Here is a 55,809-nt window from a genome sequence, read left to right as displayed (position 1 = left end):
GGCCAGCGTGCATCCCCATGATCGTCCGTCCCCGCCCCGGCGCCCTCGCGATCCTGTTCGGCTTACGCGGGTCGATCCTGCCGCGGGTCGCCCCGCAGGTGATCGGCCTCACGGCCGTCGCCTGCCTGGTCGTCGCGACGGAGCAGGGCTGGGCCCACGCCATCCCGCTCAATGCCGGGATCGGGCCGTTCACCCTGATCGGCCTCGCGCTCTCGATCTTCCTCAGCTTCCGCAACAACGCCTGCTACGACCGCTGGTGGGAGGCCCGGAAGGTCTGGGGCGCCCTGATCGTCGAGGCGCGGGGCCTCGCCCGCCTGCTCGGGGCGCTCCTGCCCGAGGACGAGGCGCGGCGCCGGCGCTGCCTGAACCGCCTCGCCGGCTTCGCCCACGCCCTGCACGCCCAGCTGCGCGGCCGCGACGGAACCGCGGCGGCGGCCCCCTTCCTGACGGAAGCGGAGCGCGGCGCCCTGCCCGCCGCCGCGAGCCCCGCCGACGCGGCGCTGTCGGGCCTGGCGGCCGATCTCGGGGCGGCGCTCAGGACCGGGGCCTTGAGCGACGTGTCGTTCGGGCTCGTCGAGCAGAAGCTCGCCGGGCTGTCGCAGGTGCAGGCCGCCTGCGAGCGCATCCAGGGCACGCCCCTGCCCTTCGCCTACACGCTGCTCCTCTACCGCACGGCCTGGCTCTACTGCCTGCTCCTGCCCTTCGGCCTCGCCGCCTCCCTGGGCTGGGGCACCCCGGTCGCGACCGCCCTCGTCGCCTACACGTTCTTCGGCCTCGACGCCCTCGGGGACGAGTTGGAGGAGCCGTTCGGCGCGGCGCCCAACGACCTGCCGCTGGACGCGCTCCTGCGCGTCGTCGACGGGGTCGTGCAGGCCGCCCTCGGCGAGCCGGTGCCGCCGCCGCTCGAACCCGAGAAGTTCCTTCTGACCTGACGATCAGAGCTGCGGGTCCTCCGCCGCCTCGAGCCGGCCGGAGGCGATGGCCTCGAGAAAGAGGCGGTGGTCCTCCGCGTTGCGCTCGCCATAGGCGCGGGCCCAGTCGGCCAGGGCCGCGCGGAAATCGGCGTGGCGGTCGCGGCCGCAATAGCCGGCGATCGCCGCGGCGTCGCCGGTGCGGGCATGCGCCCGGGCAAGCAGCGCGCCGTAGGCCCAGGAGAAGTAGACCAGCGGCTGCCCGCGCATGCAGGCGACCGGGATCTCGCCCTTCATGTTCTTCATCTGCCGAACGTAGAACGGCCGCCCGTCGATGCTGGTCCAGCCGAGGAGCGGGTCGCCGACCGCCTGGAGCAGGCGCTGGCCGTAGATCACCCGCTCGCCCTCGTGGGAGGCGTAGGGCTCGGGCATGCCGGCGACGTAGGGCGCGTGGGCGGGGCGCACCGCCTCCTTGACCTGCAGGAAGAGCACGTCCTGGTCCGAGTTGCCGCAGAGCAGGGCCACGTAGGCCCGGGTGCCGACGCTGCCGACGCCGACGACCCGGTGGGCGACGTCGACCACGTGGTAGCGGCTCAGCATGAACCGGCGCTCCCGCGGCAGGGTCTCGGCGTAGCGCTCGAGCCCGGCGGTCACCGCCTCGCGGGTCTCGGGATCGACCCAGGTCAGGATCGGCGGATCGTTGCGGAAGCGCCAGCCGCCGTCGACCCGGCGCTCGCCGACCTGGGCGAGCAGGCTCTTGTTGTGGCGCTTGCGCGCCTTCTCGACCGCGCGCTCGACCACCTCGCGCGATTCCTGGTCGATCGCGATTCCGCTGAAATCGAGTTCCTCGGCCCGCGCCGCCCGGTGCCAGACGTCGAGGGGCCCCTGCGGCGCGAGCTCGGTCATCGTGTGCTGGTAGCCGTAGGCCGCCGCGAGCACCGCCTCGCGCCGCTCGCCCTGTGCCACGTCGAGGTCGCGCGCCGCGACCTCGATGCTGGCGCAGAGCCGCTTCAGGTCCCATTCCCACGGGCCGATCGTGACCTCGTCGAAGTCGTTGAGGTCGAGGACGATGTCGCGCTGGGGCGTGCCGAACAGGCCGAAATTCGCGATATGGGCGTCGCCGTTCATCACCACGTCGATGCCGCTCGTCGGCGTCCGAGCCAGGTCCCAGGCCATCACGGTGGCCGCTCCCCGCAGGAACGCGAAGGGCGAGCTCGCCATCCGGGCGACGCGGAGCGGGATCAGGTGGGCCTGGCGCCCCGCCTGCGCCGCCTCGATCAGCCGGACCGGGTCGGGCCGGTCCTTCGGCACGGGACCCGGGCCGTGGCCGTCATGCGGCACCTTGGCGCGCAGGCTCTTGCCGGCGGCGCGGCGCTTCTCCCAAGGCTCGCCGGGCGTGCGCAGGTCGATGTGCGGGAAGTCGGCGAGCGGCTCCAGCACGATGTCCTCGGCCGCCGCCAGTGACCCGTCGCCCGGGGCGTCGGTGTCCGGCGGGGCGCCGTCGCCGGCCCTGTCCTGCGGTCTGTCCGTGTGCGCTCTGTCCATGGGCACGGCTCGTCGGCGGCCCCCGATCCGGGCCGGTTGCGAATCAACCTTGGCCTTGGACGATCGTTCCGGGCCGCGGGATGAAACCCGCGCGATGAGCGTGCCGGCCCGCCGCGGTCAGCCCTGGTGGTCGCGGGCCTCCTGGATCAGGTGCAGGAACTCGGCCGCGAGGTCGGCGCGCCGGTTCGGATCGTCGCAGGGACGGCGCAGGATCAGCCGTCCGTCCCGGGCCGTCATCGCCTCGCAGAGGGGCATCGCCGCCGGTGCGCAGCCGGGGCGGACATCGGCCGCCAGGCCCTGCGGCCCGCCCGTGAGGCGGGCGATGCCGAGCTGGAGGCAGCCGACGCGCAGGCGGCCCAAGGCGAACAGGGCGCGCACGCCCGAGGGAAGCGGCCCGAAGCGGTCCTCGACCTCGCCGCGCAGGGCCTCGACCTCCTCCAGGGTGCCGAGGCGCAGGAGCCGGGTGTAGAGGCCGAGGCGCACCTCGGGCTCGGGCACGTAATCCTCCGGCACGTCGCCGGACAGGCCCAGGTTGATCTCCGGCGCCCAGTCCTCCGCCGGCTCGCCCTTGGCGGCGCGCAGGGCCAGCTGCAGCAGGTGCTGGTAGAGGCCCAGGCCGATCAGCTTGACGTGGCCGGCCTGGTTCTCGCCGACGAGGTCGCCGGCGCCGCGCAGGTCGAGGTCGCGGGCGCTGATGGCGAAGCCCGCCCCGAGGCGGTCGAGGGCTTCCAGCGTGCGCAGGCGCTTCTCGGCCGCCGGCGGCAGCTCGCGGTCGGGCCGGGTCAGGAGGTAGGTCACGCCCCGGCGCTGGCCGCGCCCGACCCGGCCGCGCAGCTGGTGCAGCTGGGCGAGGCCGAACCGCTCGGCGTCGTGGACCAGCATCGTGTTGGCCCGCGGCACGTCGAGACCGCTCTCGATGATCGAGGTGGCGAGCAGCACGTCGCCCTCGCCGTCGGCGAAGCGCACCATGACCTCGTCGAGCTCGGCCGGCTTCATCTCGCCATGGGCGACGACGGTCGTCAGCTCGGGCACCAGCGCCTTCAGGCGCTCGGCCATCGGGCCGATCTCCTCGATCCGCGGGCAGACCACGAAGCTCTGGCCGCCGCGGCCCTTCTCGCGCATCAGCGCCGCCCGCAGGGTGTCGTCGTGGAGCGGCGTCAGGACGGTGCGGATCGGCTGGCGCACCGCCGGCGGCGTCGCGATGACGCTGAGCGACTTGAGGCCGACGAGGGCCGATTGCAGGGTGCGGGGGATCGGCGTCGCGGTCAGCGTCAGCAGGTGAGCCCCGGACCCCTGGGCGCCGCCGGCCATGCCGCGAAGCCGCTCCTTGAGGGCGGCGCCGAAGCGCTGCTCCTCGTCGATCACCACCAGGCCGAGATCCGCGAAGGCGACGCCGCGCCCGGCGAGCGCATGGGTCCCGATGACGAGGCGGATCGAGCCGTCGGCGAGCCCCTGGCGCACCCGCCTGGCCTCCGCCGGCCCTTCGAGACGCGAGAGCTGCGCCACCCCGATGCCGAAGCGGGAGAAGCGCCGCGCGAAGGTGCGCAGGTGCTGGCGCACCAGCACGGTCGTGGGCGCCACCACCGCGACCTGCTTGCCGGCGAGGAGCGCCGCGGCGGCGGCGCGCAAGGCCACCTCGGTCTTGCCGAAGCCGACATCGCCGCAGACCAGCCGGTCCATCGGCCGCTCGCCGGCGAGATCCTGGAGCGCCCCGTCGACCGCCCTCGCCTGGTCGGGCGTGAGCGGGAAGCCGAAGCCCGCGCCGAAGCGCTCCATCTCGCGCTCCGGCGGCACCAGGGCCGGCGCCTTCGCGCTGCGGCGGATCTCGGCGGCCTCCAGCATCGCCCGGGCGGCCCGGGCCAGGCCCGCCTCGGTGGCCAGGCGGCGCTTCGGCCAGGTGCCGCCGTCGAGCTTGTCGAGGGTGACCGCCTCCTCCTCCGAGCCGTAGCGCCAGATCCGGTCGGCCTGGGCCACCGGCACCATCAGGATCGCCTCGCTGGCGAAGCGCAGCCGCAGGGCCTCCGTGCTGCCCCCGTCGCCGGTCGGGATGCGCTCCAGCCCCTCGAAGACGCAGAGGCCGTGATCGCGGTCGACTGCGACGTCGCCGACCCTGAGATCCACCTCGCCCATCGGCAGGATCACCGGCTGGCCGGCGCTCGGCCGCACGGAGCTGCCGCCATGGACGTCCGGTGCGGCGATCACCGTCGCGCCGAGATCCGGCACGCGAAAACCCCGGTCGAGGGGGGCAGGCAGCGCGACGATCTCGCCGGCCTTGGCGGCCGCCGCCTCGGACCAGGCGGCGACGGGCCGGACGCCGCGCTCCGCCGCCCGGGCGGCCTGGCGCGACAGGCGCTTGAGCGCGGCCGCATCGCCGGCGAGCACGACCCGGTCGCCGGCCTTCAGGCGCTCGCGCAGGTAAGCCGAGAAGGCCGGACCGGGCCGGCGCTCCCGCACGAAGGCCGGCACCGCGATCGCCTCGGCGTCGGCGTCGCTGGCCACCGCCAGCTCGCGGGCCTTGCGCGCGCGTCGCCACTCGGCGGGCGTGAGGTAGAGCGGCAGGGCCACGCCGCGCGTCTCGGCGCCCGGCGTCTTGGCGCCCCTGCCCTCCTCGATCTGCTCGAAGAAGGCGTCGGCGCGGGCCTCGGCGCCGGCCTCGACCACCAGGTGCGCCTCCGGCACGTAGTCGAGCACGGTGGCGAGGCGGCCGTAGAGGGTCGGGAGCTGATGCTCCTGCCCGGTGAAGGGCCGCAGGGCCACGGGGGAATCCGGCTCCAGGACGATCTCGGTCGCCGGGTCGACCACCAGGGTCTCGACCTCGTCGAGGGAGCGCTGCGAGACCGGATCGTAGGTGCGGATCGCCGTGACGGTGCCGCCGGCATGCTCGATGCGGCAGGGCCGGGGCGCCGCGGCCGGAAACACGTCGATGGTCCGGCCCCGCACCGCCACCTCGCCGGGCTCGTCGACCCGGTCGTCGAGGATGTAGCCGAGGCGCTGCAGCTCCGCCGTGAGGCGACCGGCCTCGACGGCGTCGCCGGCCCGGATCTCGACCCGGGCCTTGCCCCAGGTCTCCGGCGGCGGCACCCGCTGGATCAGGGCGGGCGCGGTGGTGAGCACGATGTCCGGCAGGTTGTCCGCGTCGGTCAGCCAGCGGAGCACGCCGGCCCGCGCGCCCATCGTGCCGCGGGAGGGCGAGGCGCGATCGAAGGGCAGGCAGTCCCATTCCGGGTAGACCGCGACGCCGATCCCCGGCGCGAAGCCGCGCAGCAGGGCGGCGAGCTCCTCCAGCCGGCGGGCGTCGCGGGCGACGTGGACGAGGGGGCGGCGCCCGCCAAGCAAGGACAGCAGCGCCACCGCGAGGGCACCAGGCGGCACCAGCGGCGCCACGCTCTCCTCGGCTCCCTCTCTCGCGCGACGCATCGCCTTGCGCTTCGCCATCGGCCCCCGCTCCCTGTGTCTCGCAGCCAAGAACGCCCGGCCTCTGCCGCGGGTCCGGGCCGGGCTGTCGCATGCACAGGAACAGGATGGCGCGCGTGCATCCGGCGCGGATGACGGCGCCCTCAGGCGCCCTCAGGGCCCCCGGCTCGGGGCGAGCCACGCCCCCGAGAACCGGAAGACCGGCTCGCCGCGCTGGTTGGCGCCGGTCGCGGTGTGGCTGACGATGCCCCAGCCGGGGCGGCTGCGCGAGGGCCGGGCCTCGGTCACGGTCACGTCGTAGCGGATCGTGTCGCCGGCATAGACCGGCTTGAGCCATTGCAGGTCGCGAAAGCCCGGCGAGGGCCCGCCCTCGACGACCGGTTCGCCCCGCGCGACCGCCGCCGCCCGGCCCCGGTCGCGGGCCGCCACCATCCGGTTCATCCAGGCGGCGGCCGTGTGCCAGCCCGAGGCGCACAGCCCCCCGAAATGGGTCTCTCTCGCCGCCGCCTCGTCGACGTGGAACGGCTGCGGGTCGAAGGCGCGGGCGAAGCGCAGGATGTCGTCGCGGGTGAAGTGGTGCGCGCCGAGGTCGAAGGTCCAGTGAAGCGGGATGTCCTCGAGCGGGACAGGGGGCAAAGCCTCGCCGACGGGCAGGTCGGACGGGGCCGGCTCCTCCGGCGGGCGCGGGCGGGGCGGCAGGGGCGGCGTGCCGGCCTTGCCGAACATCGCCCAGAAATCCTGGGTCATCACCGCCTCGCCGGCGCCGTTCCCGATCTCGAGCAGGAACCGCACGAAGCCGCGATCGGGCTTGCTGCCGGAGGGGCGGCTCTCGCGCACGGTCATGCGCATCGACAGGGCGTCGCCGGGGCGGACCGGGCGCAGCCAGCGCACCTCCTCGATTCCGGGCGAGCCCATCGAGCTCGATTGCAGGATGAAGCCGTCGGCGACGAGCCGCATGCCGAGGGCGCAGGTGTGCCACCCCGAGGCGATCAAGCCGCCGACGAAGCTCTCTTTCGCCGCCGCCTCGTCGGTGTGGAAGGCCTGCGGGTCGAACTCGCGGGCGAAGGCCACGATGTCGTCGCGCGTGACCGGGAGCGGCCCGAAATCGAGCCGGAAGCCGGGCGTGAGATCCTCGAAGCAGTAGCGGGGCATGGCCATCCTGCCGGCAGACGAAAGGTCCGCCGAGCTAGCACGGCCGAACCCTCACGCAAACGCGCCGGCGGCCTTGTGGGCGAGGCGGATCGGCTCCGGCAGCCGGTACTTCGGCGCGCAGGCCAGCACCAGGGCGACGCTGGTCGGGATGTCGGCGAGGTGGCCCGGGGAGATGAAGAGCGGGTGCTTTCCCGTGCGCGTACGGACCACGGCGCCGATCGTCTCGCCCTTGTCGACCAGCGGCTGGCGGGCGCCCTTCTCCTCGTCGAGCGGCGCGTTGCGGCCGCAGAGCCGGGTCTTGCCGACGCCGATCGTCGGGCGCTGCAGCCACAGGCCCATATGGCTGGCGATGCCGATGCGGCGCGGATGCGCCGTGCCCATGCCGTCGAACAGGAAGACGTCCGGCTCGGAGACGAGCCGCCCGAACGCCTCCTCCAGCACCGGGCCCTCGCGGAAGCTGAGCAAGCCCGGCACGTAGGGAAACGGCGTCGGCATCAGCGCCGTCACGGTCTCGACCACCCGGAAATCGGGGAAGGTCGCGACCACGATCGCCGCGTGCGAGCGGTCGTTCCTCACGCTGACGTCGACGCCGGCGACCAGCCGCACGGTGTCGAGGTCGAGGGGCCGGTCGGCCACGACCTCGGCGGCGAGCCGGCGCTGGAGCGCCACGGCCTGCGTCGGCGTCAGATCCCAGTCGTGGCGCCGGACGAGATCCATCAGGTGTTGAAGCGGAAATGCAGCACGTCGCCGTCCTGCACCAGGTATTCCTTGCCCTCGAGCCGGAGCTTGCCGGCCTCGCGGGCGCCCGCCTCGCCCTTCAGCGAAGTATAATCGGCGTAGGCGATGGTCTCGGCGCGGATGAAGCCCTTCTCGAAGTCGGTGTGGATCACCCCGGCGGCGGCCGGCGCGCGGGTGCCCCGGGTGATGGTCCAGGCCCGGGCCTCCTTCGGCCCGACGGTGAAGTAGGTGATGAGGCCCAAGAGCTCGTAGCCGGCGCGGATCACCCGGTTGAGGCCGGGCTCGGTGAGGCCCACCGCCTCCAGGTACTCGACCTGTTCGGCCGGCGGCAGCACCGCGATCTCGCTCTCGATCTTGGCCGAGACGACGACCGCCTTGGCGCCTTCCTCCTTGGCGCGGGCGAAGACGGCGGCCGAGTGGGCGTTGCCGGGATCGGCCGAGCCTTCCTCGACGTTGCAGACGTAGAGGACGGGCTTCGCCGTCATCAGGCCGAGCTGCGAGAACAGCCGCTCCTCCTCGGGCTTTCGCTGGACGAGGCGGGCCGGCTTGCCGTCGCGCAGGAGCGGCAGGGCGCGCTGGACGAGGTCGAGGACTTCCTTGGCCTCCTTGTCGGCGCCCTTGGCCTTCTTCTCGAGGGCCGTGACGCGCTTCTCGAGGCTGTCGAGGTCGGCCAGCATCAGCTCGGTCTCGATCGTCTCGATGTCGGCGATCGGGTCGACCTTGCCCTCGACGTGGGTGACGTCGCCGTCCTCGAAGCAGCGCACGACATGCGCGATGGCGTCGACCTCGCGGATATTGGCGAGGAACTGGTTGCCCAGGCCCTCGCCCTTCGAGGCGCCGCGCACCAGGCCGGCGATGTCGACGAAGGTCAGCCGGGTCGGGATGATCTCCTTCGAGGAGGCGATCCGGGCCAGCGCGTCGAGGCGGTCGTCGGGCACCGCGACCTCGCCCACGTTCGGCTCGATAGTGCAGAACGGGTAGTTCGCCGCCTGCGCCGCCGCGGTCTGCGTCAGCGCGTTGAAGAGCGTCGACTTGCCGACATTCGGCAGGCCGACGATGCCGCATTTGAAGCCCATCAGATCAGTCCGTTCGATTCACAGGAGACCGCCGCCCGCGGCCGTGTTGCGTCGCACTTGCGAGGTTGGAGGCCACGGGTCAAGCCGGCTTCTCGCCGACGCGCTTCACCTCGTCCCAGCCCCGCCCGGCCATGGCGAGGTGGACCTTGTTCTGGAAGCGGGCGTCGTCGCCGGATGCCATGAGCTCGGCGGCGTCCGCCATCGCGTCGCACAGGTCCTCGACCCACGGCATCTCGGCCTTGGCGAAGTCGTTGAGCACGTAGGCGTGGACGAGGGCCTTGTCGCCCGGATGCCCGATGCCGAGGCGGGCACGCCAGTACTCGTTGCCGCATTGCGCGGTGATCGAGCGCAGGCCGTTATGGCCGGCATTGCCGCCGCCCTTCTTCACCCGGAGCTTGGCGGGCGCCAGATCCAGCTCGTCGTGGAACACCACCACGTCCGCGAGGGGGATCTTGTAGAAGCGCTGGACCTCCGCCACCGCGCGCCCCGACTCGTTCATGAAGGTCAGGGGCTTGAGGAGCAGCACGCGCTCCGCGCCGATCACCGCCTCGGTGCTCTCGCCCTGGAACTTGCGCCGCCACGGCGCGGCGCGATGCCGGCGGGCGATCGCGTCGAGCGCCATGAAGCCGATGTTGTGCCGGTTGCCCGCGTAGCGGGTCCCGGGATTGCCGAGGCCGACGAACAGCCGCATGGCGATGGCGGACTCCCCGAGAAAAGGGAAACGCCCCGGGTCTCGCGACCGGGGCGTCCCGATAGACGGAAGGGCCGAGCCGAGACCGGCTCAGTCCTCCTTGGCGGCCTCGTCCTTGGCGGACTCTTCGGCAGCCTCTTCCGCGGCCTCGGCGGCCGACTCGGCGCGAGCGGCCTCGGCCACCGCGGCCTCCTCGGCCTCGACCTCGGCGCCCAGCACCGTCGGCGGCACGATGGTGGCGACGACCTCGTCGGCGCCCAGCACGATGGTGACGCCGGCCGGCACGGCGAGGTCGGAGACGTGGACGGTGTCGCCGATCGCCTTGCCGGTCAGGTCGACGGTGATCGCGTCGGGGATCGACTCGGGGGCGACCTCGACCGCGATGGTGTGGTGCACCACGTTGAGCGTGCCGCCCTCCTGCTTGATGCCGGGGGCCGCGTCCTCGTTCGAGAAGTGCACCGGCACCGCGACCTCGACCGACTGGCCGGCGACAACGCGCAGGAAGTCGACGTGCAGCGGCACGCCCGAGACCGGGTCGAGCTGGTAGTCGCGCGGGATCGCCCGGACCTTGCGGCCGCCGGCGCTGATCTCGAACACGGTGGTCAGGAAGCCACCGGCGTAGATCAGGGTGCGGGTGCGGATGAGGTCGACGGCGATGGCCTGCGGCGGCTGGTTGCCCCCGTAGATGACGGCCGGCACCTGGCCCTGGCGACGAACGGCCCGGGCGGCCCCCTTGCCGACCCGGTCGCGTGCCACGGCCTCAAGCGGCTTCACGGCGCTCATGGCGTGATCCTTAAAAACTGGTGTTGCGGATGGCTCAAACGCCGAAGGCCGCCCCCTCGAGGACGGCCCTGTGAACCGACGTCGCCACGCCCGTTCCCACGAGGGGAACCCGGCCTCCAAGGGTGTCCGGCGGGCGGGGTGCTGCTAGCAGACGGCGCCCGCGATGGCAAGGACGGGGGTGACCACGCTTTTCGCGCTTTCGCCGGACGGATCCTTAACCGGTCGGCCGCGACCCTGCGGGAACCGTCCTCCCGCATCGGAGACCTCCCGTGACACGCCCGATCCTCTGGGCCCTCGGCGTCCTCGCCGGCGGGGCGCTCGCCGGCGGCTCGATGACGGAGCGCTTCGCCCGGATCGGCCGCGGGACGAGCCCGGTCCCGGTGGCGGCGGCGAGCGCGGCGATGCCGGAGGGCGCGACGAGCGTGACGCTCGCCCAGGACCTCGCCGGACACTTCCAGGCCCACCCGCAGGTGGAGGGGCAGGTCCTGCGCATGCTGGTCGATACCGGCGCCACGCTCTGCGCCTTCACCCGCGAGGACGCCGCGCGGGCCGGGATCCGGGTCGCGGAGCGCGACTTCACGGTCCGGATCGGCACCGCCAACGGCACGGTCCTGGCCGCGCCGGTGCGGGTGCGGGAGATGCGGCTCGGCGGGATCACCGTGCGCGACGTCGAGGGGGTGGTGCTGCCGAGCGGACGCCTCGGCACCAGCCTGCTCGGCATGTCGTTCCTGCGCCGCCTGCGCGGCTTCGAGGTCGCGTCCGGGCGCCTGACCCTGCGGGGATGACCGCCCTCAGTTGCTCGGGCAGGCGCCGGTGAGGCTCGCGGTGGCGACGGTCGGCAGCACGACCTCCGGCGCCGACGTGACCGCCACGTTGTAGACCTTGCCGTTGCGCACCGGCCAGACCACCGTCTCGGTCAGGGTGCTGAGGTTGAACTTGGTGGCCAGCATCGTGCCGAAAAGAGGCTTGTAGGTCATGGTCAGCTCGACCACGACGTAGCGTATGCCGGCGGTCTTGAACGCATCCGGCACCGTCGGCACCGCGGTGAGGCCGCTCGGTGCGGCGGCGGCACCGGCGCCCGCATCCTGGGCGTAGGAGCAGACCCTGGCGGTGCCATTCGCGTCGTAGACGCCGATCGCCTTGGCGACGATCCGCGCCGTGCTGGTGTCGTAGGGCGCCAGCACGGCGCGTCCGGCCTTCGCGATCGTCGAGAACTCGCTCGCCGAGACGGTCCCGTCCTCCCGCGCCACCAGGTCGGCCACGGTGCGGGCCGCGAGCGTCACCTTGCGGAAGTTGCTGACGTAGCCTGCGAGGTCCGTCGTGCCGAGATAGAGCAGCAGCAGGAGCGGCAGCACCATCGCGAACTCGACCGCCGCGAGGCCGTCCTGCGCGCCCCGGAAGCGCGCGGGCGCGCGCCGGACGCGCGCGAAGACGCGCCGGACACGCGCCGCGGCGCGGGTCCGGGAGGCGGCGGCCCGCCCGCCTCCCGAGGATGCGTGCCGGATCGCGCTCATTGGTAGGGCTCGGTGCGGAAGGCCACGGTGCTCTGCAGCACGCGCTTGCCGTTGGCCAGGGTGTTGGGGTTGAGGAAGCTGAAGAAGACCGGAAACTCCACGGCCGCCTGCACGATCACGATCTGGTTCGAGCCCGGGTTCTGGTACTGGGTGCCGAAGGTCGTCGGCGAGGTCCGCCACGCCTTGGTGCCGGAATCCACGGGACTCTGCGGGGTGTAGTCGGTGCCGTCACTGAGCGTCAGCACGTCGACCTTGATGTCGCTGCAGGCGAAGATCGTGACCCGGCCGTTGCAGACCGCGTCCTTGAACTTCTGCAGCGCAACCTGCTGCGCCGTCGTTCCGGCCGGCGGGGCGGGGTCCGAGGACCGGGCGGTCTGGAACTGTCCGGTGTAGAGCTGGCGCGCCGCATTCGAGACCGCGTTGTCGAGCACTTGGCCGGCGAAGAACGCCAGGGCGGTCTCGATGATCGCCGCGACGAGGCACAGGAACGGCATCGCGATCAGGCCGAACTCCACCGCGGTCGCCCCCCCGCTGGCGGACGGGAAGCGGGCGATCCGCCGGCGGATCGCCAGGAACCGGATCGCCAAGGACCGGATCGGCCTTACCGAAGGCCCGCCGCCCGCCGTCACGCTCCGCCGGTCCGGCGGGCGACAGTCGTGAGGCGGGCGTTCACGGAGCATGGTGCAATCCGACATCCGTGCGGTGGTGGACCTGCTGGATACGACGGAAAGGATTGCGGATCAGTTGCGCCGGTCCCCGCAATCGCGTCCTCTCCCCAGAGGTCGCAGGGGCGCTCAAGATGCTCCGGGCCGTGGCCGGCACCATCGCGGGGCGGGCTCGCCACGCCCGAGGCCGGCCCGGGCCTCGGACCGCCATCATCGCCGCCGCCGACCCGATGACCGGAGGCGGCACGGATGGGCGAGGCCGAGGCCTCAGCGCATCACGGCCGGGCTGCTCCCGCCGCCCCCGCCCGACGTCGCCATCGAATTGCGCTGGCCCGTCTGCTCGCTCACCTCGGAGAAGTAGCGCTTCGCGTCGCCGAGCTGCACCGCCGGCTGGCAGGCGGGCGTGCAGGAATAGGATTCGCGCTCGAGCCCGCGCTGCACCGTGACCACCGACGGATTGCCGGCCCGCACGCTGATCGCCGATTCCGCCAGCATGGTGCCGGAGGCATCGAGGGCGATGAGGTTGGTGCTGCCGAAGCTCTTGCCGGTCAGGACCACGATGCCGTTCCGCTGCAGCGACACGTCGGCGATGATCGGGTTGCCGACGATCACGGTCGCGGTCCGCTCCGGCAGGCGGATGACCTTGGCGTTGTCGACCGACACCGTGACGGTGGCCGCGTCGCTGCCTTGCGCGGCGGCGGCGGCGGGGACCAGCAGCGCGAGAGCCAGGAGGCGCGCGGCACGCAGAGGGCTCAGGCGGCGGGGCGGGCTCATCGGCGGTCGGTCTCTCGGGTATGGCGTCGGGCGTTCACGCTCCCAGTCAAGCCTCAGATGGTTGAGAATCCGCTAAGCCGGCGAAAGCCGGCGCCGCGCTGGCCCAGGGTCAGCCGGGGAGTCGAGCCGGGCAATCGATCGTTCACCAACCCCGAAATTTCGATCCGGCGGGCCGGGTCCGACGATCGTTTTAACTCAACTTCAACGCGCCCCGACCTACGTTGCCGTCAGTCCCGATCGGCGCCAGTCGATTGTCGACGGACTAACCGAGACCACTCAGGCGGGAACCCAGTTATGATCACCAAGCTGAAGCGTTTTGTCAGCGACGAGTCCGGCGCGACTGCGATCGAGTACGGCCTGATCGCCACCCTGATCGCGCTCGCGGTCATCGTCGCGGCCCGGTCGGTCGGCACCAACCTGTCGTCGCAGTTCACCAACATCGCCGCCAACCTGAAGTAGGGATCGCGTAGCCGACCCGCATCGGCGGGTCGGCGCGCCTCACGATGCGCGTGACGCGGGCCTGCCCTCCTCCGGCCGTCCGCTTCGCGACCTGCCGCAGGCCCCCTTCCGATCGCCTTCGCGGTCGGCGCGCCTGCCCGACGCGGCGGTCGGTGGTGACGGCTCCCGGAGGGACCGCGCCCCGTTGCGCCGCGTTCCTCGTTTCCCGCAGCGAGCGCGCATGGCCAGCCTCTGCCTCCTCGTCCTGTTCCCGTTCCTGATGGCCTACGCGGCCGCCAGCGACCTGCTCACGATGACGATCTCGAACCGCGTCAGCGTGCTGCTCATCGCCGGCTTCGGGCTCCTGGCGCTCACCGCCGGGCTCGGCTGGTCGGACGTCGCGAGCCATGCCGGCGCGTTCGGCCTGACCCTGGCGGTCACCTTCGGGCTGTTCTGCGCCAACCAGATCGGCGGCGGCGACGCGAAGGTCGCCGCCGCGACCGCCCTCTGGCTCGGGTTCGAGCCGCTCCTCGACTACCTGACGGTCGCCTCGGTGTTCGGCGGCCTCCTGACCCTCGGGGTGGTGGCCCTTCGCCGCCATCCCCTGCCCGGTTTCGTCGCGACCCTGCCTTTCGCGCTGCGCCTGGCCGACAACCGGGAAGGCGTCCCCTACGGCATCGCCCTTGCGGCGGCCGCCCTCGTGGTCTGCCCCTCCGCGCCGCTCTGGCGCCTGGCCCTCGCGGCCTGAGCGGGGGCGGCGCAGCCGGCCTCGATCGTCGGCGACCGGACGCGCCGGATGCCACCCCTGCCCTCCCCCGCCGACGTTCGTCCCCGCCGCGCCGGCCGCGGTGGATGCTGGGCAACCGTCTTTGCGTCGGGCCGCGCCGGACCGACGATGACGGCGGCCTGCCGTGCCCCAGGCGCCCCTCGTCTCGCCCGCAGCCTCGCGACCGGCCGCTCCTGCGGGGCCGGCGGCAGCGTGTCGTGCCTGCGGCCGCCTGCAGTCGCTGCGGCAGCAAGCCATGACAGGTCACCGGCGGACGGCATTAACCCTAAGGGCGATTAACCTTAATTTGAGGATTGCCTGATGAAGTCGGGCAGTGGGCGGCGTGTCGTTGCCCATTGCCGAGTCCTCTCGTTGGCGCCCCATGAAGTCCTCGCGCTTGCTCCTCATCAGCGTCGCCGCCGTGACCGGCATCGGGGCCTTCATCGTGATGAGCGGCCGCGAGCCGCCGCCGGCGCCGGTGGCGGTGCCCGTCGCCCCGCCGGTCCCGACGATGGAGACGGTGGACGTGCTCGTCGCCGCGGCCGAACTCCCGATGGGACAGACGCTCAAGGCGCCGGACCTGCGCTGGCAGCCCTGGCCGAAGGCCGCGGCCGGCGACGGGTTCCTGCAGCGCAGCGGCGCCCCGACCGCCCTCGAGGATACCGTCGGGTCGATCGTACGCAATCCGTTCCTCGCCGGCGAGCCGATCCGGCGCGAGAAGCTGATCAAGGCGAATGGCAGCGGCTTCCTGTCGGCGATCCTGCCCTCCGGGATGCGCGCCGTCGCGATCTCGATCGACGCCCGCGGCTCGAACACTGCCGGCGGCTTCATCCTGCCCAACGACCGGGTCGACGTGCTGCGCACCTACCGGGACGAGGAAGCCTCCCGGTCCGGCAGCGGCGGCGACGTCCAGGTCTCCGAGACCATCCTGTCCAACATCCGCGTCCTGGCGGTCGGCCAGACCGTGCAGGAGCGCAACGGCGAGCGGGTGGTCACCGGCGACACCGCGACGCTCGAGCTCACCCCGGCCCAGGCCGAGGCCGTGACCCTGGGCCAGAAGGTCGGCCAGCTCTCGCTGGCCCTGCGCAGCCTCGCGGATGCCGGCCAGGCCGCGCAGCCGGCCGCGGAGCCGCAGGGCGAGGGCGGCGGGGTTACGGTCGTGCGCTACGGGGTCGCCAAGCAGATGCCCCGCCGATGACCGCCCGCCCCTCCGGCCCGACCGCCGATCCCCGAGTCTCCGCCCCGGGAATCTTCGTCCCAACAGTCTCCGCCGCGAGAGTCTCCGCCCCATGACGATGTCCGAGACCCCCCGGGCGGCTCTGCGCGCCGCCCTCCCCTCGGTCCTGCGCGCCGCCCTCGCGGCCGGCGCCGTGGCGGCCCTGGTGGCCGGACCCGCCGCCGCGCAGGGCGGCGGGGGTCCGCGCGGCGGCATCGTGCCGGCCCCGCTGGTCTCGGTCGGCCCCAACGAATCGGACGTCTCGCGCCGCATCGACCTGACCATGGGCCGCTCGCTGGTGGTCGACCTGCCGCGGGATGCCAAGGAGGTGTTCGTCGCCAACCCCAAGGTCGCGAACGCGGTCGTCCGCTCGACCCGCAAGGTGTTCATCATCGGCATCGAGAACGGCGCCACCTCCATCTTCGTGATGGACGGCGAGGGGCGCCAGATCGCGGCCCTCGACGTCACGGTGGGGCGCGACCTCAACGTGCTGCGCCAGACGCTGGCCGGCAGCATCCCGGGCGGGCGCTTCGACGTGCGCCCGGCGGGCGAGTCGGTGCTGCTCACCGGGACCGTCAACTCCGCCGGCGAGGCGCAGCAGGCGGTCGACATCGCCAACGCCTTCGTGGGCCTCGGCGGGGCCGGGACGGCCGCCCGCGGCGCCGTGATCAACAACCTGACGATCCGCGGCAAGGACCAGGTGATGCTGCGCGTCACCGTGGTCGAGGTCTCGCGCCAGGTGCTCAAGCAGTTCGGCATCAACACCAGCGCGAGCTGGAGCGCGCTCAACCCCCTCGGCGCGGGCGGCCCGGACTTCGTGAACGACACGCCGTTCCCGCTCTCCGGCCAGGCCTTCCCGAGGGCCAACCAGATCGAGGCCTCGGTCAGGGGCGGCGGCTTCTCGCTCCAGGCGACGCTGCGGGCCTTCGAGCAGGCCGGCGTCTCGCGGATCCTGGCGGAGCCGACGCTGACGGCGATCTCGGGCGAATCGGCCAACTTCACCGCCGGCGGCGAGATCCCGGTGCCGACGAGCCAGAGCTGCTCGGCGGTGGTCGGCTCCACCACCGGCGCCTCGAACTGCGCCGTCGGCATCGAGTTCAAGCCCTACGGCGTGGCGCTGAACTTCACGCCCGTCGTGCAATCCGAGAACCGCATCTCGATCCGGGTCGGCACCAACGTCACCGAGCTCGATCCGCAGAACGCGATCCTGGTCGCCAACGGCACCTCCGGCATCACGGTGCCGGGCCTGACGGTGCGCAAGTCCGAGACCACCGTCGAGCTGCCGTCGGGCGGCACGATGATGACCGCCGGCCTGATCCAGCAGCGCAACCGGCAGGCGATCAACGGCCTGCCGGGCCTGCTCAACCTGCCGGTCCTCGGCGCCCTGTTCCGCTCCCGCGACTACCAGCGCCAGGAGACGGAATTGATGATCATGGTCACCCCCTACATCGCCAAGCCGATGGACCCGGCCCAGGTCAAGAAGCCCGACGACGGCTTCACCGAGGCGAGCGACAGCCAGTCGGTCCTGCTCGGCCGCTTCAACCGCCTCTACGGCGTGGTCGGCGCCGCCCCGCTCGGCTCCGGCTATCGCGGCCGGGTCGGCTTCATCACCGACTGAGCCCGACGCGCCGCCGAAACCCTGCCCTCTCGCGGTCCCGCCGCCGCGACCCCGCCCCCGAGACCCTGCCCGCGATGACCCGCTCCGCCCTCCGCCTGACCGTGCTCGCCGCCTCGGCCTGCCTTGCCGCCTGCGCCTCCGACCGGGCGCAGATCACGGGTTCGACCTACCCGGGCACCGTGACCGAGCGGCACCCGATCGTCCTGTCGGACACCCCTCGCAACCTCGACGTCTTCGTCACCGGCACCGGGCATCTCGACCCGCGCCAGGCCGACGATATCGACGGGTTCCTGCTCGAATACCGCCGCTACGGCCGCGGCGTCCTGGCGCTGGAGGTGCCGCGCGGCTCGCAGGTGCCCGGGCCCGCGGTGGAGCGCACCCTCGCACGGGTCCGGGCCCGGGCGCTCGCCCGGGGCGTCGGCCCGCGGGAGATCGTCATCGCCCCCTACCCCGTCGCCAACGTCGCGGTGAGTGCGCCGCTGCGCCTGAGCTTCCAGCGCATGCAGGCGAAGGTCGCGGGGGCGTGCGGGCTCTGGCCGCAGGACCTCGGCGTCACGGATCCGGGCTTCAACGCCCGCAACGAGACCTACTGGAACTTCGGCTGCGCCACCCAGTCCAACGTCGCGAGCCAGATCGCCGACCCGGTCGATCTCGTGCGCGGCCGCCAGGAGGGCCGGATCGACACGGTCATCCGGACGCAGGACCTGCTCGACCTGCGCACCGGAAAGGATCCGTCAACCACTTGGAAGCAGGATGGCCGCGCGAGCGTGAAGAGCCAGGTGGCACAGTGATGAGGACGCGCCGGACCACAGTCGCTGCCGCGCCCGCGGCGAGGCGCAGCAACGCCGCCCGGGCCCGGCTGCCCCGCACCTGCAGGCCTCGCACCCGGATGCCGCGCCATGTCTGAGGGGAATCAGAGCGCCGACCGGGTCATCGCCCCGGTCCCCCGCATCACCGTGCAGGCCTTCTGCGAGAGCGCCGACGTCGCGGCGGTGATCGAGGCCGCGGCGGACGACCGGCGGATGCAGAAGGCGCATACCCGGGTGCAGATGGGCGGCGCCCCCGCCGCCGTCGAGGCCTACCGCAACGCCCCCACCCCGAACGTCATCATGGTCGAGATCGGGGCCGCGAAGGGCAGCCCGCTCTCCGCCCTCGACAGCCTGGCGGAGGTGTGCGACGCCGGCACCAAGGTGGTGGTCGTCGGCCACGTCAACGACGTCGTGCTGTACCGCGAGTTCATCCGCCGGGGCGTGAGCGAGTACCTGATCGCGCCGGTCGATCCCGTCGCGGTGATCGCGGCGATCTCCGACCTCTTCTCCGAGCCCGGGGCCGAGCCCCTCGGCCGCACCGTCGCGGTGGTGGGCGCCAAGGGCGGCGTCGGCTCTTCGACGCTCGCGCACAACCTCGCCTGGTCGGTGGCCCGCGACTACGGCACCGCGACGGTGATCGCCGACCTCGACATCGCCTTCGGCACCGCCGGACTGAACTTCAACCAGGATCCGCCCCAGGGCGTGGCCGAGGCGGTGTTCGCGCCCGAGCGGGTCGACTCGAACTTCGTCGACCGCCTGTTGTCGAAGTGCACCGACAACCTGAGCCTGCTCGCCGCCCCCGCCACCCTCGACCGGCCGACCGACTTCGCCGAGAGCGCCTTCGACGGCGTCATCGACGTGCTGCGGGGCAGCGTGCCCTGCATCGTCCTCGACGTGCCGCACGCCTGGTCGGCCTGGTGCCGGCGCATGCTGATCGGGGCCGACGAGATCGTGGTGGTGGCCGCCCCCGACCTCGCCTCCCTGCGCAATGCCCGCAACCTGTTCGAGCTGCTGCGGCAGGCCCGGCCGAACGACCGCGTGCCCCGCCTCGTCCTCAACGGGGTCGGCCTGCCCAAGCGGCCCGAGATCGCGGTGGCGGAGTTCGCCAAGGCCCTCGACGCGCCGGTCGCCGCGGTGGTGCCGTTCGATCCCGCCCTGTTCGGCACCGCGGCCAATAACGGCCAGATGCTCGCCGAGGTGCAGCCCGGCGCCAAGGCGACCGAGATCCTGAGCGAGCTGGCCGGCACGCTGACCGGCCGGGCCGAGACCCGCCGCGGCCGCGCCAACCTGCTCGAGCCGATCCTCGCCCGCTTCGCCCGTCGTAAGGCCTCGTGAGGCGGATCCGTCCCCCGGCAGACCGGACCGCCCGTCTCCCGCTTCCCCGAAAGCCCGTTTCTCGAGAAGGCCGCTGATCCCATGTTCGGCAGGAGACCCGGAGCGACGGCGCAGAAAAGTCCGGCCGCGCGGCCCGCCGGCCCGGCCCCGGTGCTCGCCGAGGTGGCCGCGCCGGTGTTCCAGGACGGACGGCGCGCCGAAGCCCCGCCGAGCCTCGCCCGCGAGGCCCCGGCCGCGACCGAGAACGCCCGCTCGGACGAGTATTACCGCACGAAGAGCATGATCTTCGGCGCGCTGATCGAGGCGATCGACCTCACCCAGCTCGCCCGCCTCGAGCCGGACGCGGCGCGGGAAGAGATCCGCGACATCGTCATCGAGATCATCGGCCTCAAGAACGTCGTGATGTCGATCGCCGAGCAGGAGGAGCTGCTCGACGACATCTGCAACGACGTGCTCGGCTACGGCCCGCTCGAGCCGCTGCTCGCCCGCGACGACATCGCCGACGTCATGGTGAACGGCGCCAACCGGACCTACATCGAGGTCGGCGGCAAGATCCAGCTGACCGGCGTGCGCTTCCGCGACAACCAGCAATTGATGAACATCTGCCAGCGGATCGTCAGCCAGGTCGGCCGCCGGGTCGACGAATCCTCGCCGATCTGCGACGCGCGCCTGCCGGACGGCTCGCGCGTCAACGTGATCGCGCCGCCCCTCGCCATCGACGGCCCGGCGCTGACCATCCGCAAGTTCAAGAAGGACAAGCTCACCCTCGACCAGCTCGTGCGCTTCGGCTCGATCTCGCCGGAAGGCGCCAAGATCCTGCAGATCATCGGGCGGGTGCGCTGCAACGTGGTGGTGTCGGGCGGCACCGGCTCGGGCAAGACCACGCTGCTGAACTGCCTCACCCGCTACATCGACGACGACGAGCGCATCATCACCTGCGAGGACGCGGCCGAGCTGCAACTGCAGCAGCCGCACGTGGTGCGCCTCGAGACCCGGCCGCCGAACCTCGAGGGCCAGGGCTCGATCACGATGCGCGACCTGATCAAGAACTGCCTGCGCATGCGGCCCGAGCGCATCATCGTCGGCGAGGTGCGCGGACCGGAGGCCTTCGACCTCCTCCAGGCGATGAATACCGGCCACGACGGCTCGATGGGGACCCTGCACGCCAACTCGCCGCGCGAGTGCCTGGGCCGCATCGAGTCGATGATCTCGATGGGCGGCTACAACCTGCCCTCCAAGACCCTGCGCGAGATGATCTCCGGTTCGATCGACGTGGTGGTGCAGGCCGCGCGCCTGCGCGACGGGTCCCGGCGCATCACCCACATCACCGAGGTGATGGGGATGGAGGGCGACGTGATCATCACCCAGGACCTGTTCGTCTACGACATCGTCGGCGAGGATCCGAACGGCAAGCTCATCGGCCGCCACCGCTCGACCGGCATCGGCCGGCCGCGCTTCTGGGAGCGGGCGCGCTACTACGGCGAGGACCGGGCGCTCGCCGCCGCCCTCGACGCCGCCGAGGTCCGGACGGAGGAGAAGGCATGAGGCCCGCCGCCCCAACGCGCGGGAGGCGCCCGTGATCGACGTCGAAGCCGCGCTCGCGGCCGGCCTGCTCGCGGTCAGCGCCGTGTCCTTCGCCTCCGCGGTGGTGGTGCCGCTCCTGCCGAGCGAGGCTCGCGCCGCGAAGCGGCAACAGGCCCTGATCGGCCAGCGCCAGGCCGCCGAGCGCGTCCAGGCGGTGAGCCGCCGCGACCAGGTCGCCAAGAGCCTCAAGGAGATCGAGGACAAGGAGAAGAAGTCCAAGATCAGCCTGGAGCTGCGCCTGACCCAGGCCGGCCTGAGCATCGGCAAGCGCCAGTTCTACGTCTTCAGCGCGGTGGCCGGCCTGATCTTCGGGCTCGCCGGCCTCCTGACGAGCGGCGACGGTCTCCTGGCCCTCGGTCTCGCCTTCGCGGGCGGCCTCGGCCTGCCGCGCTGGCTCCTTTCCTACCTGCGCAAGCGCCGCATGGCCCGCTTCATCGTCGAGCTGCCCAACGCCATGGACGTGATCGTGCGCGGCATCCGCTCCGGCCTGCCGGTCGGCGACTGCCTGCGCATCATCGCCCGCGAGGCGCAGGAGCCGGTCAAGACCGAGTTCCGGGCCCTCGTCGAGGCCCAGGCGCTGGGCATCTCCCTCGGCGACGCGGTGGCCCGCCTCTACGAGCGGATGCCGGTGTCGGAGGCGAACTTCTTCGCCATCGTGGTCGGCATCCAGCAGAAATCCGGCGGCAACCTCTCCGAGGCGCTGGGCAACCTGTCGCGGGTGCTGCGCGAGCGGCGCAAGATGGCCGAGAAGGTGAAGGCGATGAGCATGGAGGCCAAGGCCTCGGCGGCGATCATCGCCTCCCTGCCCTTCGTGGTCGCGGGGCTCGCCTACCTCACCAGCCCCGACTACATCTCGCTGCTCTGGACCACCACGATCGGGCACATCGCCCTCTTCGGCTCCGCATTGTGGATGATCATCGGGGTCGTGGTGATGAGCAAGATGATCCGGTTCGACATCTGACGCGGGAGCCAGCCCATGCCGTTCCTGTCCAGCCTGATCGATCCGTACTTCCTTGCCGCGGTGCTGGCCGCGGTCGCCTCGGCGGTCACGGTCTTCACCCTCGCCCAGCCCTTCCTCGAGCCCGACCGCCTCAACGGCCGCATGAAGGCGGTCGGCAAGGAGCGCGACCGGATCCGCCTGCGCGAGCGCGAGCGCCTGAACCAGAAGGCTTCCTTGCGCCAGGAGCCCAAGGCCTACATGAAGCGCATCGTCGAGCGCCTGCACCTCGACGACTGGCTCGGCACCGAGAACGCCAAGAACAAGCTCCTGATGGCGGGCTATCGCGGCCCGCAGGCCGAGGTCGCCTTCCTGTTCTTCCGCCTGGTGACGCCGATCGCCTTCTTCGTCCTGGCGGTGTTCTACCTTTTCGTGCTGCAGGTGCTCGACCAGCCGCTGATGGTGCGCCTCGGCATCGTGGTCGTGGCGCTCTATCTCGGCATCAAGGCGCCGGAGCTGTTCCTGCGCAACAAGACCTCGAAGCGCCAGGCGGTGGTCCAGCGCAACTGGCCGGACGCCCTCGACCTGCTGCTGATCTGCGTCGAATCCGGCATGGCGATCGAGGCGGCGTTCCGGCGCGTCGGCGTCGAGATCGCCAACCAGTGCATGACGCTCGCCGAGGAGATGGCGCTCACCACCGCCGAGCTGTCCTACCTCACCGACCGGCGCATCGCCTACGAGAACCTCGCCAACCGCACCGGCCTCGAATCGGTGAAGAACGTCACCACGGCGCTGATCCAGGCGGAGCGCTACGGCACCCCGGTCGGCCAGGCCCTGCGGGTGCTGGCCCAGGAGAGCCGCGACCAGCGCATGAACGAGGCCGAGAAGAAGGCCGCGGCCCTGCCGCCGAAGCTCACCGTGCCGATGATCCTGTTCTTCCTGCCGGTGCTGTTCGTGGTGATCCTCACCCCCGCCATGGTGCAGGTCTTCAGCATCAAGTAGCGCCGCCCGGTCGTTCCCGCGCCTGCGGGCCGCCGGCGAAGAACCGGTTCGCCGGCCGGGGCAGGCCGAGATGCTCGCGCAGGGTGGCGCCCTCGTACTCGGTGCGGAAGAGGCCGCGGGCCTGCAGCTCCGGCACCACCTTCCGGGTGACGTCCTCGAGCCCCTGCGGCACGTCCGACACCATGATGTTGAAGCCGTCGCTGGCCCCGGCCTCGATCCAGGCCTGCATCTCGTCGGCGATGGTGGCGGGCGTGCCGACCATCGCGAGGCCCGCGTAACCCCCGAGGCGCTGGGCGAGCTGGCGCACGCTCAAGGCCTCGCGGCGCGCCAGCGCGATCGCCCGCTCGCGCCCGGTCTTCGACTGGTTGGTCTCCGGGATCTCCGGCAGCGGCCCGTCCGGGTCGAAGGCGGAGGCGTCGACGCCGAGGGCGATCGACAGGGCCGCGATGGCGCTCGCCTCGTGCACGAGGCTGTCGAGATGGGCGCGCTTGGCCTTCGCCTCCTCCACCGTGTCGCCCACCACGACGAAGCAGGCCGGCAGGATCTTGAGGTGGTCGGGGTCGCGCCCGACCTTGGCCATCCGGCCGCGCACGTCCTCGGCGAAACGCCGCCCGTCCTCGATGCTGCCGGCCGCCCCGAAGATCACCTCGGCGGTCTCGGCCGCGAGCTGGCGGCCGGCCTCGGAGGCGCCCGCCTGCACGATCACCGGCCAGCCCTGGACCGGGCGCGCGACGTTGAGCGGCCCGCGCACCGAGAGGTGCTGTCCCTGGTGGTCGAGGACGTGCATCTTCTCGGGATCGAAGAAGATCCCGCTCTCGACGTCGCGCAGGAAGGCGTCGTCGGAGAAGGAATCCCACAGGCCCTTCACCACCTCGACGAACTCGTGGGCGCGGTCGTAGCGGTCGGCGTGCTCGGGATGGTGCTCGAGCCCGAAATTCCTCGCCGCGTCCGGGTTCGAGGTCGTCACCACGTTCCAGCCTGCGCGGCCCCCGCTCAGGTGGTCGAGGGAGGCGAAGCGCCGGGCGATGTGGAACGGCTGGTCGTAGGTGGTGGAGGCCGTGGCGATGAGCCCGATCCGCTCGGTCACGACGGCGAGCGCCGGCAGCAGCGTCGCGGGGTCGAACGAGGTCACGGTGGCCGAGCGCTTGAGCGCCTCGACCGGCATGTTCAGCACCGCCAGGTGGTCGGCCATGAAGAAGGCGTCGAACTTCGCCGCCTCCAGCTCCTTGGCGAAGCGGGCGAGGTGGCGGAAGTTGAAGTTGGCGTCCGGCAGCCCGCCCGGATAGCGCCACCAGGCGGTGTGGATGCCGACCGGGCGCATGAAGGCGCCGAGATGAAGCCTGCGGTGTTGCGCCATGTCGGGCTCCTGTTGCCGGCCGCTCGCGCCGGCATCGCCGCCTGGCGGGCAGCGCAGGCCCGATCTGGGTGCGCCGCCCTGGTTAGTCAATGAATTCCGTGTACTACTCCGCCGCGAGGGCGGCGGGAATCTGGCGGGAGACGAGGACCGGATGAGCGAGAGTGAACGGCGGGAGGCCCTGAGGGCGCGCTACGGCACGGAGGGCGGCCCCGACATCGCCTGGAACGACGTCATCGCGGGCCTGCTCGCCCACCGGACCGTGCGGGCGTTCCGGCCCGACCCGCTCCCGGCCGGGACCCTGGAGACGCTGGTCGCCGCGGCGCAGTCGGCCGCCAGCTCCTCGAACCTCCAGACCTGGAGCGTGGTGGCGGTCGAGGACGAGGCGGCGAAGCGCCGCCTGTCGGAGGTGGCGCGGGGCCAGCGCCACATCGTCGAGGCGCCGCTGGTGCTGGTCTGGCTCGCCGACCTGTCGCGCCTCGAGGCGATCGGCCGCGACCGCGACGCGCCGACCGAGGGCCTCGACTATCTCGAGATGCTCATGGTCGGCGTGGTCGACGCCGCGCTCGCCGCCCAGAACGCCACGGTGGCGCTCGAATCGCTCGGGCTGGGCTCGGTCTATATCGGGGCGTTGCGCAACGACCCCGAGGCGGTGGCCGACCTCCTCGGCCTGCCGCCGAACGTGCTGGCGGTGTTCGGCCTCTGCGTCGGCTGGCCCGATCCGGAGCGTCCGGCCGCCGTGAAGCCGCGCCTGCCGCAAGGCGTGGTGCTGCATCGCGGCCGCTACGACGACGCCCTGGCGGCCGGGCCGATCGGCACCTACGACGCGGCGATGCGCGCGTTCCAGGCCGGGCAGCGGATACCCGAGGTCGGCTGGAGCGGAGCGGCGATCGAGCGGGTCCGCGGCCCGGGATCCTTGAGCGGCCGCGATCGCCTGCGCGGGATCCTGGAGCGCCGCGGCTTCGGTCTGAAGTAGCGTTTGTCCGACGCACCGAACGATCTCCTGTTGATCGTCCGCTTCGTTCTTCATAAAGAACGAAGCGGACGGACCGACGGCACGGGAGAGCGCAGGTGGCGGACGAGCACAGGCGGGTGGAGACGATCGCCGCCGCGAACGGGATCGGGACGGACACGGCCTTCGGGGCGGTCACCCCGCCCCTCTATCTGTCGACGACCTACACCTTCGCCGAGTTCGAGACGGCGCGGGCCTACGACTACGCCCGCCTCGGCAACCCGACCCGCGACCAGCTCGCCGACACGCTGGCGAAGCTCGAGGGCGGAGCCCGCGCGGTGGTGGTGGCGAGCGGCATGGCGGCGCTCGACCTCGCCCTGTCCGCCTTGCGCCCCGGCGACCTCCTGGTGGCGCCGCACGATTGCTACGGCGGCACCCACCGGCTCCTGTCGATGCGGGCGGCGCGGGGCCATTACCGCGTCGCCTTCGTCGACCAGACCGACGAGGGCGCGCTGACGGCGGCCCTGGCGGAGGGCGCCCGGATCGTGCTCACCGAGACGCCGAGCAACCCGCTGATGCGGGTCACCGACATCCGCCGCACGGCGGCCCTGGCGAAGGCGGCCGGCGCCCTGTTCGTCGTCGACAACACCTTCCTGTCGCCGGCCCTGCAGCGGCCGCTGGCGCTCGGGGCCGACCTCGTCGTGCACTCGACCACCAAGTTCCTCAACGGCCATTCCGACGTGATCGGCGGCGCGGTCGTGGCCGCCGACGCGGCACTCGGAGAGGAGCTCGCGTCCTGGGCCAACACCGTCGGGGTCACCGGCTCGCCCTTCGACGCCTACCTCACCCTGCGCGGCGTGCGCACGCTGTTTCCCCGCATCGAGCGCCAGAGCCGCAACGCCGCCGCGGTGGCGGCCTTCCTCGCCGCGCATCCGGCGGTGGCCCGCGTCTATTATCCGGGCCTGCCCGACCATCCGGGCCACGCCATCGCCAGGGCGCAGCAGAGCGGGTTCGGGGCGATGCTGAGCGCCGAGATCGCCGGCGGGCGCGAGGCGGTGCGCCGGCTCGTCGGGGGCCTGCGGGTCTTCAGCCTCGCCGAATCCCTCGGCGGGGTCGAGAGCCTGATCGCCCACCCGGTCACCATGACCCACGCCGCCATGGACCCGGAGGCGCGGGAGCGGGCGGGCGTCGGCGACGGGCTTGTGCGGCTCTCGGTCGGGCTCGAGGCGGAGGAGGACCTGCTGGGCGATCTGGCGCGGGGGCTCGACGCGGTCGCCCGCGGCTGACCAAACATACTCCCCGGGACCTTTGCCGGGTGCCGCTGCGTTGCCGTCCGGATCACCGCCCGGACGGAGACAGCTTCGATGACGAAACCAGCCGGCGCCCGCCTCGGGCTCGCCCTCTTCCTGATGGCCGGCGCCGCGCCGGTCCCCGCCCTGGCGCAAGGGGCCGCCCGCCTCGACAAGGTCGCGAGCTTCAGTCACCAGGTCACCGGCGTCACGGTGGCGCGCGACGGGCGGATCTTCGTCAACTTCCCGCGCTGGAGCGAGGACGCCCCGGTCTCGGTGGCGGAACTCAAGGACGGCCAGCCGGTGCCCTACCCGGATGCCGGCTGGAATTCCTGGCGCAATGCCAGGAAGGACGAGATCGACCCCAAGACCCACTTCGTCTGCGTGCAGAGCGTGGTGGCGGATGCGCAGGACCGGCTCTGGGTGGTGGATGCCGCCGCGCCCGCGATGGCGCACGTGGTCAAGGACGGGCCGAAGCTCGTCGGCATCGACCTGAAGACCAACCAGGTGGTCAAGACGATCCCGTTCGACACTGACACGGTGCGGCAGGCCTCCTACATCAACGACGTGCGGATCTCGCCCGACGGCAAGACCGCCTACCTGACCGATTCCGGCGCCGAGGGCGCCCTGATCGTCGTCGACATCGACAGCGGCGCGGCCAGGCGCGTGCTCTCCGGCCATCCCTCGACCATGCCGGACAAGAGCGTGACGGTGACGTATGACGGCCAGCCGCTGCGCCGCCCGGACGGCCGCGGGGTGGAGTTCTCCGCAGACGGCATCGCGCTCTCGCCGGACGGCAGGACGCTCTACTGGCAGGCGATCAAGGGCAAGACGCTCTACAGCCTGCCGACCGACGCGCTCACCGGCTGGGCCACCGCCTCGGTCGTGCCCGAGATGCTCACCGACCGGACGCTGGGCGGCAAGATCGCGACCGTCGGCGAGAACGGGCCGGCGGACGGCCTCCTGATCGCCCGCAAGGACGGCCGGATGTACGTGACCTCGCCGCAGGACAACGCGGTCAAGGTGCGCGACCTGACGAATAACGGGGCCGGGCTCACCACCCTGGTCCAGGACCCGCAGCTGCGCTGGCCCGACACCTTCAGCGAGGGGCCGGACGGCACGATCTACGTCACCACCTCGCACATCCAGGATTCGGCCGACTACAAGCCCGGCGCCCCGATCAGCCTGCCGACGGAACTGTGGGCGATCCGCACCGGATCGGGGGAGGCTACCGGCTCGACCGGGCCCAAGCCGGTGCGGTGACGGGATCCGGTGCACGCCTCAGGGACTGGTCGATCCGATTCGTCAGCAGATGAGCGACAAAACATCGGAGAAGACCCATCCTCTCACCTCGTCCTGAGGTGTCAGTCGATCAACGATCGACTGACCTCGAAGGAGGGCTCCAGAAGGCGCAGGTCCATCTGGAGCCCTCCTTCGAGGCTGCCGCGAGCGGCAGCACCTCAGGATGAGGTGGAGGACAGGATCGATACTTCGACTCCGATACTCAGCGAAGATTTCACGCGAACAGGTTCTGAAGAGGACGCGGACCCCGCCCCTATTCCGCCGCCGCGAGCGCCGGGCGCCGCGCGGCGACGCCGTCGAGGGCGGCCGGGCGCGGGCCGCCGGTGGCCCAGTCGAGGAGTTCCACCGTGTGGACGATCGGGATCGCCGTGCCCTTCCCGATCTGGGTGGCGCAGCCGATATTGCCGGTGGCGATCACGTCGGGCCGCACGCGCTCGATGTTCGCCACCTTGCGGGCGCGCAGATGCGCGGCGAGTTCCGGCTGCAGGATGTTGTAGGTGCCGGCCGAGCCGCAGCAGATATGGCCCTCCGGCACGTCCTTCACGGTGAAGCCGGCGCGGGCGAGCAGCGCCTTCGGCTCGGTGCGCAATCCCTGCCCGTGCTGCATCGAGCAGGCGGAGTGGTAGGCGACGACGAGGTCGGTCTCGACCACCGGCTCGGACAGGCCGAGGGCGGTCACGTACTCGGTGACGTCGCGGGCGATCCCCGCCACCCGCGCGGCTTTCTCCGCATAGGCCGGGTCGTCGCGGAACATGAAGCCGTAATCCTTGATCGTGGTGCCGCAGCCGGAGGCCGTGACCACGATGGCATCGAGCCCCTCGCCGTCCATTTCGGCGATCCAGGCGTCGATGGTGCGCTTCGCGAGCGCGTGCGACGAGTCCTCGTGGCCCATATGGTGGGTGAGCGCGCCGCAGCAGCCCTCGCCCTTGGCCTGCACCACCTCGACGCCGTGGCGGGTGAGGAGCCGGATCGCCGCCTCGTTGAAGTCCGGCCGCAGCACGCTCTGGGCGCAGCCGCGCAGGAGCGCCACCCGGCCCCGGCGCGGGCCGGAGGCCGGGAACCGGCCGGGCTTGTCCTGCGGGGAGCGGTTCGGCAGCGCGGCGGGCGCGAGGTCGAGCATCGCGGCGAGCCGGTTGCCGACCTTCGGCACCCTGGCGGCGAGGCCCCGGAACGGCCGGCCGAGGGTGGCGCCGAGCAGCGCGAGGCGGAAGCGGTTCGGGTAGGGCAGCACGCGGGCGAGCACAGCCCGCACGGCGCGGTCCTCCGCCGGGCGGGCATAGGTCTTCTCGATATGGGCGCGGGCGTGGTCGACGAGGTGCATGTAGTGCACCCCCGACGGGCAGGTCGTCATGCAGGACAGGCACGACAGGCAGCGGTCGACGTGCTTGACCACCTCGGGGCTCGCGGGCTTGCCGCCCTCCAGCATGTCCTTGATCAGGTAGATGCGCCCGCGCGGCGAATCGAGCTCGTCGCCGAGCAGCAGGTAGGTCGGGCAGGTGGCGGTGCAGAAGCCGCAATGCACGCAGGTGCGCAGGATCTTCTCCGAGGCCGCCATGGCTGGGTCGGCGAGCTGCGCGGGGGTGAAACTGGTCTGCACGGCGTGTCCTCGGGGTGTTTCTCGGGGGCGTTTCTTCGCTGCCTTCGCGTCCCCGGTTTCTAGACCATTTTCAAGGTGGCGGGAGCGGCATTCGCCGCCGCCCCTCGCGCATGGTGCCGCACGCGCATGCCCCTCACACGCTCCCGATCGCCACGCCGGCGAGCAGCACCAGCACGCCGCCGAGCACCACCTGCAGGGCGGCGCGCCAGAACGGCGTCTCCATGTAGCGGGTGCGGATCCCGGAGATGACCAGAAGCTCGATCGCCACCACCAGGGAGGCCAGGACCGTCGCGATCGCGAAGGCGTTCGACCAGGAATCCGGCACCAGGTAGGGCAGCGTGTGGCCCAGCCCCCCCACCGCCGTCATCACCCCGCAGACGAGGCCGCGCAGCCAGGGCGAGCCGCGCCCGGTGATGCTGCCGTCGTCGGACAGGGCTTCCGTGAACCCCATGCTGATGCCGGCGCCGATCGAGGCCGCGAGCCCGACCAGGAAGGTCTGCCAGTTGTTGTGGGTGGCGAAGGCGGCGGCGAAGAGCGGCGCCAGCGTCGAGACCGAGCCGTCGATCAGCCCGGCGAGGCCCGGCTGGACGTAGCGCAGCACGAACAGGCGGTGGGCGGCGCGGGCCTCCTCGGCGGCGGCGTCGCCGGTCTCCTGCTCGGCGGCGAGCGCCCCGGCCCGGCGGCCGTGGTCGCGCTCGATCTCGGCGAGCCGCGTGAAGAGCTGGCGCACCCCGAGGTCGCGGGTCATCTCCGCCGCCCGCTCGTAGAAGCCGGCGGACTGCGCCTCCATCGCCTCCGCCTCCCGCCGCATCCGCGCGGCATCGAGTCCCTGCCACCAGAAGGCCCGCCGGCGCGGAAAGCCCTTCACGTCCTCGCGCCGCAGGGGCGGCAGGTGCTCGCCGAATCGCTCGCGGTAGGCGGCGGTGAGGTCGTCGCGGTGGCCCCGCTCCTCGTCGGCCATCGCGGCGAACAGCCGGGCGGAGCCCGGCAGATCGGCCTCCAGGCTCTCGGCGAAGCTGCGGTAGATGCGGGAATCCTCCTCCTCGCTGGCGATGGCGAGGGCCAGCACCTCGCGCTCGGTGAGATCGGTCAGGGCCTTCATGCCTGTGCTCCTGTTTGGAATGGCTCCAATCTATAGATTGGAGCCATTCCAAACAAGGCGTTCCGGCGGCCGCTTTCCTTCCGGATGTGCCACCGGCCCGAGCCGATCCCCCGGGGGCATCGCAGCCCCTCGACGACCGGGCCCGAGCCCGGCATTCTCTCCGACCGCGAGGGGTCGTGTTTCGCATCCGCACAACACGGCGCTCTATGACATCGTGAACGGCATCAGCCACTTCAGCGGCAGAGGCTCCCCCGCCGACGCGGGGATCGACCCTGGCAGCCGCCGCTGAAGTGGAACCGTGCGGCGGCTCCCCCGCCCACGCCGGAACCGCACTGACGCGCCCGCGGGTGCGATCCCGGACGCGGCGTCATGTCCCTGCAACCAGGCGGCGGTTGCCTCGCGGGCCCGAACGGAGCATGAGGGCGCCCGGATTCACGGGGGCCGCCCGGCCCGGGCCGGCGTCGCGGCGTCCCGCGCGAGAGCGTCCCCTCCACGAAGTGCCTGCATGAGCGTCGTCACCCGCATCGCCCGCAGCCGGGCGGCCCAGGAGAGCCTCGGCTTCCTCGGCGCGAGCTACCTGAGGCTGGTGCGGCGCACGAACCGCTTCAGCCTCGACCCGCCGCAGGCCTATGACTGGCTGTCGCCCCTGCGGCCCTTCATCATCGCGATGTGGCACGGCCAGCACCTGATGGTGCCGTTCGTGCGCCGCCCGCAGGACCGGGCCGCCACCATGGTGTCGCGCTCGGTCGACGGGGGCCTGAACACCGCGGTGCTGGAGCGCCTCGGCGTCCGGGTGATGCGCGGCTCCGGCGCCCGGCGGTCGAGCGACGTCTGGGCCAAGGGCGGGATCCAGGCCCTGCGCGGCTGCCTCAAGGCGCTCGACGACGGCGAATCGGTCGCCTTCAGCGCCGACGTGCCCAAGGTGTCGCGCCGCTGCGGCGAGGGCATCGTGCTGCTGGCCCGGCTCTCCGGCCGGCCGGTGGTGCCGACCGCCGTGGTGACGAGCCGCTACCTGCAGTTCGACAGCTGGGACCGGGCGAGCCTCGGCCTGCCCTTCGGCCGCGGCGTGATGGCGTTCGGCGAGCCGATCACGGTCCCGCGCGACCTCGATCCGGCGGGGCTCGAGGCGGCGCGCCTGCGCATCGAGACCGACCTCAACGCCGTCCATGCCCGAGCCTTCGCGCAGGTCGGCCGGGTCGACCCGGTCCACGGGCGCAAGGAGCCCCGCGCGCGATGAGGCGCGAGGCGGTCCCGGCGCTGCTGCGCGCCTACCATTACGGGCTGATCGCGCTCGAGCCGGCGCTGGCCGGCCTGCTCGCGGTCCGGCGCCGGCGCGGCAAGGAGGATCCCGTGCGCCTGCCCGAGCGCACCGGGCGGCCCGGCAAGCCGCGCCCCGACGGTCCCCTGGTCTGGGCGCACGGTGCCAGCATCGGCGAGGCCCTGTCGCTCCTCGGCCTCGTCGAGCGCCTCACCCGGCGCGGCTTCACGGTGCTGGTCACCTCCGGCACCCGCACCTCGGCGGAGCTGCTGGCGCGCCGCCTGCCGCGCGGTGCCCTGCACCAGTTCGCCCCCCTCGACGCGCCGCGCTACCTCGCCCGCTTCCTCGACCACTGGCGTCCGGACCTGGCGCTGGTGGCCGAATCCGAGATCTGGCCCAACACCATCCTGGCGCTGCACGGGCGCGGGGTGCCGCTGATCCTGGTCAACGGGCGCATGTCCGAGCGCTCGGCGCGAGGCTGGTCCCGGACGCCGGCGGTCGCCCGCGCCCTCCTGTCGCGCTTCGCGCTCTGCCTCGCCCAGAGCCAGGAGGAGGCGGAGCGGTTCGCCCGCCTCGGCGCGCCCCGGGTGGTCGCGGGCGGCAACCTGAAATTCGATGCCGGCCCTCCCCCGGCGGATCCTGAAGCGCTGCGCCAGCTCGCCCGCGTGATCGCCGGGCGCCCGGTCTGGCTCGCCGCCTCGACCCATCCGGGGGAGGAGGCGGCCGCCACCGCCGCCCACCGGGCGCTGGCGCGGCGCCATCCCGACCTCCTCACCATCGTGGTGCCGCGCCACCCCGAGCGCGGGCCGGCGGTCGCTGCCGACGCGGTGGCGGCGGGCCTCAGGGTCGGGCGCCGGGCGACCGGAGGCCAGCCGCACGACAAGGTCGACCTCTACGTCGCCGACACGGTGGGGGAGCTCGGCCTGTTCTACCGCCTGTGCCCGCTCGTCTTCGTCGGCGGGTCGCTGGCCCGCCACGGCGGCCAGAACCCGATCGAGCCGGCCCGGCTCGGCGCCGCGATCCTGTACGGCCCGCACGTGCGCAACTTCGCCCAGGTCTACGCCGCCCTCGACCGCGCCGGGGGCGCGCGCCTGGTGCGGGACGGCGAGGGGCTGATCGCGGCGCTCGACGGGCTCCTCTCCGACCCGGCCGGCCGCCAGGCGATGGCCCGTGCCGCCGCAGCGGCGATCGAGGAGGCGGGCGGGGCGACCGAGCGGGCGATGGCCGCCCTCGAGCCCTTCATCTGCCAGCTGATCATCGCCGGGCGGTTCGCCTCGTGAGGCGGCCGCCGGGCTTCTGGTGGCGCGAGGCGCCGTCGCCGGCGGCCCGGCTGCTCTCGCCCCTCGCCGCGATCTACGGGACGCTCGCCGCCCGCCGGATGGCGCGGAGGGGCGCCGCGGCGCCCTGCCCGGTGATCTGCATCGGCAACGTCACCCTCGGCGGCGCCGGCAAGACGCCGACGGCCCTCGCGGTGGCGGATCACTTGCGCGACCTCGGCCGCCGCCCGGCCTTCCTGAGCCGGGGCTATGGCGGGCGGCTTGCCGGCCCGGTCCGGGTCGATCCGGCGCGGCATGCCGCGCGCGACGTCGGCGACGAGCCGCTGCTCCTCGCCCGCGCCGCCCCGGCGATCGTCGCCCGCGACCGGATCGCCGGGGCGATCGCCTGCCTGGAGGCCGGCGCCGACGTCGTGGTGATGGATGACGGCTTGCAGAACCCGAGCCTCGTCAAGGACCTGGCGCTGGCGGTGTTCGACGGCGCGGTCGGTCTCGGCAATGGCTTGGTCGTTCCGGCAGGGCCCCTGCGGGCGCCCGCCGCGATGCAATGGGGGCGGATCGACGCCGTCCTGGTGATCGGCGGCGGGGCGCCCGGGGCGCGGGTGCTGGCGCAGGCGCGGGCCCGCGGCCTGCCGGCCCTGCGCGGGCGGCTCGCGCCGGATCCGGTCTCGGCCGCGGCCCTGCGCGGGCAGCCGGTCCTGGCCTTCGCGGGGATCGGCCGGCCCGAAAAATTCTTCGCGACCCTGCGCGACCTCGGCGCCGACCTGCGCGAGACCCGCGCCTTCCCGGACCACCATGCCTTCACGCCCGCGGAGGCCGAGGCGCTGACGGCGGAAGCGGCGCGCAGGAAGCTCCTGCTGGTGACGACCGAGAAGGACCGGGTGCGCCTGCCGGAGGGAATGCCGGTGGCGACGCTGCCGGTGGTGCTGGACCTCGACGAGCCGGACGTTCTGCTCGCCCTGCTTCGCGGTCTCTGAGCGGTCGCCCCGCGGAGGACGGGAGGCGACGCCGCTGCGCCGTGTCGGCCACGGGGCGCGGCGGGCCGGGCACCCGCGACCAGGCGGCAGGCGGCCAATCCGCCGTGCAGCCCGGCCGGTTTCCGGCACCGTGACGTTTCGGTAACGACATCCGTCGATCGCGCGGCACCCCCGCCACTTCCGCCCGGCTCGGCCGTTGTCCTGGCGACGGGCCGGGCTCCCGCCGGCCGCCTCGGAGTGACGCTCATGACGCTCAGGCTCATCGCCGCCCTCGCCCTCTCGACCCTGGCCCTCTCGACCCTGGCCTTCTCGGGCGCGGCCGAGGCGCAGGGCGTTCCCGGCGGCATCGAACGCGGCGCCCGCGAGGGCAACCGGGTCGGCGGGCCGATCGGCGGCATCGTCGGGGGCGCGGTCGGCGGGGCCGTCGGCGGCGTCAACGGCGTGCTCGGCATCGATCCGGGTCGGCGCGCCTACCGCACCGACCTGCCGGGCCGGCGCCATCACCACCGTCGCCGTCACCGGCACTCCCGGTGACGCCGCTGCGGGCCGGGCGGCCGCGTCCGTCCCATTGCCCGCGTCAGACCGGAGGGAGGCCGGCATGGCTCATGGCGAGATCTTCGTGCTGGCCCCCGACCCGCAGGCCGCCCGCGCGGCCGCCGACCGCCTGTTCGCGGCCCTCGCCGGGGACCTCGCCGCCGTGCTGCCCGCCACGGCCGAGCTTCTGCATGTCGGCGCGACCGCGATCCCGGGCTGCCTGACCAAGGGCGACCTCGACATCGTCGTCAGGGTCGAGGCGGCCGACTTCGCGCAGGCGGACGCCGCCCTCGCCGGGCGCTTCACGCGCAACACCGGGTCGGACCGCACGGAGGACTTCGCCGCCTTCGAGGACGGGGACCGGGTGCCGCCTCTCGGCATCCAGCTGGTCGTGCGAGGCGGGGCGTACGACGACTTCCACCGCTTCGCGGAGGCCCTGCGGCGCGATCCGGACCGGCTCCGGCGCTACAACGACCTCAAGCGCGCGTTCCATGGCCGGCCGATGGAGGCGTACCGGGCCGCGAAGGGTGCCTTCATCGCATCGGTCCTGCACGCGGCGGTCGCGGACGCGCCCGATCCGGCGAAGATCGCGAGCCCGCCGCACCGCGGGGAATAGCGGAGACGGTACCATACCGGGCGGTTGCGGCGCGCTTGATTGAGTGCCGGTCGCCGTTGTCAAAGAAGATCCTTTCCCGGAACGGCTTCAACGGTGCCGGAGGCCGCCCTTCTCCGCGCGCGGCAGTCGCGCTGTACTGCGGCGGAGGCACGGCCGGCGGCTTGACCCTCAGGCCCGGCGGGTCCTAGAGCACGTCAGCGAGAGATCGACGCTCACGAGCCCGACGCCCGAGGACGCCCGCCATGACCGACCGCCAGCCCGGCTTCAACACCCTCGCGATCCATGCCGGCGCGGCGCCGGACGCCGCCACCGGCGCGCGGGCGACGCCGATCTACCAGACCACCTCGTTCGTGTTCGACGACGTCGACCACGCCGCGTCGCTGTTCGGGCTGCAGGCCTTCGGCAACATCTACAGCCGCATCACCAACCCGACCAACGCGGTGCTGGAGGAGCGCATCGCCGCGCTCGAGGGCGGCACCGCCGCCGTGGCGGTGGCCTCCGGCCACGCCGCCGAGTTCCTGGTGATGCACGCCCTGATGCAGCCGGGCGACGAGTTCATCGCGGCCAACAAGCTCTACGGCGGCTCGATCAACCAGTTCAACCACTCCTACAAGAACTTCGGCTGGAACGTGGTGTGGGCCGACACCGACGACCCGGCCTCGTTCGAGGCGGCGATCACCCCGCGCACCAAGGCGATCTTCATCGAGTCGATCGCCAATCCGGGCGGCGTCATCACCGACATCGCGGCGATCGCCCAGGTCGCCAAGCGCCACAACATCCCGCTCGTCGTCGACAACACCATGGCGACGCCGTACCTGATCCGGCCGTTCGAGCACGGCGCAGACATCGTGGTCCACTCGGCCACCAAGTTCCTGGGCGGCCACGGCAACTCGATCGGCGGCCTGATCGTCGACGGCGGCTCGTTCACCTGGGCGGGCGACGCCCGCTACCCGATGCTGTCGCAGCCGCGGCCGGAATATGCCGGCATGGTCCTGTCCGAGACGTTCGGCAATTTCGGCTTCGCCATCGCCGTGCGGGTGCTGGGCCTGCGCGACCTCGGCCCGGCGCTCTCGCCGTTCAACGCGTTCCTGATCATCAACGGCATCGAGACCCTGCCGCTGCGCATGCAGCGCCATTCCGACAACGCCAAGACCGTGGCCGAGCACCTGAGCCGCCATCCGGCGGTGGCCTGGGTGAGCTATCCGGGCCTCGAGAGCGACCGCTACCACCAGCTCCACCGCAAGTACTGCCCGCACGGCGCCGGCGCGGTCTTCACCTTCGGCCTCAAGGGCGGCTACGAGGCCGGCGTGGCCCTGGTGTCGAACCTGAAGCTGTTCTCGCACCTGGCCAATATCGGCGACACCCGCTCGCTGGTGATCCACCCGGCCTCGACCACCCACCGCCAGCTCACCGACGAGCAGAAGACCCGCGCCGGCGCCGGCCCCGAGGTGGTGCGCCTCTCGGTCGGCATCGAGGATCCGGCCGACCTGATCGCCGACCTCGACCAGGCCCTCGCCTGACTGTCCGGCGCCTGACAGTCCGGAGCAGGCCCGGGGCCGGGGATGCGCGTTTTGCCGGAGCAGCGCATCCTCGCGAAAAATTCTCGCAAGCATTGCGGCCAAGCCTGCTCTCGTGATCTACTGTGAGAGTTCAGGGTGGGTGCTGGGTGAGCCGTGACGCGCGGCCGGTGGAAGCCGGCCGCCGGGTGGTCTGCACTGTCCGGAACGGAACCGCCCGGGCGGTCTGGAGACTGGTGCGATGGTCGCCCATGATACCTACGCCGAGTCCATCCCTGCCGATCTGACCGCTCGCGACGAGGCCGCCCGCCGGCACGTTCTGCGCGAGGAGGCCGCACGCCTGCGCGTGCCGCCGCGCGACGCCCGCGCCCAGGCCGGCCGGCCCGCCCTGCCGACGGGCGGATTTCCCGGCTCCGCTGCCGACTGGGAGGCCCGCCTCGCCACCGCCGAGGAGCTCAACGCCCGCCTGCGGGCGAGCGAGGCCTTCACCGCCCGCCTCCTCGCGGCGAGCCGCGACAGCATCCAGGTCCTCGCCCTCGACGGCACGGTGCAGTGGGTGAGCGAGGGCGGCCGTGCCGCGCCGGACGAGGCGGTGGTCGGCACAGCCTGGGCCGCCTCCTGGCCGGAGCCGGGGGACCGCGTCGCCGCCGACGTGGCGCTCGCCGCCGCCCGGGCCGATCGCACCGGCCGCTTCCGCGCCCCTTCCGGCAGCCGCGACGATCCGCGCTGGTGGGACGTCGTGGTCTCGCCGATCCACGGGCCCGACGGCCACCCCGAGCGGCTGCTCGCCGTCGCCCGCGACGTGACCGAGGCCCACCGGGCCGAGGAGCAGCAGGCGCTGCTGATGCAGGAGATGGCCCACCGGGTGAAGAACACCCTGGCGCTGGTCCAGGCGGTCGCCACCCAGACCTTGCGCAGCGCCCCGACCGTCGAGGCGGCGATGAAGGCCTTCAACGGCCGCCTGATGGCCCTCTCCGACGCCCACGACGTCCTGATCCGGGGTGCCTGGGCGGCGGCCGACCTCGCGGCCGTCGTCGAGGCCGCGATGGCGCCGCATATCGACGCGGTGGCGGGCCGCGTCATCGCCGCCGGGCCCGGCGTCAGCGTCGGACCCCGCTCAGTGCTGACGCTGTCGCTGATGCTGCACGAACTCGCCACCAACGCGGCGAAATACGGCGCCCTGTCGAGCCCGTCCGGACGCGTCGCCATCACCTGGGACCTCGCCGGTGCGGACGATCGCGTGCTGCGCCTGCGCTGGCAGGAGAGCGGCGGCCCGGCCGTGGCGCCGCCGTCCCGCGGCGGCTTCGGGTCGCGGCTGATCGAGCGCAGCCTGGTTCACAGCTTCGGCGGCCGCGTCAGCCTGCGCTATCCCCCCGTGGGCGTGGTGATGGAGCTCGAGGCGCCCCTGGCGGCGATGCAGGAGGGGACCGCCTGAGCAGGACTGCATGGTGCAATTCTGCTGAGGCTCTTGTCTTCGCATCATTTTCGCCGCCGAACCGGTGACCCCTTCGGCGAATGATGCCCAGCCGTCCCCCGGGATGGTGCTGCCTCGCAGTCGCCAGGGCGGGACCGCGTGAGCGGTCCCCGGGTGGGACGACCCGACGTTCCGCCCCGGTCTGCGGCCGCGCTTGACCCCCGGCATGCGGACCCATAGGCAGCAACCTTTCGTTCCCGCCCGCATTGCCCGCGATGACATCTGATCCGGACCGACCGCCCCAGGACCCCCGCCAAGGGGACCCGCACCGGGAAGGCCTGCACCCGGAGGGGCCGGACCCCGCCGGCGGCGCAGCCCCCGTGGTGCTCCTGGTGGAGGATGACGGCCTCCTGCTGATGGAGGCCGCCGACACCCTCGCCGAGGCCGGCTTCACCGTCCTGGAGGCGCCCCATGCCGACCAGGCCCTGCGGGTCCTCGAGAGCCGCCCCGACGTCGAGGTCCTGATGACCGACGTCGACATGCCGCTCGGCTCGATGAACGGCTTCGCCCTCGCCCGGCTGGTCTCGCGGCGCTGGCCGCGGATCCCGGTGCTGGTGGTCTCCGGCATGGGCAGCCCCGGCCCGCACGACATGCCGCCGGGGGCGCGCTTCATCCCCAAGCCCTACGCCCCCTCGGCCCTGGTACGCACCCTGCACGACACCGTGCGCCGCGCCGCCTGACGCTTCCCAGGACACCGCGATGCCCCCCTTCGATTCGAGCAAGCTCCACTTCGCCACGCGGGCGGTCCATGCCGGCACCGCGCCGGACCCGGCCACCGGCGCCCGGGCGCAGCCGATCTACTTCACCAACGGCTTCGTGTTCGACTCGAACGAGCAGGCCGCCGACATCTTCGCCATGCGGGCGACGGGCTTCTCGTATTCCCGCGGCTCGAACCCGACGGTGGCGGCGCTGGAGCGCCGCGTCGCCTCGCTGGAGGGCGCCAAGGCCGCGGTCGCGGTGGCGTCGGGCCAGTCGGCGATGCTGCTCGTGCTGATGACGCTGATGCAGTCGGGCGACGCCTACGTCGCCTCCTCGCGGCTGTTCGGCGGCTCGCTCGGCCTGATGCGCCGGCTCGAGGGCCGCTACGACCTGGTGCCGCAATTCACCCGCGGCCTGACGCCGGAGGATTTCGAGGGCGCGATCACCGGGAAGACCCGGGCGATCGTCTGCGAGTCGATCGTCAATCCCTGCGGCACGGTCATCGACCTTGCGGGCGTCGCCGCGGTGGCGCACCGGCACGGGCTGCCGCTCGTCGTCGACAACACGCTCGCCTCCCCGGCCCTGATCCGGCCGATCGAGCACGGCGCCGACATCGTGGTCCACTCGACCTCGAAGTTCCTGTCGGGCTCCGGCACGGTGATCGGCGGCATCGTCTGCGACGGCGGCCGGTTCGACTGGAAGGGCTCGGGCCGCTACAACCTGATCAACGAGCCCTGGCCGGACTATGACGGCCTCGTCGTCTCCGAGCGCTTCCCCGAGACCGCCTTCGCCACCGCCTGCCGGCTGTTCGGCCTGCGCGACCTCGGCCCCGGCCTGTCGCCGATGAACGCCTTCCTGGCGCTGACCGGCACCGAGACCCTGCCGCTGCGCATGGAGCGCCACTGCGCCAACGCCAAGGCGGTCGCGGCCTTCCTGAAGGACCACCCGAAGGTGGCCTGGGTGAGCTATCCCTCGCTGCCGGGCCAGCCCGGCGAGGCGGTGGCGAACCGCTATTCGCCGCAAGGCGCGGGCTCCATCTTCACCGTCGGCTTCAAGGGCGGCGAGGCGGCGGCGCAGAAGTTCATCACCGGGCTCGCGCTGATCTCGCACCTCGTCAATATCGGCGAGATCAAGTCCCTGGCGATCCACCCGGCGACCACGACCCACCGCCAGCTCCCCGCCGCCGACAAGGAGGCCGCCCGCGTCGGGCCGGACACGGTGCGCCTGTCGATCGGGCTCGAATCGGTCGAGGACCTGATCGCCGACGTGGCGCAGTCGCTGGACGCGCTGGACTGAGGGGCCGTCCCGTCGTCTCGGCGGCCGTTTCCCTCGAACCGGGTTCCCGGCTGCGGCGGGTCCGGGATTGTGCGGTGGCGGTCAGGCGGGCTTCGCGGTCTCGCGCAGGCGCACCATCACGGCGTCGGGATCGGCATAGGCCTCCTGGCGCTCGACGCTCCAGTAGCGCAGGGAATCGAGGGGAATCTCGGCCCCGGTCACCGCGCAGCGCACGAAGCGGCCGGGCCGCACCACCCTCAGGTTGCTGTCGCCATACTCAACGACGGCCTCGCCGGATCCGCCGCGCTCGAACCGTCCCAGCATCGTGGCTTCCCTCTCGCCGAAAGAGCCGGGTGTACGGCCGGGACTGCGGCTTGTCGACGGGCTCGACGCCGGGCGCCCGGCCGGCCATGATCGACACCTGCCGCAACGGCCGCCGGAGCCAGGATGACCGCCATCGACACCCTGTTCGCCGCCGCCCGCGCGGTCCAGGCGCGGGCGCACGCGCCCTATTCCGGCTTCCACGTCGGCGCCGCCGTGCTGGACGAGGCCGGGGCGGTGCATGCGGGCTGCAACGTCGAGAACGCCGCCTATCCGGTCGGCACCTGCGCCGAGGCCGGGGCGATCGCCGCGATGGTGGCGGCCGGCGGCCGGCGCATCGCCGCAATCCTGGTTCTCGGCGACGGCGACGCGCTCGTCACCCCCTGCGGCGCCTGCCGCCAGCGCATCCGCGAATTCGCCGTCCCGGAGACGTCCGTCCACGTCGCCGGGCCGGGCGGGGTGCGCCGGACCTTCACCCTGGACGAGCTGCTCCCCGCCTCGTTCGGGCCGGACAACCTCGCATGAGCGCCCCGCCCAGCGAGGCCCGGGTCGCCGAGGCCGCCGCCTTCCTGCGGGCGCGGGGCCTCGCCGGCCCCTTCGCCCTCGCCCTCGTCACCGGCACCGGGCTCGGGCCCGTGGCGGAGCGGCTGGAGAACCCGGTCGCCCTGCCCTATGCCGAGATCCCGCACTTCCCGGCCTCCGGCGTCTCGGGCCATGCCGGGCGGCTGGTGGCGGGACGCCTCGCCGGCAAGCCGGTGCTGCTGTTCCAGGGCCGCGCCCACCCCTACGAGCACGGCGACGCGGCCGCGATGCGGGTGCCGGTCGGGGTGGTGGCGGCGCTCGGCGCACCCCCGCTCCTCCTCACCAACGCCGCCGGCTCGCTCATCCCCGGGGCGGGCCCGGGCAGCCTCGCGCTGATCACCGACCACATCAACCTCTCGGGGATGAACCCGCTCTACGGCGAGCCGTCCGACGCCCGCTTCGTGCCGATGGTCGATGCCTACGATCCCGCCTTGCGGGCGGCCTCGAGGGCCGCGGCGGCGGCGAGCGGCATCGCGCTGCACGAAGGGGTCTACGCCTGGTTCTCGGGCCCGAGCTTCGAGACCCCGGCGGAGATCCGGATGGCCAGGACCCTCGGCGCCGACCTCGTCGGGATGTCGACGGTGCCTGAGGTGATCCTCGCGCGGTTCTTCGGCCTCAGGGTCGCGGCGCTCTCGCTGGTGACGAACTACGCCGCCGGGTTCGAGGCCGGCCCCGGCGCCGGGATCGGCGCCCCGCATCACGCCGAGACCAAGCGGGTGGCGGCGCAAGCGGCGGACGATGTCGGCCGCCTCGTCGCCGCGCTGCTGGCCGGCCCTCTCTGATCCCCCCTCGTCCCGGGAGACCCCATGACGCTGCTGCCGCAGGAACTGATCCGCCGCAAGCGCGACGGCGCCGCGCTGCCGCCGGAGGCGATCGAGGCCTTCATCGCCGGCCTGACCGACGGCCGGGTCACCGAGGGCCAGGCGGCGGCCTTCGCGATGGCGGTGTTCTTCCGCGGCCTGTCGCTGCCGGAGCGCGTCGCGCTCACCCGGGCGATGACCCGCTCGGGGACGGTGCTGGAGTGGGACCTGCCCGGCCCGGTCCTCGACAAGCACTCGACCGGCGGCGTCGGCGACACGGTGAGCCTTCCCCTCGCCCCGATGGTCGCCGCCTGCGGCGGCTACGTGCCGATGATCTCGGGCCGCGGCCTCGGCCATACCGGCGGCACCCTCGACAAGCTCGACAGCATCCCGGGCTACGCCACGGCGCCCGACGTCGCCCTTTTTCGGCGCGTGACCCGCGAGGCCGGCTGCGCGGTGATCGGCCAGACCCCGGACCTCGCCCCGGCCGACCGGCGGCTCTACGCCATCCGGGACGTCACCGGGACGGTGGAATCCCTCGACCTCATCACCGCCTCGATCCTGTCGAAGAAGCTCGCGGCCGGGCTGCAGGGGCTCGTGATGGACGTGAAGGCGGGATCCGGCGCCTTCATGGCCCGCACCGAGGAGGCGCGAGGCCTGGCCGAGAGCCTGGTCACGGTGGCGAACGGCGCCGGCCTGCCGACCCGCGCGCTCCTCACCGACATGGACCAGCCCCTGGCCTCGGCGGCCGGCAACGCCGTCGAGGTGGCCTACGCCCTCGACTACCTCGCCGGCCGCCGGCGCGAGCCGCGCTTCCACGCCGTCACCCTGGCTCTCGGCGCCGAGATGCTGGTGCTGGGAGGCCTGAGCCCGGACACGGTGCAGGCTACCGCCCGCCTGGAGGAGGCCCTCGATTCGGGCCGCGCCGCGGAGGTCTTCTCCCGCATGGCGACGGCGCTGGGCGGGCCGTCGGACCTGATCGACCACCCGGACCGCCACCTGCCCCGGGCGGCGGTGGTGCGCCCGGTCCCGGCGCCCCGGGCGGGCCGCGTCTCGGCGATCGCCACCCGGGACCTCGGCGTCGCGGTGATCGGCCTCGGCGGCGGCCGCACCCGCCCGCAGGACGCGATCGACCACGCCGTCGGTCTCACCGACCTGGCCGGCCTCGGCGACGAGGTCGGGCCGGACCGGCCGCTGGCGGTCGTGCATGCGCAGAGCGAGGCGGAGGCCGAGCGGGCCGCCGCCGCGGTGACGGCGGCCTACCGGATCGGCTCGGCGGCGGCGGCGGAGCGGGGAGTGATCCTGGAGCGGATCGGCTGACCTGAGGATCGCACCGCCTCAGGCGCCTGGGACCGCGCCCGGCGGCAGGAAGTCGACATCGCAGGCGGCCGAGCGGCGCACGACCTCCTCCGGGTCGGCGAGGTCGTGCAGCAGGTCGAACAGCGCCTTCAGCTTGCCGCCCGGGCTGACCCAGAAGAGCGCCCGGTTGGGCGTGTCCGTGCGGTTGTAATAGGCGTGCGGCTTGCCCATCGGCATGCGGACGAGGTCGCCGGGCCCGGCCTTGAGCCAGGCACCGTCGAGATACAGGTCGAAGGTCCCCTCCAGCACGTAGATGAACTCGTCCTGCGTCGGGTGGATGTGGGGCGGCACGAAGGTCCCGGGCGGGTCGAAGGTCTCGAACGCGAAGGCGCCGTCGCTGTCGGCCTTGTGCCAGTAGGTATGCCCGAGGATGTTCCAGGCGGTGCCGTGGACGCTTGTGCCGGCCGGCGTGATCCCGGCCGTCAGAATCTTCGCTGCGCTCATGAACCATGCTCCCCGTCGGGCCCCGGTGACCGCGGCGCGCGGAATGGATCCGTCCGGGCGCCGTCCCCGGGAGTGTCGGGGATCGGGCGCGGTTCGGCTATCCGGTCGAGGCGATCGCTGTCCGGATTACGCGAAAATGCGCGCGCCTTCCCCTTGCGGCACTTGTGCGGTCGTCTCCGTCCCGGGCAGAATCGTCCATCGGCCTGGACGTCGGATGGGCCCGTGGACGACGCTTCCTCACCCGCGACGGACGCTTCCCGCCCGCTCGCCCGCTACACCCGGGTCGCGACCCGGGAGGTCGACGAGGCGCGCGAGCGGATCGGGCGGATCTTCTGCCCGCACCGGCTGGTGCCGGTCGGCCCCGGCGCCGCCGCCGTGTTCGACGCCCACCACCACACCGCGGCCTTCGGCGCGCTCACGCTCAATTACGTGGCCTACGGCGCCAGGGTCGAGATCGATCCCGGCTGCCTCGACCGCTTCGCCCTGCTCCAGATCCCGCTCGCCGGGGCAGCCCTGGTCGAGCACGGGCGCCATGCGGCGATCGCCGATGCCGGGCGGGCCACCCTGCTCTCCCCGTCCCTGCCGACCCGGATGGTCTGGGAGGGGTCTTGCGCCAAGCTGATCCTCCTCGTGCCGCGCGACGTGCTGGATGAGCATCTCGTCCGGGTGCTCGACCGGGTCCCGCGCGCCCTCGGGTTCGATCCGGCCATCGATCTGGCGCATCCGCGCGGCGCGGCGATCGCCGCCCAGGCCCGGCTGCTGCTGCACCTCGCCGAGGGCCGCGGGCGAAACGAGGCCGGCGACGGGCCGCTCGAGCGCGAGCTGGCCTCGGCCCTCGTCACGCTCCTCGTCGGGCACATGCTGGAGCGCGGCGACGCGCCGGAGGCGCTGGTGCAGCGGGGCGCGGCGCCCGCGCATGTGCGCCGGGCGGAGGAGTACGTCCGCGCCCATCTCGACGCGGCGCTGACCCTGCCGCACCTCGCCGCGCGGGCCGGCAGCAGCGTCCGGTCCCTCCAGGAGGGGTTCCGGCGCTTCCGCGGCAGCACGATCTCGGATTTCATCCTGGCCCAGCGCCTCGACCGGTGGCGCGGCCTGATCCTCGGCGCCGGGCCCGAGGCGAAGGTCGGCGACCTCGCCCTCGCGGTGGGGCTCAACCATCTCGGCCGGGCGGCGGCCGCCTATCGCGAGCGCTTCGGCGAGGCGCCCTCCCGGACCCTGCGCCGGTGCCGCCGCTGAGGGCCGGCGTCAGGCGGCCCGCGCGGCGGCCTGGCGGTCGGCGGGTTCGGCCCGGTAGGCCGGTGCGCGGGCCAGGAGCCGGGCGTAGACGGGCGGGCGCAGCGGGGCGAACAGGGCGGTGAGCGGGTTCGCCTCGCGGGTGGGCACGCCGATATCGCCGAGCAGGTCGCCGAAATGGCGGTTGTGGTAGGGCGCGATGCAGAGGCCGCCGTAATGGGCCGCGGCGGGGCGCTCGCCGCGCCGCCACGCCAGCGAGCGGGCGATCTCCGCCTCCATCCTGGCCCGCGTCGGCTGCCGCGCGAGCCGTCCGTCCATGTAGCGCACCAGCCAGGCGGCGCCGAGCTCGGCCGACAGGGTGGTGGCGAAGCTCGAGTTGAAGCCGACGAAGCCGAGATCGGCGAGGTCCGGATTCACCATCATGCGGTAGAGCCGGTACTGCCCGTCCGGATCGACGAGGCGCGCGCGGTCGGCCGGCGCGAGGATCGGGACCTCCTGGCGCCAGCCGGTCGCCATCACCACGAGGTCGGCCGCCACGCGCTCGCCGCCGGTGAGCCGGACGGTGCCGCCCTCGTAGGCCGCGATCGTGCCCCGGCGCGCCGTGATCCGGCCGTCCGCCACCATCGCGTAGAAGCCCGGCGTCTCGACCGCGAGGTTGCAGTGGATGTCGTCCTCGATGCGGGTGCGCGGCCGCAGACCGCTGCGCCTGAGGGCGAACTGCGCCGTCAGCAGGGCCTCCAGGGCGCGCCAGTTGGCCCAGATCAGCGGCGTGGCGAGCCGGTGCGCGAGCCGGCGGACCGGGCCGGCATCGAAGGGCAGGAACATCGCCTCTGCGGCGCGGCAGTAGAGGATCCGCTTGAAGTTGACGAGGCCGCCGAAGAAGTACGGGATCTTCCAGGCCGGCTCCCGGTAGACGATCGTCACCGCCGCGGCCCCGTGCCGGACCGCGCTGACCGCCACGTCCGTCGCCGATTTCGAGTAGCCGAGCACCACGACGCGCCGGCCGCGGACCGCCTCGGCGTCGGCGTGCTCGCTCGAATGCAGGATGGCGCCGCCGGCCGCCCGGAAGGCGTCGGCGCCGGGATGCGTCGGCGCGTTCTTCTGGCTGAACTGGCCGGTGCAGATCGCGACGAAATCGTAGGTCTGCGTACCGGCCGTGCCGTCGGCGCCGGCCGTCGTCACGTCCCAGCCCTGCCCGGGACGCTTCGTCAGGCCGGTGACCGTGCAGCCGAACCGGATCGCCGGCACGAGGCCGAACCGCTCCGCATAGGCGCGCAGATAGGCGTGGACCTGCCCGCCCGCCGGCCATTCCGGGTAATCCGCCGGCATCGCCATGTCGCTGAAGGCGTAGATGTCGCGCGGGGTCTGCGTCCGCACGTCCGGATAGGAGCGGGACGGCTCCCATACCCCGCCGAGGTCGGGCCCGCGCTCCATGACGGTGACGTGGTGCCCGCGCTCCCGGAACGCCTTGGCGGCGGCCAGCCCGCTGATGCCCGAGCCGATGACGCAGATGGTGCGCTGCGCGACCATGGTCCCCCCTTCCCGACGCGGAGGCGCCGGCAGGATCCGGCGCGATCGATCCGGGGAAGTGTCGTGCGGGGCCGGCCTCGGAGCTATCCCGTCCGCGCCCCGCCTATCCGGATCGCGCGGGAAAGCGGCGCGACCGCCGCTGACGCCGCGCGGACGGGAACCGCCGACCACGCGTGCTGCGGGGGCGCCGCCTCACCCCCCGATCGCGATCCGCGCCTCGACGCCCAGCAGCCGCCCGAGCCCGCGCAGCCGGTTCGACAGCCGGTCGCTGGCGAGGTCGCGCAGGTCCGGCGGCAGGGTGAGGACGATGGCGCCGTCCTTCATCGCCAGCGGCGTGCGCGGCAGGATGCCCTGCATCGCCACCGAGACCGGGAAGGCGACGCGCAGGAGCGCGCCCAGGAGCCGCGCCTGCTCGAACAGGCGCGGGCCGGCGAGCTGGCGCAGGAGCGGGCTCGCCTTCTCGGGGGCGACGCCCTCGTGGCGGAAGAACACCGCCACCGCGAGGTAGGCTCGGCCCGGATGGTCGATGCCCACGAAGGAGGCGTGCGCAATGACGTTGAGGCTCTGCTCGCCGCGATAATCCGGATGGGTGCGCCAGCCGACATCGGCGAGCAGGCAGGCGGCGTGGCGAAGCCGCCGCTCGTCGGCGGTCTCCGGAGTCGACAGGCTCGCCATGAAGGCGTCGGTCCAGGCCTGCAATTCGGGGCCGTGGCCCGGGCTGCGGCAGCGCAGGCGGTTGAGCTCGGCGGCGGCGAGCAGCAGCGGGTCGCAGGCCCGGGCGGCGGCGTCGAGCTTCTCGAACAGCAGGCCCTCGCGCACGCCGGTGGCCGAGATCGCGATCTCGCGGGGACGCCCGGAGCGGATCACCTCCTCCAGCACCACCGCCCCATAGGCGAGGAGCGGCCGGCGGGCCTCCGACACGCTCTCGACGGCGGCGAGCGTCGCGGCGTCGGATTGCTCGACGACCTGGAGGAAGGACAATTCGTCGTTCGGCTCGATCGCGTAGCCGTGCATGACGTGCAGGCGGTAATCCCGCGCCGCCTGGTGCAGGCGGGCGAGCGCGCGCCAGGTGCCGCCGACGGCGTAGAAGGTGCGACCCTTGAGGGTGTCGAGCTGCGGGCCGGCCTTCTTGAGGGCGTCCGCGGCGATCTTGCGGGCCTTTTTCAGCGAGCCGCCGCTGAGGTCCTGGAGCGCGAGGCCGCCGAGCGGCATGGTGACGCCGCTGCCGACCGCCGCGCCGCGCACGTCGACGAGTTCGAGGCTGCCGCCGCCGAGGTCGCCCACCACGCCGTCCGGCGCGTGGAAGCCCGAGATGACGCCGTAGGCCGACAATTCGGCCTCGCGCCGGCCGGAGAGCAGCTCGATCCTCTCGCCGCAGGCCTCTTCCGCGGCCTTGAGGAAGGCCGGGCCGTTCTCGGCGTCGCGGGCCGCCGCCGTGGCGAGCACGAAGACCTGGCCGACCCGCATCGTGTCGCACAGGACGCGGAAGCGGGCGAGCGCCTGGAGGGCGCGGCGCACCGCCTCCTCGTTGAGGCGGCCGGTGGTCAGCACGTTGCGGCCGAGGCCGCACAGGACCTTCTCGTTGTAGAGCGGCGTCGGCGCCCGGCTGATGCCCGCATAGGCGACCAGCCGGACGGAGTTCGAGCCGATATCGATGATCGCCACGGGGGCGCCGGGCGCGATCTGCGCGAGCGCGGTCTCGTTCAGGGGAGCGGTCTGCGTGACGGCGGCGTGATCCAGGCCCATCCAGGGTCCTCATGACGGGCGCGCCGGACGCGAGGAGCCCCCGCCTGGGGGTGCGTCAGGCGCGCTGGGCGCGCCGGCTGAGCGCGCGCGGACTCGATTTCTTCGATGCCTTCCCGCGGCCCGACAGGCTCGGGTTGGTCATGAAATACTTGTGCGCGTTGAAGGGTTCCTCGCCCTCGGCGGGCTCGACCCGCTCGCTCGCGCCGGAGGCCAGTACACGCCAGCTCTGCTGGTTGTCGAGGAGATTCGCCATCATGATCTGGTCGAGCACCTGCTGGTGCACGGTCGGGTTGAGGATCGGCAGCATCGCCTCCACCCGGCGATCGAGGTTGCGGCTCATCAGGTCCGCCGACGAGATGTAGACCCGGGCCTTGGGGTGCGGCAGCCCGGCGCCATTGCCGAAGGCGTAGACCCGGCCATGCTCCAGGAAGCGCCCGACGATTGACTTGACCCGGATGTTCTCGGATAGGCCGGGCACCCCTGGCCGCAGGCAGCAGATGCCGCGCACGACGCAGTCGATCGGCACCCCGGCCTCGCTGGCGTCGTAGAGCGCGTCGATGATCTGGGTGTCGACGAGCGAGTTGCACTTGATCCAGATCGCCGCCGGCCGCCCGGCACGCGCGTGCGCGACCTCCTCGGCGATATGCTCGAGGAGCCGCGTCTTCAGGGTCAGCGGCGAGACCGCCATTCGCTCCAGCTCCGCCGGCTCGGCGTAGCCGGTGATGAAGTTGAAGATCCGCGAGACGTCGCGGCCGATCACCGGGTCGGCGGTGAAGAACGACAGGTCGGTGTAGATCCGGGCGGTGATCGGGTGGTAGTTGCCGGTGCCGACATGGCAGTAGCTCACCAGGCGGTCGCCCTCGCGGCGCACCACCATCGAGAGCTTGGCGTGGGTCTTCAGCTCGATGAAGCCGAACACCACCTGCGCGCCGGCCTTCTCGAGGTTGCGGGCCCAGCGGATGTTGGCCTCCTCGTCGAACCGCGCCTTCAGCTCGACGAGGGCCGTCACGGACTTGCCGGCCTCGGCGGCCTCCGCCAAGGCCGCGACGATCGGCGAGTTCGACGAGGTGCGGTAGAGCGTCTGCTTGATCGCCACGACGTTCGGGTCGCGGGCGGCCTGGGACAGGAACTGCACCACCGCGTCGAACGACTCGTAGGGGTGGTGGACGATGAAGTCCTTCTGGCGGATCGCCGCGAAGCAGTCGCCGCCGCTCTCGCGGATCCGCTCGGGGAAGCGCGGGTTGTAGGGCTTGAACTTCAGGTCCGGCCTGTCGATCCCGACGATCTGCGACAATTCGTTGAGGGCCAGCATCCCCTCGACCAGGAAGACCGAGTCGACCGCGATCTCGAGCTCGTCGGCGACGAAGGTGCGCAGGTCCTCCGGCATGCCGGCATCGACCTCGAGGCGGATCACCACGCCCCGGCGGCGCTGCTTCAGGGCCGTCTCGAAGTGGCGCACCAGGTCCTCGGCCTCCTCCTCGATCTCGAGGTCGGAATCGCGCACCACCCGGAAGCCGCCCTGGCCCTTGACGAGGTAGCCCGGGAAGAGGCGGCTCGTGAACAGCACGATCACCTGCTCGATGGCGATGAACCGGGCGGTGCCGCCGCCGTCGGGCAGCCGCACGAAGCGGTCGATGATCGAGGGCAGGCGGATCAGCGCCCGCAGCACCCTCGCGTCGCGCGGCCGCACCAGGGTGAGGGCGATGGTCGAGCCGAGATTGGGGATGAACGGGAACGGATGCGCCGGGTCGATGGCAAGCGGCGTCAGGACCGGGAAGATGTGCTGGAGGAAGTAATCCTCGAGCCAGGCCGCCTCCTCCGCCGAGAGGTCCATCGCCTCGACGAGGTCGATGCCGTTCTGGTGCAGGGCCGCGCGCAGCTCGCGCCAGCGCCGCTGCTGGTCGCGGGCGAGCCCCGACACCTCGGCGTCGATGCGGGCGAGCTGCTCGGCCGGCGACAGGCCGTCGGCGGACGGCGCGGTCAGCCCGGCCCGCACCTGGTCGTGCAGGCCGGCGACCCGCACCATGAAGAACTCGTCGAGGTTGTTGGCCGAGATCGACAGGAAGCGCAGCTGTTCGAGGAGCGGGTGGCCGGTATTCGAGGCCTCCTCGAGCACCCGGCGGTTGAACTGCAGCCAGGACAATTCGCGGTTGACGAAGCGGCCCGGCTCCTGGCGCAGGGCCCGGCCGGCCGCCACCGCCTCGACCTTGGCCTGGCGGGCGGCGCCCTCGGCCGCGTCCGCCTCCTGGGCGACGCGCACCGCTGGTGGGGCGGCCAGCCCCTCGGCCCCGTCGCGCCGGCCGCCCTCCGGAGCCGCAGGCGTGGCCTCGGTCTCGTCGAGGACCGGGATGGCACTGGCTCCGGCAGCGGTATCCGACACGATGACTCCTCCTTGGACTCGACGCCGGGTCAGGGCTTCCAGCCCTCCCCGGTGACAGGACAGTTTGACATTTGCGTGAACGGCGCCGGAAGGCATCCGTTCGCGCTCAGTGTGCTCCCGTGAGCCGGCCGCGGCACCGCTCCGCGCGGTCGTCAGGTCTCGGCCTCCGGTTCCTCGTCCTCCGCCTCGTCCGAATCCGCCTCCCCGCTCCCGTCCAGGGCCGCCAGGGTGGCGAGCGCGAGCGGCCGGGTGATGCGCCGGCGCCGGCTCAGGCCCTCGCGGTCGAGGGCCGCCACCACGTCGCGGGCCCGCGCCAGCGAGCGGTCGAGGCGCAGGGCCAGGGCGTCGACCACGCTGGTGTCGACGACGAGCTGCCGGTCGAGGAAGAGCTTGACCAGCACGACCTTGAGCAAGGCCTCGTCGGGCGGGGCGACGGCGATGCCGGGGGCGAGGCGCAGGCGCGAGCGCAGGTCCGGGGTGGCGAGGCCCCAGGCCTCGACCGGGCTCGAGCCCGTCACCACCAAGCTCAGGCCCCGCTCGCGGGCGAGGTTCAGGAGGTGGAACAGGGCGGCCTCGTCGCGGCCTTCCGCCCGGTCGGCATCCTCGATCACCAGGGCGTGGGCGGCGGCGAGGTCCGGCACCGCCTGCGCCGTCACCGCGGCGACCGGCAGCGTGAGGGCCCCGGAGCGCTCGGCGAAGATCGCCGCGAGGTGGCTCTTGCCGCTGCCCGGCGGGCCGGTGAGCACCAGCACCCGGTCCGGCCAGTCCGGCCAGGCCTCGATGCGGGCATAGGCCTCCTCGTTGGAGGGGCTGACCAGGAAGTCCTCGGAGCCGAAGCGGGGGGCGACGGGCAGGTCGAGGGCGAGCTGGCGCGGCTGGTCGGGCATGCGGTGTCGGGCGTCTCGCGCGGGTCAGGGCTTCGATATGGCGGGCGGGACCGGATTCGCCACCATCGGCTTGGTCGCCGTCGCGCCGGTTGCCGCCGGCGTGGCCATGGCGGCGTCGACGGTGAGGATCGGCGTGCCGTCGTGGTAGAGGCGGCTCTCGAGGTAGCGCTGCACCGCAAAGCGCGCGACGACGCCGAGCGCCGCCGCCACCGGCACCGCCAGCAGCAGGCCCAGGAAGCCGAACAGCGAGCCGAAGGCGAGGAGCGCGAACATCAGCCAGACCGGGTGCAGCCGCACCGCGTCGCCGACGAGCTTGGGCTGGAGCACGTTGCCCTCGAGGAACTGCCCGATCAGGAACACCGCGACGGTCAGCACCACCGAGACCCAGTCGGGCCAGAACTGCACCAGGGCGACGCCGGTGGAGAGCAGGAAGCCGGTGAGCGAGCCGACATACGGGATGAAGGTGAGGAAGCCCGACATCAGGCCGATCAGCACGCCGAAATTCAGCCCGACCAGCCACAGGCCGAGGGCGTAGAACGTGCCGAGGATCAGGCAGACCAGGCTCTGGCCGCGGATGAAGGCCGTGATGGCGCCGTCGATGTCGCGGGCGAGCATCCGGGCGGTGGCGCGGTGGCGCGGCGGCACCCAGCGGTCGAGGGTGGCGATCATCCGGTCCCAGTCGACCAGGAGATAGAATGCGACGACCGGCGTCACGACCAGCAGCGACAGGATGCCGACGACCGCCTGGCTGCCGGACCACAGCGAGCGCAGGAAGCCGAGGATCCAGGCCACCGCCTGCCCCATCAGGTTGCCGACCGAGGATTGCAGGTCCTGCAGCGCGCTGCCGCCGCCGGCGCGCTCGATCAGGGGACCGGCCCGCTCGGCGATGATCGCCTGGAGCTTGGCGATCATCGCCGGCAGCGAGGCGACGAGGGCCGCGACCTGGTTGGCCGCGAGCGGCACCACCAGGATCAGCGCCAGGATCAGCCCGAACAGGAAGACCGCCAGGATGATCAGCGTCGCGGCGAGCCGCCCGACGCCCAGCCGCTCGAGCCGGTCGGCGACGGGGTCGAGGGCGTAGGCGAGCGCGGCCCCGGCCACGAAGGGCAAGAGCACATCGCGCAGCTCGTAGAGCAGGAAAACCACGAGGGCGAGGACGGCCAGGGTGATGGCGGCCCGGCGTTGGATCGGCATCGTCGCTGAACCCGTCACGCGCGAATCCGTCGCGCCCCGGCCGGCCCGAGATGGAAGGGCGTCGCCGCTGGGTCAAGCCGGACGGACGGGCGGGGTCAGGGCGCGCGCTCAAGCCCCGGCCCGCACCGCGCGAAGGCCCTGCACCAGGGCCGACGCGACCGACAGCCCGGCGAGCGCCGGCATCGCGAGGGCCTCGATCGCCGGGACGTGGACCCCGAGCGCCCGGGCCCCGATGAGCCAGGCCAGGAAGGCGATCTGGCACGCGGTGTTGAGCTTGCCGATGAGGAGCGGCGGGGTCTCCAGGGGGCGGCCGGCGAGGCGGGCGAGGCCGGCGGCCAGGACCACCAGGGCGTCGCGGGCGATCAGGATTGCCGGGAACCACACCGGCACGATGCCCGCATGGGCCAGGCTCACCAGGACGGCGAGCATCAGGGCCTTGTCGGCCAGCGGATCGAGGATCGCGCCGAGGCGGCTCGCCAGGCCGTAGCGGCGGGCGAGCCAGCCGTCGATGCCGTCGGAAAGGCCGGCGAGGGCGAAGAGCAGGAAGGCGGTCCCCCAGGCCTCCCGGAGGATCGCCCAGACGACGAGCGGCACCAGGGCGAGGCGCGCGGCGGTGATCAGGTTCGGCAGCGATCGGAAGAGGGTCGTCATCGGCGTCATGGCGCCCCGGGCTGCCCCGACTCGCGGTCGCGGGCAAGAGCCGCTAAGAGCGGCCACGAGCGGCCAAGTGCGGCGGATGGACGAGCGGTCGCGGGGAAGTGAAGGACAGCGGGATGACGACGGGCGAGCGCCAGAACGGGATGACCTACGCCGAGGCGGGGGTCGACATCGATGCCGGCAACGCCATGGTCGAGGCGATCAAGCCCCTGGTGCGGGCGACTCGCCGTCCGGGGGCCGACGCGGAGATCGGCGGCTTCGGCGGCCTGTTCGACCTCAAGGCGGCGGGCTTCAGGGACCCGATCCTGGTGGCGGCCAATGACGGCGTCGGCACCAAGGTCAAGATCGCGATCGAGACCGGCCGCCACGCCACGATCGGCATCGACCTCGTGGCGATGTGCGTCAACGACATCATCGTGCAGGGTGCGGAACCCCTGTTCTTCCTCGACTACTACGCCACCGGCAAGCTGGTGCCGGGGGTGGGCGCCGACATCGTGAAGGGCATCGCCGAGGGCTGCCGCCAGGCCGGCTGCGCGCTCATCGGCGGCGAGACCGCCGAGATGCCGGGCCTCTACGACGGCGCCGATTACGACCTCGCGGGCTTCGCGGTGGGGGCCGCCGAGCGCGGCGCGCTGCTGCCGGTGCCGGGCATCGCGGCAGGCGACGTGGTGCTGGGCCTCCCCTCCTCCGGCGTGCACTCGAACGGGTTCTCGCTGGTGCGCCGGATCGTGGCGGCGTCGGGCCTCGGCTACGACGCGCCGGCTCCGTTCGCCTCCAGCGTCAGCCTCGGCGAGGCCCTGCTCGAGCCGACCCGCATCTACGTCAAGCCGCTGCTCGCGGCGCTCAAGCAGACCGGGCCCGGCGCCATCAAGGCGCTCGCCCACATCACCGGCGGGGGCTTCCCCGACAACCTGCCGCGGGTGCTGCCCGACGGCGTCGGCATCGCGATCGACCTCGACGCGGTGACGGCGCCCCCGGTCTTCGGCTGGCTCGCCCGCCAGGGGAACGTCGCCGAGGCCGAGATGCTGCGCACCTTCAACTGCGGCATCGGCATGGTGGTGGTGGTCGATCCCGCCCGTGTCGACGCGGTGAGCCAAGCGTTGAACGCCGCCGGCGAGGCGCCGGTCCACCTCGGGCGGATCACGCCGCGGGGCGAGGCGCCCGTCACCTTCTCGGGCCGGCTCGCCCTATGAGCGGCCGCGCCAGAATCGGAGTCCTGATCTCGGGCCGCGGCTCCAACATGGTGTCGCTCATCGAGGCGGCGCAGGCGCCGGACTACCCGGCCGAGATCGTGCTCGTCGCCTCGAACCGCCCGGATGCCCCCGGTCTCGCCCGCGCCGCGGCGGCGGGGCTCGCCACCGAGGCGGTCGATCACCGCGCCCATCCGGACCGCGCCGCCTTCGAGCGGGCGCTCGACGCGGCGCTTCGCCGCCATGGGGTCGAGTTCCTGGTGCTCGCCGGCTTCATGCGGGTGCTGACGCCCTGGTTCGTCGAGGCCTGGGCCGGGCGGATGCTCAACATCCACCCGTCCCTGCTGCCGCTGTTTCGCGGCACCCACACCCACGCCCAGGCGCTCGCGGCCGGCGTGCGGCTGCATGGCTGCACGGTGCACTTCGTGGTGCCGGAACTCGATGCCGGGCCGATCGTCGCCCAGGCCGCCGTGCCGGTCCTGCCGGGGGACGACGAGGACAGCCTGAGCGCCCGGGTGCTGGTGCAGGAGCACCGGCTCTACCCGGCCGCTCTGGCGCTCGTGGCGAGCGGCCGGGCGCGCCTCGAGGGAGGCCGCGTGATGTTCGCGGAGGGGTGCGGGACGGCCGACGGAGCGCTGGTGGCACCGGCCCTGCCCTGATGCGAGGCCCGTCCGGCCGCCTCCGGTGCGCCGCGGAGCACGCGGATGTCACCGTGCCGCAGCCGCCGCGGACGAAACGTTCATTCTTTCGAAGCAGGATTACGATGCGCGGTGCGATCTGGCACCGGCTTTCGCGTCATTCGACAGCCCGGGCCTTCCCGCCCACACGGGTCTTCCTTCCCATGTCCAGAGCGTCGCGCATCCTCGGCTGGCTGATCCTGGCCGCCATCACCCTGGCGACCATCGCCCCCATCGGCTACCGTCCGATCAGCGGCATGCCCGTCTCGATCGAGCGGTTCGGGGCCTTCGCGGTGCTCGCCTTCCTGCTGGCGCTCGGCTATCCGCGCCACCGCTGGCAGGTGCTGGTGCTGACGGTCGCGGCGGCCGGCGCGCTCGAGGCGTTCCAGCTGCTCGAGCCGACGCGGCACGGGCGCGTGACCGACTTCATGGTGAAGGTGGTGGGCTGCGGCGTCGGCGCGGCGGCCTCCCTGGCCGCCGGCCTGCTCTGGCCCCGCATCGACCCGCGCGGCGAGGCGTGAGTCGTCCGTGAAGAAATCGCTCAGGCGGCTTGGCTGCTTGGCGGGTCGGATCTGACCATGCGGAGTGCGGCGGCGAGCAGGAGAGACAGCAAAAGCCTGA

Annotated in this window: 51 protein-coding genes; 30 read left to right on the top strand and 21 right to left on the bottom strand. The window is 72.9% G+C overall.

Annotated elements, in window-relative coordinates; all coding sequences use genetic code 11:
- Positions 1-17 precede the first annotated feature (17 nt).
- Positions 18-932 carry a bestrophin family protein gene (locus EU555_RS14795; protein WP_135415417.1) on the top strand — a complete coding sequence of 305 codons (915 nt, stop codon included), beginning with the start codon at positions 18-20 and terminating at the stop codon, positions 930-932.
- A gap of 3 nt (positions 933-935) precedes the next feature.
- Here the strand turns inward: EU555_RS14795 and EU555_RS14790 are convergent, their stop codons facing one another.
- From EU555_RS14790 to EU555_RS14760, 7 genes are all read right to left on the bottom strand, one after another.
- A complete protein-coding gene (locus EU555_RS14790; protein ID WP_135415416.1) occupies positions 936-2,456 on the bottom strand; it encodes a DUF2252 domain-containing protein in 1,521 nt (506 codons plus the stop codon).
- 117 nt (positions 2,457-2,573) lie between these two features.
- On the bottom strand, positions 2,574-5,891 hold the full coding sequence (locus EU555_RS14785) for a helicase-related protein (RefSeq protein ID WP_135415415.1): 3,318 nt from the start codon (positions 5,889-5,891) through the stop codon (positions 2,574-2,576).
- Between the two features lie 132 nt (positions 5,892-6,023).
- The gene (locus tag EU555_RS14780; protein WP_135415414.1) at positions 6,024-7,022 is read right to left on the bottom strand and encodes a MaoC family dehydratase; all 999 of its coding nucleotides are present in this window, start codon (positions 7,020-7,022) and stop codon (positions 6,024-6,026) included.
- Between the two features lie 51 nt (positions 7,023-7,073).
- Positions 7,074-7,739, bottom strand: a complete 666-nt coding sequence (gene nfi, locus EU555_RS14775; protein ID WP_135415413.1) for a deoxyribonuclease V — start codon at positions 7,737-7,739, stop codon at positions 7,074-7,076.
- Entirely contained in the window at positions 7,739-8,836 is a 1,098-nt protein-coding gene (gene ychF, locus EU555_RS14770; RefSeq protein WP_135415412.1) for a redox-regulated ATPase YchF, read from the bottom strand. Before ychF ends, nfi begins: the two co-directional genes overlap by 1 nt.
- Positions 8,837-8,915: 79 nt before the next feature.
- Positions 8,916-9,527, bottom strand: coding sequence for an aminoacyl-tRNA hydrolase (gene pth, locus EU555_RS14765; protein ID WP_135415411.1), 612 nt, complete (start codon positions 9,525-9,527; stop codon positions 8,916-8,918).
- Between the two features lie 90 nt (positions 9,528-9,617).
- Positions 9,618-10,310 carry a 50S ribosomal protein L25/general stress protein Ctc gene (locus EU555_RS14760; protein ID WP_135415410.1) on the bottom strand — a complete coding sequence of 231 codons (693 nt, stop codon included), beginning with the start codon at positions 10,308-10,310 and terminating at the stop codon, positions 9,618-9,620.
- 269 nt (positions 10,311-10,579) lie between these two features.
- Here EU555_RS14760 and EU555_RS14755 point away from each other — a divergent pair, with 269 nt between their 5' ends.
- Positions 10,580-11,095 carry a retropepsin-like aspartic protease family protein gene (locus EU555_RS14755; protein WP_245524307.1) on the top strand — a complete coding sequence of 172 codons (516 nt, stop codon included), beginning with the start codon at positions 10,580-10,582 and terminating at the stop codon, positions 11,093-11,095.
- A gap of 6 nt (positions 11,096-11,101) precedes the next feature.
- Here EU555_RS14755 and EU555_RS14750 read toward each other — a convergent pair whose 3' ends face one another.
- The 3 genes from EU555_RS14750 to EU555_RS14740 form a co-directional block, all read right to left on the bottom strand.
- Positions 11,102-11,824: a TadE/TadG family type IV pilus assembly protein gene (locus EU555_RS14750; protein WP_135415409.1), complete on the bottom strand. Its 723-nt coding sequence runs from the start codon at positions 11,822-11,824 to the stop codon at positions 11,102-11,104.
- Positions 11,821-12,411 (bottom strand): TadE/TadG family type IV pilus assembly protein, encoded by a 591-nt coding sequence (locus EU555_RS14745; RefSeq protein ID WP_245524306.1) that lies wholly within the window; start codon positions 12,409-12,411, stop codon positions 11,821-11,823. The genes EU555_RS14750 and EU555_RS14745 overlap by 4 nt, the downstream gene beginning before the upstream one ends.
- 345 nt (positions 12,412-12,756) lie before the next feature.
- Positions 12,757-13,263, bottom strand: coding sequence for a pilus assembly protein N-terminal domain-containing protein (locus EU555_RS14740; protein ID WP_135415407.1), 507 nt, complete (start codon positions 13,261-13,263; stop codon positions 12,757-12,759).
- Positions 13,264-13,557: 294 nt separating this feature from the next.
- Here EU555_RS14740 and EU555_RS14735 point away from each other — a divergent pair, with 294 nt between their 5' ends.
- The 9 genes from EU555_RS14735 to EU555_RS14695 all read left to right on the top strand — a co-directional run bounded on the left by EU555_RS14735 (position 13,558) and on the right by EU555_RS14695 (position 22,968).
- Positions 13,558-13,722, top strand: coding sequence for a Flp family type IVb pilin (locus EU555_RS14735; RefSeq protein ID WP_135415406.1), 165 nt, complete (start codon positions 13,558-13,560; stop codon positions 13,720-13,722).
- 220 nt (positions 13,723-13,942) lie between these two features.
- Entirely contained in the window at positions 13,943-14,449 is a 507-nt protein-coding gene (locus tag EU555_RS14730) for an A24 family peptidase (protein ID WP_135415405.1), read from the top strand.
- A gap of 400 nt (positions 14,450-14,849) precedes the next feature.
- Positions 14,850-15,665: a Flp pilus assembly protein CpaB gene (cpaB, locus tag EU555_RS14725; RefSeq protein ID WP_135415404.1), complete on the top strand. Its 816-nt coding sequence runs from the start codon at positions 14,850-14,852 to the stop codon at positions 15,663-15,665.
- A 91-nt stretch (positions 15,666-15,756) separates the two neighbouring features.
- Positions 15,757-17,301 carry a type II and III secretion system protein family protein gene (locus tag EU555_RS14720; RefSeq protein WP_245524305.1) on the top strand — a complete coding sequence of 515 codons (1,545 nt, stop codon included), beginning with the start codon at positions 15,757-15,759 and terminating at the stop codon, positions 17,299-17,301.
- Positions 17,302-17,375: 74 nt separating this feature from the next.
- A complete protein-coding gene (locus tag EU555_RS14715; protein ID WP_135415403.1) occupies positions 17,376-18,092 on the top strand; it encodes a CpaD family pilus assembly protein in 717 nt (238 codons plus the stop codon).
- A gap of 108 nt (positions 18,093-18,200) precedes the next feature.
- Positions 18,201-19,445: a CpaE/TadZ family protein gene (locus EU555_RS14710; protein WP_135415402.1), complete on the top strand. Its 1,245-nt coding sequence runs from the start codon at positions 18,201-18,203 to the stop codon at positions 19,443-19,445.
- 81 nt (positions 19,446-19,526) lie between these two features.
- Complete coding sequence (locus EU555_RS14705; protein ID WP_135415401.1) at positions 19,527-20,990, top strand: TadA family conjugal transfer-associated ATPase; 1,464 nt, start codon at positions 19,527-19,529, stop codon at positions 20,988-20,990.
- 31 nt (positions 20,991-21,021) lie between these two features.
- Positions 21,022-21,990: a type II secretion system F family protein gene (locus EU555_RS14700; protein WP_135415400.1), complete on the top strand. Its 969-nt coding sequence runs from the start codon at positions 21,022-21,024 to the stop codon at positions 21,988-21,990.
- Positions 21,991-22,005: 15 nt separating this feature from the next.
- Positions 22,006-22,968 carry a type II secretion system F family protein gene (locus EU555_RS14695; RefSeq protein WP_135415399.1) on the top strand — a complete coding sequence of 321 codons (963 nt, stop codon included), beginning with the start codon at positions 22,006-22,008 and terminating at the stop codon, positions 22,966-22,968.
- Here EU555_RS14695 and EU555_RS14690 read toward each other — a convergent pair.
- Entirely contained in the window at positions 22,961-24,325 is a 1,365-nt protein-coding gene (locus tag EU555_RS14690) for an LLM class flavin-dependent oxidoreductase (protein WP_135415398.1), read from the bottom strand. The genes EU555_RS14695 and EU555_RS14690 overlap by 8 nt on opposite strands.
- A 151-nt stretch (positions 24,326-24,476) precedes the next feature.
- On the opposite strand from EU555_RS14690, the gene EU555_RS14685 reads away from it, so the two are divergent.
- From EU555_RS14685 to EU555_RS14675, 3 genes are all read left to right on the top strand, one after another.
- Positions 24,477-25,298 (top strand): NADPH-dependent oxidoreductase, encoded by an 822-nt coding sequence (locus tag EU555_RS14685; protein WP_135415397.1) that lies wholly within the window; start codon positions 24,477-24,479, stop codon positions 25,296-25,298.
- Between the two features lie 95 nt (positions 25,299-25,393).
- A complete protein-coding gene (gene metB, locus EU555_RS14680) occupies positions 25,394-26,560 on the top strand; it encodes a cystathionine gamma-synthase (protein WP_135415396.1) in 1,167 nt (388 codons plus the stop codon).
- Positions 26,561-26,638: 78 nt separating this feature from the next.
- On the top strand, positions 26,639-27,826 hold the full coding sequence (locus EU555_RS14675) for an L-dopachrome tautomerase-related protein (RefSeq protein ID WP_135415395.1): 1,188 nt from the start codon (positions 26,639-26,641) through the stop codon (positions 27,824-27,826).
- Positions 27,827-28,118: 292 nt separating this feature from the next.
- On the opposite strand, the gene glcF is transcribed toward EU555_RS14675, so the two are convergent.
- Together glcF and mbfA are read right to left on the bottom strand one after the other, a co-directional pair.
- Positions 28,119-29,462 carry a glycolate oxidase subunit GlcF gene (gene glcF / locus EU555_RS14670; RefSeq protein WP_135415394.1) on the bottom strand — a complete coding sequence of 448 codons (1,344 nt, stop codon included), beginning with the start codon at positions 29,460-29,462 and terminating at the stop codon, positions 28,119-28,121.
- Between the two features lie 133 nt (positions 29,463-29,595).
- The gene (mbfA, locus tag EU555_RS14665; protein ID WP_135415393.1) at positions 29,596-30,564 is read right to left on the bottom strand and encodes an iron exporter MbfA; all 969 of its coding nucleotides are present in this window, start codon (positions 30,562-30,564) and stop codon (positions 29,596-29,598) included.
- 505 nt (positions 30,565-31,069) lie between these two features.
- Between mbfA and EU555_RS14660 the strand changes: the two genes are divergently transcribed.
- The 9 genes from EU555_RS14660 (at position 31,070) to EU555_RS14620 (ending at position 40,209) form a co-directional block, all read left to right on the top strand.
- Positions 31,070-31,801, top strand: a complete 732-nt coding sequence (locus tag EU555_RS14660; RefSeq protein WP_135415392.1) for a lysophospholipid acyltransferase family protein — start codon at positions 31,070-31,072, stop codon at positions 31,799-31,801.
- Complete coding sequence (locus EU555_RS14655) at positions 31,798-33,102, top strand: 3-deoxy-D-manno-octulosonic acid transferase (RefSeq protein WP_135415391.1); 1,305 nt, start codon at positions 31,798-31,800, stop codon at positions 33,100-33,102. The genes EU555_RS14660 and EU555_RS14655 overlap by 4 nt, the downstream gene beginning before the upstream one ends.
- Positions 33,099-34,073 carry a tetraacyldisaccharide 4'-kinase gene (gene lpxK / locus EU555_RS14650; RefSeq protein ID WP_135415390.1) on the top strand — a complete coding sequence of 325 codons (975 nt, stop codon included), beginning with the start codon at positions 33,099-33,101 and terminating at the stop codon, positions 34,071-34,073. Before EU555_RS14655 ends, lpxK begins: the two co-directional genes overlap by 4 nt.
- Positions 34,074-34,319: 246 nt before the next feature.
- Positions 34,320-34,607 (top strand): hypothetical protein, encoded by a 288-nt coding sequence (locus EU555_RS14645; protein ID WP_135415389.1) that lies wholly within the window; start codon positions 34,320-34,322, stop codon positions 34,605-34,607.
- Between the two features lie 64 nt (positions 34,608-34,671).
- Positions 34,672-35,223: a GrpB family protein gene (locus tag EU555_RS14640; RefSeq protein WP_135415388.1), complete on the top strand. Its 552-nt coding sequence runs from the start codon at positions 34,672-34,674 to the stop codon at positions 35,221-35,223.
- Between the two features lie 242 nt (positions 35,224-35,465).
- Positions 35,466-36,743: an O-acetylhomoserine aminocarboxypropyltransferase gene (locus EU555_RS14635; RefSeq protein ID WP_135415387.1), complete on the top strand. Its 1,278-nt coding sequence runs from the start codon at positions 35,466-35,468 to the stop codon at positions 36,741-36,743.
- Positions 36,744-36,981: 238 nt separating this feature from the next.
- Positions 36,982-38,175 (top strand): sensor histidine kinase, encoded by a 1,194-nt coding sequence (locus tag EU555_RS14630; RefSeq protein WP_135415386.1) that lies wholly within the window; start codon positions 36,982-36,984, stop codon positions 38,173-38,175.
- Positions 38,176-38,492: 317 nt separating this feature from the next.
- Complete coding sequence (locus EU555_RS14625; RefSeq protein WP_281041291.1) at positions 38,493-38,894, top strand: response regulator; 402 nt, start codon at positions 38,493-38,495, stop codon at positions 38,892-38,894.
- A gap of 19 nt (positions 38,895-38,913) precedes the next feature.
- Complete coding sequence (locus EU555_RS14620; protein ID WP_135415384.1) at positions 38,914-40,209, top strand: O-acetylhomoserine aminocarboxypropyltransferase/cysteine synthase family protein; 1,296 nt, start codon at positions 38,914-38,916, stop codon at positions 40,207-40,209.
- A gap of 81 nt (positions 40,210-40,290) precedes the next feature.
- On the opposite strand, the gene EU555_RS14615 is transcribed toward EU555_RS14620, so the two are convergent.
- Positions 40,291-40,512, bottom strand: a complete 222-nt coding sequence (locus tag EU555_RS14615) for a DUF2093 domain-containing protein (RefSeq protein WP_135415383.1) — start codon at positions 40,510-40,512, stop codon at positions 40,291-40,293.
- A gap of 123 nt (positions 40,513-40,635) precedes the next feature.
- Here EU555_RS14615 and EU555_RS14610 point away from each other — a divergent pair, with 123 nt between their 5' ends.
- The 3 genes from EU555_RS14610 to deoA are packed head-to-tail and all read left to right on the top strand — an operon-like array spanning position 40,636 to position 43,211.
- Positions 40,636-41,034 (top strand): cytidine deaminase, encoded by a 399-nt coding sequence (locus EU555_RS14610; protein WP_135415382.1) that lies wholly within the window; start codon positions 40,636-40,638, stop codon positions 41,032-41,034.
- Positions 41,031-41,873, top strand: a complete 843-nt coding sequence (locus tag EU555_RS14605; protein ID WP_135415381.1) for a purine-nucleoside phosphorylase — start codon at positions 41,031-41,033, stop codon at positions 41,871-41,873. The genes EU555_RS14610 and EU555_RS14605 overlap by 4 nt, the downstream gene beginning before the upstream one ends.
- A 24-nt stretch (positions 41,874-41,897) precedes the next feature.
- Positions 41,898-43,211, top strand: coding sequence for a thymidine phosphorylase (gene deoA, locus EU555_RS14600; protein WP_135415380.1), 1,314 nt, complete (start codon positions 41,898-41,900; stop codon positions 43,209-43,211).
- An 18-nt stretch (positions 43,212-43,229) separates the two neighbouring features.
- Here deoA and EU555_RS14595 read toward each other — a convergent pair whose 3' ends face one another.
- Positions 43,230-43,694: a cupin domain-containing protein gene (locus EU555_RS14595; protein ID WP_135415379.1), complete on the bottom strand. Its 465-nt coding sequence runs from the start codon at positions 43,692-43,694 to the stop codon at positions 43,230-43,232.
- Positions 43,695-43,916: 222 nt separating this feature from the next.
- Here EU555_RS14595 and EU555_RS14590 point away from each other — a divergent pair, with 222 nt between their 5' ends.
- Positions 43,917-44,930 carry an AraC family transcriptional regulator gene (locus tag EU555_RS14590; RefSeq protein WP_167858552.1) on the top strand — a complete coding sequence of 338 codons (1,014 nt, stop codon included), beginning with the start codon at positions 43,917-43,919 and terminating at the stop codon, positions 44,928-44,930.
- Positions 44,931-44,939: 9 nt separating this feature from the next.
- Here EU555_RS14590 and EU555_RS14585 read toward each other — a convergent pair whose 3' ends face one another.
- The 6 genes from EU555_RS14585 to EU555_RS14560 form a co-directional block, all read right to left on the bottom strand.
- Positions 44,940-46,457, bottom strand: a complete 1,518-nt coding sequence (locus tag EU555_RS14585) for a flavin-containing monooxygenase (protein ID WP_135415377.1) — start codon at positions 46,455-46,457, stop codon at positions 44,940-44,942.
- 192 nt (positions 46,458-46,649) lie between these two features.
- The gene (gene ppx / locus EU555_RS14580; protein ID WP_135415376.1) at positions 46,650-48,203 is read right to left on the bottom strand and encodes an exopolyphosphatase; all 1,554 of its coding nucleotides are present in this window, start codon (positions 48,201-48,203) and stop codon (positions 46,650-46,652) included.
- Between the two features lie 55 nt (positions 48,204-48,258).
- Positions 48,259-50,679: an RNA degradosome polyphosphate kinase gene (locus tag EU555_RS14575; RefSeq protein ID WP_425375115.1), complete on the bottom strand. Its 2,421-nt coding sequence runs from the start codon at positions 50,677-50,679 to the stop codon at positions 48,259-48,261.
- Between the two features lie 56 nt (positions 50,680-50,735).
- Entirely contained in the window at positions 50,736-51,470 is a 735-nt protein-coding gene (locus EU555_RS14570) for a P-loop NTPase family protein (protein ID WP_135415375.1), read from the bottom strand.
- 24 nt (positions 51,471-51,494) lie between these two features.
- Positions 51,495-52,658, bottom strand: a complete 1,164-nt coding sequence (locus EU555_RS14565; RefSeq protein ID WP_135415681.1) for an AI-2E family transporter — start codon at positions 52,656-52,658, stop codon at positions 51,495-51,497.
- 114 nt (positions 52,659-52,772) lie between these two features.
- Complete coding sequence (locus EU555_RS14560) at positions 52,773-53,315, bottom strand: CDP-alcohol phosphatidyltransferase family protein (RefSeq protein WP_167858551.1); 543 nt, start codon at positions 53,313-53,315, stop codon at positions 52,773-52,775.
- Between the two features lie 122 nt (positions 53,316-53,437).
- Between EU555_RS14560 and purM the strand changes: the two genes are divergently transcribed.
- The 3 genes from purM to EU555_RS14545 all read left to right on the top strand — a co-directional run bounded on the left by purM (position 53,438) and on the right by EU555_RS14545 (position 55,709).
- A complete protein-coding gene (gene purM / locus EU555_RS14555; RefSeq protein WP_135415373.1) occupies positions 53,438-54,514 on the top strand; it encodes a phosphoribosylformylglycinamidine cyclo-ligase in 1,077 nt (358 codons plus the stop codon).
- Positions 54,511-55,170 carry a phosphoribosylglycinamide formyltransferase gene (gene purN / locus EU555_RS14550; protein ID WP_135415372.1) on the top strand — a complete coding sequence of 220 codons (660 nt, stop codon included), beginning with the start codon at positions 54,511-54,513 and terminating at the stop codon, positions 55,168-55,170. Before purM ends, purN begins: the two co-directional genes overlap by 4 nt.
- Before the next feature lie 182 nt (positions 55,171-55,352).
- A complete protein-coding gene (locus EU555_RS14545; protein WP_135415371.1) occupies positions 55,353-55,709 on the top strand; it encodes a VanZ family protein in 357 nt (118 codons plus the stop codon).
- Positions 55,710-55,809 lie beyond the last annotated feature (100 nt).

Source organism: Methylobacterium nonmethylotrophicum, assembly GCF_004745635.1.
GTDB classification, from domain to species: Bacteria; Pseudomonadota; Alphaproteobacteria; order Rhizobiales; family Beijerinckiaceae; genus Methylobacterium; species Methylobacterium nonmethylotrophicum.
The sequence above is the reverse complement of the archived record's forward strand: the minus strand, read 5'-3'. Positions and strand labels throughout refer to the sequence as shown.

Excerpts from the sequence above, each read along its gene's own strand:
- EU555_RS14715 (WP_135415403.1), top strand. The coding sequence starts at position 17,376 with ATGACCCGCTCCGCCCTCCGCCTGACCGTGCTCGCCGCCTCGGCCTGC.
- EU555_RS14735 (WP_135415406.1), top strand. The coding sequence starts at position 13,558 with ATGATCACCAAGCTGAAGCGTTTTGTCAGCGACGAGTCCGGCGCGACT.
- EU555_RS14620 (WP_135415384.1), top strand. The coding sequence starts at position 38,914 with ATGCCCCCCTTCGATTCGAGCAAGCTCCACTTCGCCACGCGGGCGGTC.
- EU555_RS14615 (WP_135415383.1), bottom strand. The coding sequence starts at position 40,512 with ATGCTGGGACGGTTCGAGCGCGGCGGATCCGGCGAGGCCGTCGTTGAG.
- deoA (WP_135415380.1), top strand. The coding sequence starts at position 41,898 with ATGACGCTGCTGCCGCAGGAACTGATCCGCCGCAAGCGCGACGGCGCC.
- pth (WP_135415411.1), bottom strand. The coding sequence starts at position 9,527 with ATGCGGCTGTTCGTCGGCCTCGGCAATCCCGGGACCCGCTACGCGGGC.
- EU555_RS14750 (WP_135415409.1), bottom strand. The coding sequence starts at position 11,824 with ATGAGCGCGATCCGGCACGCATCCTCGGGAGGCGGGCGGGCCGCCGCC.
- EU555_RS14545 (WP_135415371.1), top strand. The coding sequence starts at position 55,353 with ATGTCCAGAGCGTCGCGCATCCTCGGCTGGCTGATCCTGGCCGCCATC.
- purN (WP_135415372.1), top strand. The coding sequence starts at position 54,511 with ATGAGCGGCCGCGCCAGAATCGGAGTCCTGATCTCGGGCCGCGGCTCC.
- EU555_RS14685 (WP_135415397.1), top strand. The coding sequence starts at position 24,477 with ATGAGCGAGAGTGAACGGCGGGAGGCCCTGAGGGCGCGCTACGGCACG.
- EU555_RS14605 (WP_135415381.1), top strand. The coding sequence starts at position 41,031 with ATGAGCGCCCCGCCCAGCGAGGCCCGGGTCGCCGAGGCCGCCGCCTTC.
- mbfA (WP_135415393.1), bottom strand. The coding sequence starts at position 30,564 with ATGAAGGCCCTGACCGATCTCACCGAGCGCGAGGTGCTGGCCCTCGCC.
- EU555_RS14705 (WP_135415401.1), top strand. The coding sequence starts at position 19,527 with ATGTTCGGCAGGAGACCCGGAGCGACGGCGCAGAAAAGTCCGGCCGCG.
- EU555_RS14570 (WP_135415375.1), bottom strand. The coding sequence starts at position 51,470 with ATGCCCGACCAGCCGCGCCAGCTCGCCCTCGACCTGCCCGTCGCCCCC.
- EU555_RS14675 (WP_135415395.1), top strand. The coding sequence starts at position 26,639 with ATGACGAAACCAGCCGGCGCCCGCCTCGGGCTCGCCCTCTTCCTGATG.
- EU555_RS14660 (WP_135415392.1), top strand. The coding sequence starts at position 31,070 with ATGAGCGTCGTCACCCGCATCGCCCGCAGCCGGGCGGCCCAGGAGAGC.
- EU555_RS14560 (WP_167858551.1), bottom strand. The coding sequence starts at position 53,315 with ATGACGACCCTCTTCCGATCGCTGCCGAACCTGATCACCGCCGCGCGC.
- EU555_RS14730 (WP_135415405.1), top strand. The coding sequence starts at position 13,943 with ATGGCCAGCCTCTGCCTCCTCGTCCTGTTCCCGTTCCTGATGGCCTAC.
- EU555_RS14795 (WP_135415417.1), top strand. The coding sequence starts at position 18 with ATGATCGTCCGTCCCCGCCCCGGCGCCCTCGCGATCCTGTTCGGCTTA.
- EU555_RS14785 (WP_135415415.1), bottom strand. The coding sequence starts at position 5,891 with ATGGCGAAGCGCAAGGCGATGCGTCGCGCGAGAGAGGGAGCCGAGGAG.
- EU555_RS14655 (WP_135415391.1), top strand. The coding sequence starts at position 31,798 with ATGAGGCGCGAGGCGGTCCCGGCGCTGCTGCGCGCCTACCATTACGGG.
- EU555_RS14720 (WP_245524305.1), top strand. The coding sequence starts at position 15,757 with ATGACGATGTCCGAGACCCCCCGGGCGGCTCTGCGCGCCGCCCTCCCC.
- EU555_RS14645 (WP_135415389.1), top strand. The coding sequence starts at position 34,320 with ATGACGCTCAGGCTCATCGCCGCCCTCGCCCTCTCGACCCTGGCCCTC.
- EU555_RS14710 (WP_135415402.1), top strand. The coding sequence starts at position 18,201 with ATGTCTGAGGGGAATCAGAGCGCCGACCGGGTCATCGCCCCGGTCCCC.
- purM (WP_135415373.1), top strand. The coding sequence starts at position 53,438 with ATGACGACGGGCGAGCGCCAGAACGGGATGACCTACGCCGAGGCGGGG.
- EU555_RS14585 (WP_135415377.1), bottom strand. The coding sequence starts at position 46,457 with ATGGTCGCGCAGCGCACCATCTGCGTCATCGGCTCGGGCATCAGCGGG.
- EU555_RS14635 (WP_135415387.1), top strand. The coding sequence starts at position 35,466 with ATGACCGACCGCCAGCCCGGCTTCAACACCCTCGCGATCCATGCCGGC.
- nfi (WP_135415413.1), bottom strand. The coding sequence starts at position 7,739 with ATGGATCTCGTCCGGCGCCACGACTGGGATCTGACGCCGACGCAGGCC.
- EU555_RS14760 (WP_135415410.1), bottom strand. The coding sequence starts at position 10,310 with ATGAGCGCCGTGAAGCCGCTTGAGGCCGTGGCACGCGACCGGGTCGGC.
- EU555_RS14690 (WP_135415398.1), bottom strand. The coding sequence starts at position 24,325 with ATGGCGCAACACCGCAGGCTTCATCTCGGCGCCTTCATGCGCCCGGTC.
- ychF (WP_135415412.1), bottom strand. The coding sequence starts at position 8,836 with ATGGGCTTCAAATGCGGCATCGTCGGCCTGCCGAATGTCGGCAAGTCG.
- EU555_RS14695 (WP_135415399.1), top strand. The coding sequence starts at position 22,006 with ATGCCGTTCCTGTCCAGCCTGATCGATCCGTACTTCCTTGCCGCGGTG.
- EU555_RS14595 (WP_135415379.1), bottom strand. The coding sequence starts at position 43,694 with ATGAGCGCAGCGAAGATTCTGACGGCCGGGATCACGCCGGCCGGCACA.
- EU555_RS14780 (WP_135415414.1), bottom strand. The coding sequence starts at position 7,022 with ATGCCCCGCTACTGCTTCGAGGATCTCACGCCCGGCTTCCGGCTCGAT.
- EU555_RS14630 (WP_135415386.1), top strand. The coding sequence starts at position 36,982 with ATGGTCGCCCATGATACCTACGCCGAGTCCATCCCTGCCGATCTGACC.
- EU555_RS14640 (WP_135415388.1), top strand. The coding sequence starts at position 34,672 with ATGGCTCATGGCGAGATCTTCGTGCTGGCCCCCGACCCGCAGGCCGCC.
- cpaB (WP_135415404.1), top strand. The coding sequence starts at position 14,850 with ATGAAGTCCTCGCGCTTGCTCCTCATCAGCGTCGCCGCCGTGACCGGC.
- EU555_RS14575 (WP_425375115.1), bottom strand. The coding sequence starts at position 50,679 with ATGCCTTCCGGCGCCGTTCACGCAAATGTCAAACTGTCCTGTCACCGG.
- ppx (WP_135415376.1), bottom strand. The coding sequence starts at position 48,203 with ATGGGCCTGGATCACGCCGCCGTCACGCAGACCGCTCCCCTGAACGAG.
- EU555_RS14610 (WP_135415382.1), top strand. The coding sequence starts at position 40,636 with ATGACCGCCATCGACACCCTGTTCGCCGCCGCCCGCGCGGTCCAGGCG.
- EU555_RS14740 (WP_135415407.1), bottom strand. The coding sequence starts at position 13,263 with ATGAGCCCGCCCCGCCGCCTGAGCCCTCTGCGTGCCGCGCGCCTCCTG.
- EU555_RS14790 (WP_135415416.1), bottom strand. The coding sequence starts at position 2,456 with ATGGACAGAGCGCACACGGACAGACCGCAGGACAGGGCCGGCGACGGC.